Source organism: uncultured Pseudophaeobacter sp. (assembly GCA_905479575.1).
GTDB lineage: Bacteria > Pseudomonadota > Alphaproteobacteria > Rhodobacterales > Rhodobacteraceae > Pseudophaeobacter.
Genome location: CAJQNB010000009.1, coordinates 1 through 49,941, shown reverse-complemented (window position 1 = coordinate 49,941; position 49,941 = coordinate 1). Strand labels below are relative to the sequence as shown.

49 protein-coding genes, 1 tRNA gene and 1 pseudogene are annotated in these 49,941 nt (G+C 59.2%); 24 read left to right on the top strand and 27 right to left on the bottom strand.

Annotation, left to right across the window (positions count from 1 at the left end; all coding sequences use genetic code 11):
• A pseudogene (locus QZ268_RS03885) lies at positions 1-1,784 on the top strand (vitamin B12-dependent ribonucleotide reductase); the annotation flags it as partial.
• A 245-nt stretch (positions 1,785-2,029) separates the two neighbouring features.
• Positions 2,030-2,305, top strand: coding sequence for a hypothetical protein (locus QZ268_RS03880; protein ID WP_295448267.1), 276 nt, complete (start codon positions 2,030-2,032; stop codon positions 2,303-2,305).
• A gap of 3 nt (positions 2,306-2,308) precedes the next feature.
• On the opposite strand, the gene QZ268_RS03875 is transcribed toward QZ268_RS03880, so the two are convergent.
• From QZ268_RS03875 to QZ268_RS03860, 4 genes are all read right to left on the bottom strand, one after another.
• Entirely contained in the window at positions 2,309-2,728 is a 420-nt protein-coding gene (locus QZ268_RS03875) for a cupin domain-containing protein (protein WP_295448264.1), read from the bottom strand.
• A 10-nt stretch (positions 2,729-2,738) separates the two neighbouring features.
• Positions 2,739-4,016 (bottom strand): phosphopyruvate hydratase, encoded by a 1,278-nt coding sequence (gene eno, locus QZ268_RS03870; protein WP_295448262.1) that lies wholly within the window; start codon positions 4,014-4,016, stop codon positions 2,739-2,741.
• A gap of 181 nt (positions 4,017-4,197) precedes the next feature.
• Positions 4,198-5,136: a DMT family transporter gene (locus tag QZ268_RS03865; protein ID WP_295448259.1), complete on the bottom strand. Its 939-nt coding sequence runs from the start codon at positions 5,134-5,136 to the stop codon at positions 4,198-4,200.
• Positions 5,137-5,373: 237 nt separating this feature from the next.
• Positions 5,374-5,793: a Fur family transcriptional regulator gene (locus QZ268_RS03860; protein ID WP_295448256.1), complete on the bottom strand. Its 420-nt coding sequence runs from the start codon at positions 5,791-5,793 to the stop codon at positions 5,374-5,376.
• A gap of 360 nt (positions 5,794-6,153) precedes the next feature.
• Between QZ268_RS03860 and QZ268_RS03855 the strand changes: the two genes are divergently transcribed.
• Positions 6,154-7,467 (top strand): DEAD/DEAH box helicase, encoded by a 1,314-nt coding sequence (locus tag QZ268_RS03855; RefSeq protein WP_295448253.1) that lies wholly within the window; start codon positions 6,154-6,156, stop codon positions 7,465-7,467.
• 401 nt (positions 7,468-7,868) lie between these two features.
• Here the strand turns inward: QZ268_RS03855 and QZ268_RS03850 are convergent, their stop codons facing one another.
• Positions 7,869-9,287, bottom strand: coding sequence for a protein adenylyltransferase SelO (locus tag QZ268_RS03850; RefSeq protein WP_295448250.1), 1,419 nt, complete (start codon positions 9,285-9,287; stop codon positions 7,869-7,871).
• Positions 9,288-9,340: 53 nt separating this feature from the next.
• Between QZ268_RS03850 and QZ268_RS03845 the strand changes: the two genes are divergently transcribed.
• Positions 9,341-9,760 (top strand): cupin domain-containing protein, encoded by a 420-nt coding sequence (locus QZ268_RS03845; protein ID WP_295448276.1) that lies wholly within the window; start codon positions 9,341-9,343, stop codon positions 9,758-9,760.
• 462 nt (positions 9,761-10,222) lie between these two features.
• On the opposite strand, the gene QZ268_RS03840 is transcribed toward QZ268_RS03845, so the two are convergent.
• Positions 10,223-11,335 carry an anhydro-N-acetylmuramic acid kinase gene (locus QZ268_RS03840; protein WP_295448248.1) on the bottom strand — a complete coding sequence of 371 codons (1,113 nt, stop codon included), beginning with the start codon at positions 11,333-11,335 and terminating at the stop codon, positions 10,223-10,225.
• Between the two features lie 197 nt (positions 11,336-11,532).
• Between QZ268_RS03840 and tyrS the strand changes: the two genes are divergently transcribed.
• On the top strand, positions 11,533-12,789 hold the full coding sequence (gene tyrS / locus QZ268_RS03835) for a tyrosine--tRNA ligase (protein WP_295448245.1): 1,257 nt from the start codon (positions 11,533-11,535) through the stop codon (positions 12,787-12,789).
• 235 nt (positions 12,790-13,024) lie between these two features.
• Here tyrS and QZ268_RS03830 read toward each other — a convergent pair whose 3' ends face one another.
• A complete protein-coding gene (locus tag QZ268_RS03830; protein WP_295448242.1) occupies positions 13,025-13,180 on the bottom strand; it encodes a hypothetical protein in 156 nt (51 codons plus the stop codon).
• A gap of 27 nt (positions 13,181-13,207) precedes the next feature.
• On the opposite strand from QZ268_RS03830, the gene QZ268_RS03825 reads away from it, so the two are divergent.
• Positions 13,208-14,155: a GNAT family N-acetyltransferase gene (locus tag QZ268_RS03825; RefSeq protein ID WP_295448239.1), complete on the top strand. Its 948-nt coding sequence runs from the start codon at positions 13,208-13,210 to the stop codon at positions 14,153-14,155.
• Positions 14,156-14,217: 62 nt separating this feature from the next.
• The gene (locus QZ268_RS03820) at positions 14,218-14,973 is read left to right on the top strand and encodes a 3-hydroxyacyl-CoA dehydrogenase (RefSeq protein ID WP_295448236.1); all 756 of its coding nucleotides are present in this window, start codon (positions 14,218-14,220) and stop codon (positions 14,971-14,973) included.
• A gap of 140 nt (positions 14,974-15,113) precedes the next feature.
• Here the strand turns inward: QZ268_RS03820 and QZ268_RS03815 are convergent, their stop codons facing one another.
• From QZ268_RS03815 to bamE, 3 genes are all read right to left on the bottom strand, one after another.
• A complete protein-coding gene (locus QZ268_RS03815; RefSeq protein WP_295448272.1) occupies positions 15,114-16,916 on the bottom strand; it encodes an ATP-binding cassette domain-containing protein in 1,803 nt (600 codons plus the stop codon).
• Between the two features lie 62 nt (positions 16,917-16,978).
• Positions 16,979-17,776 carry a GNAT family N-acyltransferase gene (locus tag QZ268_RS03810; RefSeq protein ID WP_295448233.1) on the bottom strand — a complete coding sequence of 266 codons (798 nt, stop codon included), beginning with the start codon at positions 17,774-17,776 and terminating at the stop codon, positions 16,979-16,981.
• 107 nt (positions 17,777-17,883) lie between these two features.
• A complete protein-coding gene (gene bamE, locus QZ268_RS03805; protein ID WP_295448230.1) occupies positions 17,884-18,354 on the bottom strand; it encodes an outer membrane protein assembly factor BamE in 471 nt (156 codons plus the stop codon).
• Between the two features lie 98 nt (positions 18,355-18,452).
• Between bamE and QZ268_RS03800 the strand changes: the two genes are divergently transcribed.
• From QZ268_RS03800 to QZ268_RS03760, 9 genes are all read left to right on the top strand, one after another.
• Positions 18,453-18,995: a DUF177 domain-containing protein gene (locus tag QZ268_RS03800; RefSeq protein WP_295448227.1), complete on the top strand. Its 543-nt coding sequence runs from the start codon at positions 18,453-18,455 to the stop codon at positions 18,993-18,995.
• A gap of 221 nt (positions 18,996-19,216) precedes the next feature.
• On the top strand, positions 19,217-19,423 hold the full coding sequence (rpmF, locus tag QZ268_RS03795; RefSeq protein WP_027240639.1) for a 50S ribosomal protein L32: 207 nt from the start codon (positions 19,217-19,219) through the stop codon (positions 19,421-19,423).
• A 39-nt stretch (positions 19,424-19,462) separates the two neighbouring features.
• Positions 19,463-20,569, top strand: a complete 1,107-nt coding sequence (plsX, locus tag QZ268_RS03790; RefSeq protein ID WP_295448222.1) for a phosphate acyltransferase PlsX — start codon at positions 19,463-19,465, stop codon at positions 20,567-20,569.
• Between the two features lie 20 nt (positions 20,570-20,589).
• On the top strand, positions 20,590-21,561 hold the full coding sequence (locus QZ268_RS03785; RefSeq protein ID WP_295448219.1) for a beta-ketoacyl-ACP synthase III: 972 nt from the start codon (positions 20,590-20,592) through the stop codon (positions 21,559-21,561).
• Between the two features lie 93 nt (positions 21,562-21,654).
• The gene (gene ihfA / locus QZ268_RS03780) at positions 21,655-21,957 is read left to right on the top strand and encodes an integration host factor subunit alpha (RefSeq protein WP_295448216.1); all 303 of its coding nucleotides are present in this window, start codon (positions 21,655-21,657) and stop codon (positions 21,955-21,957) included.
• A gap of 132 nt (positions 21,958-22,089) precedes the next feature.
• Positions 22,090-23,385, top strand: a complete 1,296-nt coding sequence (locus QZ268_RS03775) for a MerR family transcriptional regulator (protein ID WP_295448212.1) — start codon at positions 22,090-22,092, stop codon at positions 23,383-23,385.
• Between the two features lie 77 nt (positions 23,386-23,462).
• Positions 23,463-23,539: transfer RNA gene (locus tag QZ268_RS03770), tRNA-Pro, on the top strand.
• Positions 23,540-23,671: 132 nt separating this feature from the next.
• Entirely contained in the window at positions 23,672-24,751 is a 1,080-nt protein-coding gene (locus QZ268_RS03765; protein WP_295448209.1) for a 2'-deoxycytidine 5'-triphosphate deaminase, read from the top strand.
• A 175-nt stretch (positions 24,752-24,926) separates the two neighbouring features.
• Positions 24,927-26,138, top strand: coding sequence for an MFS transporter (locus QZ268_RS03760; protein ID WP_295448206.1), 1,212 nt, complete (start codon positions 24,927-24,929; stop codon positions 26,136-26,138).
• 342 nt (positions 26,139-26,480) lie between these two features.
• Here the strand turns inward: QZ268_RS03760 and scpB are convergent, their stop codons facing one another.
• The 7 genes from scpB to QZ268_RS03725 all read right to left on the bottom strand — a co-directional run bounded on the left by scpB (position 26,481) and on the right by QZ268_RS03725 (position 34,160).
• Positions 26,481-27,158, bottom strand: coding sequence for an SMC-Scp complex subunit ScpB (gene scpB, locus QZ268_RS03755; protein WP_295448203.1), 678 nt, complete (start codon positions 27,156-27,158; stop codon positions 26,481-26,483).
• Complete coding sequence (locus tag QZ268_RS03750) at positions 27,158-27,955, bottom strand: ScpA family protein (RefSeq protein WP_295448200.1); 798 nt, start codon at positions 27,953-27,955, stop codon at positions 27,158-27,160. The genes scpB and QZ268_RS03750 overlap by 1 nt, the downstream gene beginning before the upstream one ends.
• Positions 27,948-28,976 (bottom strand): beta-N-acetylhexosaminidase, encoded by a 1,029-nt coding sequence (gene nagZ, locus QZ268_RS03745; RefSeq protein ID WP_295448196.1) that lies wholly within the window; start codon positions 28,974-28,976, stop codon positions 27,948-27,950. Before nagZ ends, QZ268_RS03750 begins: the two co-directional genes overlap by 8 nt.
• The gene (locus QZ268_RS03740) at positions 28,952-30,577 is read right to left on the bottom strand and encodes an SPOR domain-containing protein (protein WP_295448193.1); all 1,626 of its coding nucleotides are present in this window, start codon (positions 30,575-30,577) and stop codon (positions 28,952-28,954) included. The genes nagZ and QZ268_RS03740 overlap by 25 nt, the downstream gene beginning before the upstream one ends.
• Before the next feature lie 98 nt (positions 30,578-30,675).
• Positions 30,676-32,421, bottom strand: coding sequence for an arginine--tRNA ligase (gene argS, locus QZ268_RS03735; protein ID WP_295448189.1), 1,746 nt, complete (start codon positions 32,419-32,421; stop codon positions 30,676-30,678).
• A 157-nt stretch (positions 32,422-32,578) separates the two neighbouring features.
• Positions 32,579-32,875 carry a hypothetical protein gene (locus QZ268_RS03730; protein ID WP_295448186.1) on the bottom strand — a complete coding sequence of 99 codons (297 nt, stop codon included), beginning with the start codon at positions 32,873-32,875 and terminating at the stop codon, positions 32,579-32,581.
• 133 nt (positions 32,876-33,008) lie between these two features.
• On the bottom strand, positions 33,009-34,160 hold the full coding sequence (locus QZ268_RS03725; RefSeq protein ID WP_295448182.1) for a deoxyguanosinetriphosphate triphosphohydrolase: 1,152 nt from the start codon (positions 34,158-34,160) through the stop codon (positions 33,009-33,011).
• A gap of 90 nt (positions 34,161-34,250) precedes the next feature.
• Here QZ268_RS03725 and QZ268_RS03720 point away from each other — a divergent pair, with 90 nt between their 5' ends.
• Positions 34,251-34,574: an iron-sulfur cluster assembly accessory protein gene (locus tag QZ268_RS03720; protein ID WP_295448179.1), complete on the top strand. Its 324-nt coding sequence runs from the start codon at positions 34,251-34,253 to the stop codon at positions 34,572-34,574.
• Positions 34,575-34,645: 71 nt separating this feature from the next.
• On the opposite strand, the gene QZ268_RS03715 is transcribed toward QZ268_RS03720, so the two are convergent.
• From QZ268_RS03715 to QZ268_RS03705, 3 genes are all read right to left on the bottom strand, one after another.
• Positions 34,646-35,653, bottom strand: a complete 1,008-nt coding sequence (locus QZ268_RS03715) for a DMT family transporter (RefSeq protein WP_295448176.1) — start codon at positions 35,651-35,653, stop codon at positions 34,646-34,648.
• Positions 35,650-36,852, bottom strand: coding sequence for a hypothetical protein (locus tag QZ268_RS03710; RefSeq protein WP_295448173.1), 1,203 nt, complete (start codon positions 36,850-36,852; stop codon positions 35,650-35,652). Before QZ268_RS03710 ends, QZ268_RS03715 begins: the two co-directional genes overlap by 4 nt.
• Before the next feature lie 104 nt (positions 36,853-36,956).
• Positions 36,957-37,268, bottom strand: a complete 312-nt coding sequence (locus tag QZ268_RS03705; protein WP_295448170.1) for a DUF6749 domain-containing protein — start codon at positions 37,266-37,268, stop codon at positions 36,957-36,959.
• Between the two features lie 366 nt (positions 37,269-37,634).
• On the opposite strand from QZ268_RS03705, the gene xth reads away from it, so the two are divergent.
• Positions 37,635-38,441: an exodeoxyribonuclease III gene (xth, locus tag QZ268_RS03700; protein ID WP_295448167.1), complete on the top strand. Its 807-nt coding sequence runs from the start codon at positions 37,635-37,637 to the stop codon at positions 38,439-38,441.
• A gap of 212 nt (positions 38,442-38,653) precedes the next feature.
• Here the strand turns inward: xth and QZ268_RS03695 are convergent, their stop codons facing one another.
• Together QZ268_RS03695 and dksA are read right to left on the bottom strand one after the other, a co-directional pair.
• Positions 38,654-39,829 (bottom strand): FAD-dependent monooxygenase, encoded by a 1,176-nt coding sequence (locus tag QZ268_RS03695; protein ID WP_295448164.1) that lies wholly within the window; start codon positions 39,827-39,829, stop codon positions 38,654-38,656.
• A 96-nt stretch (positions 39,830-39,925) separates the two neighbouring features.
• On the bottom strand, positions 39,926-40,348 hold the full coding sequence (gene dksA, locus QZ268_RS03690) for an RNA polymerase-binding protein DksA (RefSeq protein WP_295448269.1): 423 nt from the start codon (positions 40,346-40,348) through the stop codon (positions 39,926-39,928).
• A 186-nt stretch (positions 40,349-40,534) separates the two neighbouring features.
• Here dksA and QZ268_RS03685 point away from each other — a divergent pair, with 186 nt between their 5' ends.
• The 6 genes from QZ268_RS03685 (at position 40,535) to QZ268_RS03660 (ending at position 46,396) form a co-directional block, all read left to right on the top strand.
• The gene (locus QZ268_RS03685; RefSeq protein ID WP_295448160.1) at positions 40,535-41,374 is read left to right on the top strand and encodes a MoxR family ATPase; all 840 of its coding nucleotides are present in this window, start codon (positions 40,535-40,537) and stop codon (positions 41,372-41,374) included.
• Positions 41,375-41,697: 323 nt separating this feature from the next.
• On the top strand, positions 41,698-43,056 hold the full coding sequence (locus QZ268_RS03680) for a DUF2927 domain-containing protein (RefSeq protein ID WP_295448157.1): 1,359 nt from the start codon (positions 41,698-41,700) through the stop codon (positions 43,054-43,056).
• A gap of 16 nt (positions 43,057-43,072) precedes the next feature.
• Positions 43,073-43,246 (top strand): apolipoprotein acyltransferase, encoded by a 174-nt coding sequence (locus tag QZ268_RS03675; protein WP_295448155.1) that lies wholly within the window; start codon positions 43,073-43,075, stop codon positions 43,244-43,246.
• A gap of 4 nt (positions 43,247-43,250) precedes the next feature.
• Complete coding sequence (locus QZ268_RS03670) at positions 43,251-44,438, top strand: VWA domain-containing protein (RefSeq protein ID WP_295448152.1); 1,188 nt, start codon at positions 43,251-43,253, stop codon at positions 44,436-44,438.
• Between the two features lie 41 nt (positions 44,439-44,479).
• Positions 44,480-45,637 carry a cytochrome P450 gene (locus QZ268_RS03665; RefSeq protein WP_295448149.1) on the top strand — a complete coding sequence of 386 codons (1,158 nt, stop codon included), beginning with the start codon at positions 44,480-44,482 and terminating at the stop codon, positions 45,635-45,637.
• A 75-nt stretch (positions 45,638-45,712) separates the two neighbouring features.
• Positions 45,713-46,396, top strand: coding sequence for a M48 family metalloprotease (locus tag QZ268_RS03660; RefSeq protein ID WP_295448146.1), 684 nt, complete (start codon positions 45,713-45,715; stop codon positions 46,394-46,396).
• Here QZ268_RS03660 and QZ268_RS03655 read toward each other — a convergent pair.
• The 5 genes from QZ268_RS03655 to QZ268_RS03635 all read right to left on the bottom strand — a co-directional run bounded on the left by QZ268_RS03655 (position 46,393) and on the right by QZ268_RS03635 (position 49,828).
• Positions 46,393-46,935, bottom strand: coding sequence for an RSP_2648 family PIN domain-containing protein (locus QZ268_RS03655; RefSeq protein ID WP_295448143.1), 543 nt, complete (start codon positions 46,933-46,935; stop codon positions 46,393-46,395). The two genes, QZ268_RS03660 and QZ268_RS03655, sit on opposite strands and share 4 nt — an antisense overlap.
• 2 nt (positions 46,936-46,937) lie before the next feature.
• On the bottom strand, positions 46,938-48,161 hold the full coding sequence (locus tag QZ268_RS03650) for an RSP_2647 family RNA methyltransferase (RefSeq protein ID WP_295448140.1): 1,224 nt from the start codon (positions 48,159-48,161) through the stop codon (positions 46,938-46,940).
• Between the two features lie 47 nt (positions 48,162-48,208).
• On the bottom strand, positions 48,209-49,012 hold the full coding sequence (locus QZ268_RS03645) for a DUF6778 family protein (protein ID WP_295448137.1): 804 nt from the start codon (positions 49,010-49,012) through the stop codon (positions 48,209-48,211).
• A gap of 13 nt (positions 49,013-49,025) precedes the next feature.
• Positions 49,026-49,454, bottom strand: a complete 429-nt coding sequence (locus QZ268_RS03640; protein ID WP_295448134.1) for a YqaA family protein — start codon at positions 49,452-49,454, stop codon at positions 49,026-49,028.
• A 101-nt stretch (positions 49,455-49,555) separates the two neighbouring features.
• Positions 49,556-49,828 carry a hypothetical protein gene (locus tag QZ268_RS03635; RefSeq protein WP_295448131.1) on the bottom strand — a complete coding sequence of 91 codons (273 nt, stop codon included), beginning with the start codon at positions 49,826-49,828 and terminating at the stop codon, positions 49,556-49,558.
• Positions 49,829-49,941 lie beyond the last annotated feature (113 nt).

The window sequence follows — 49,941 nt, the reverse complement described above, 5'->3', positions numbered from 1 at the left end:
AGCCATTGCCGCTGGACCACAAGAACTGCCCGGACCAGCGACTGGTTGCAATCGCGACCGAAGCCTGGGACGAGGCGTTCGCCCTTGGCAAAAAGCACGGTTATCGTAACGCGCAGGTTTCCGTGATCGCGCCGACCGGAACCATTGGTCTGGTCATGGATTGCGATACCACCGGTATCGAGCCTGACTTTGCACTGGTGAAATTCAAAAAACTGGCCGGCGGCGGGTACTTCAAGATCATCAACCAGTCGGTGCCGGCGGCTTTGGAAACGCTGGGCTATGGCTCTGCGCATATTGAAGAGATCATCGCCTATGCTGTTGGTCACGGATCAATCGGGCAGGCGCCTGCGATCAACCATACGTCGCTGATTGGCCATGGTTTCGGGCAGGCTGAGATTGACAAGATCGAAGGCGCGTTGAAGGCCGCGTTTGATATCCGGTTTGTGTTCAACCAGTGGACGCTGGGCGAGGAATTCTGCACCAAGACGCTGGGTATTCCGACCCTGAAACTGAATGATCCGACGTTTGATTTGCTGCGTCATCTTGGATTTTCCAAGCGCGATATCGAGGCGGCGAACGACCATGTTTGTGGCACGATGACACTTGAGGGTGCGCCGCATTTGAAAGAAGAGCATTATAGCGTGTTTGATTGCGCCAATGCCTGCGGTAAAAAAGGTAAGCGTTATCTGAGCGTTGACAGCCATATCCATATGATGGCCGCGGCGCAGTCGTTTATCTCTGGGGCAATCTCCAAGACGATCAACATGCCCAATGATGCGACAATCGAGGACTGCCAGAAGGCCTATGAGTTGTCGTGGTCTTTGGGTGTGAAGGCCAATGCGCTGTATCGCGATGGATCAAAACTGTCCCAACCACTTGCGGCGTCTTTGGTTGAAGATGATGACGATGCGGCGGACATCTTAGAGAGCGGCAACCAACACGAGAAGGCCCGCGTTCTGGCCGAGAAGATCGTCGAGAAGATCATCGTCAAAGAGATCCGCAACCGTGAGCGCGAGAAGATGCCGCAGCGTCGCAAGGGCTATACCCAGAAGGCGATTGTGGGTGGTCACAAGGTTTACTTGCGCACCGGCGAGTATGAGGGTGGCCAGCTTGGCGAGATCTTCATCGACATGCACAAAGAGGGTGCAGGCTTCCGCGCGATGATGAACAACTTTGCCATCGCCGTGTCGGTGGGTCTGCAATACGGTGTGCCGCTGGAAGAGTTCGTCGATGCCTTTACATTCACCAAATTCGAGCCTGCGGGCATGGTGCAGGGCAACGACAGCATCAAGAATGCGACGTCGATTTTGGATTATATCTTCCGCGAATTGGCGGTGTCATATCTGGATCGCACCGATCTGGCCCATGTAAAGCCCGAGGGCGCTGCGTTCGACGATATTGGACGTGGCGAGATGGAGGGTGTGGCCAATGTTGTGTCGCCATCGGAGGCTGCATCAAACCGGTCGCTGGAGGTGCTGCGCCAGATCAGCTCGACGGGGTATTTGCGTAAGCGGATGCCGCAGGAGTTGACCCTTTTGCAGGGTGGCATGACGGCGCAAGTGGGCGAGATCGCCGCGGCGGTTGGCGATGTTGCGGTGGCGGTCAAGCCCGAGACCTCGCTTTCGTCAGGCACCACGGCGGCTACGGGCATATCGCTGCGCGACAAGGCCAAGATGCAGGGCTATGAGGGGGATCCTTGTGGCGAATGCGGCAACTACACACTGGTGCGTAACGGCACATGCATGAAGTGCAACACATGCGGCGGCACGTCGGGGTGTAGTTAAAGGAATAGGGCGCGGGGGAGACCGCGCGCCTTTCACAGTCCCAAGGTGGATGCGTTCATCTTTGGTGCAGATCGGGCCACAGGCAAAAAACGACGAGCGGTATAATCACGAGCCCGATCAGCAAAACTAACGGGGTCCCTTCGGGGGCCCCTTTTTTGTCACATCATTTGATGGACAAGTGGTTAGCGCTTGCCAAGATGTAAGATTGTTCCTATTTTGTTCTGTAACTTGGGTTAAGGTGAAATATGAACAACGCCGATGAAGCTGCTGAAAAGATACATTATATTTGCCAGACATATGTCGAGGTCAAGGGCCGCGGCGGGCAGGGCAGTTTGAAGGTTGACAAGTTGTTGCAATATACCAGTGCGGCGCAGGCCGAGGATCGTGCGGAACGCGAAAACCGCAATGGAAGCTGTGTCGGGGCTGATGCCTACATGATCCGCGAAGACCCCGGCAGTGGCGAGGTGAGCGCGCCTGTCTTTCTGGCGCGCTTCGGGCGTGTGCCCGACGACGAGGAATAGGGCCTAGCGCGGAATGTCGAAATCCGGCGCTGCAAGGGTGAAGCCGGAAAAGGCGAAGCCGGGCGAGACGGTGCAGCCGACAAGTGTCCATGCACCTGTGGTGCGGGCGGCTTGCCAATGGCCGGTGGGCACGATGCGTTGCGGCTGCTGGTCGTGGGCAAGGTCGGGCCCGAGGGTGTAATCGGTGGCGGGGCCAGCGTCAGAGGCTGACATCGACAGGATCAGCGGCGCGCCTGCGTAGTAGTGCCAGATCTCAACGGCATCGACGTGGTGCCAGTGGCTGGCAGCGCCGTCTTTGAGCAGGAAATAGATGCAGGTGCCGCAGGGGCGCCCGTCGTTTTGGGCGACCCATGTCTGGCGGTAATAGCCCCCCTCGGGATGGGGGGCTAGTTTGAGCTGTGCGATGATCTCGTCGGCGGTCATTTCGGGCCGATTATCCCTTTAAGATCGAGCGTCCTGCGTAGATTGCGGTTTCGCCAAGCATTTCTTCGATGCGGATCAACTGGTTGTATTTGGCCAGACGGTCGGAGCGCGACAGCGAGCCGGTTTTGATTTGGCCGCAGTTGGTGGCCACCGCGAGGTCGGCGATTGTGGCGTCTTCGGTTTCGCCCGAGCGGTGCGACATCACGTTGGTGAAGCGTGCGCGGTGCGCCATGTCGACGGCTTGCAGGGTCTCTGTGAGCGTGCCGATCTGGTTGACTTTGACCAGCATGGAATTGGCCGAGCCTTTGGCGATACCGTCGGCGAGGCGGGCGGGGTTCGTGACAAAAAGATCGTCGCCGACAAGCTGGATCTTATCGCCGATCTTGTCGGTCAGCAGCTTCCAGCCGTCCCAGTCGTCCTCGGACATGCCGTCCTCAATCGAGATGATCGGGTAGTCGGCGGCCAGCCCAGCAAGGTAATCTGCGTTCTGGGCGGAGGTCAGTGATTTGCCTTCGCCTTTCATCTCGTATTTGCCATCTTTATAGTATTCGGTCGCGGCGCAATCGAGAGCAAGGTAGATGTCGCGGCCCGGTTTGTAGCCTGCTTTTTCGATGGATTTCATAATGAAATCAAGTGCGTCACGGGTGGAGCTTAGGTTGGGCGCAAAGCCGCCTTCATCGCCGATACCGGTGTTGTGGCCTGCGGCGGAAAGTTCTTTTTTCAAGGTGTGGAACACCTCGGCACCCATGCGGATTGCCTCGCGGATGTTGGTTGCTGCCACCGGCATGATCATGAATTCTTGAATATCGATCGGGTTGTCGGCGTGTTCGCCGCCGTTGATGATGTTCATCATCGGCACCGGTAAAACCCGCGCGGATGTGCCGCCGATGTAGCGGTAGAGCGGTTGGCCGGAAAATTCGGCGGCGGCTTTGGCCACGGCCAGAGAGACACCCAATATGGCGTTGGCCCCGAGGCGGGATTTGTTTGCGGTGCCGTCAAGCTCGATCATTGCCATGTCGATGGCCACCTGTTCCAGCGCGTCGAAACCGACGATGGTTTCAGCGATTTCGCCGTTGACCGCATCGACCGCCTCCAACACGCCTTTGCCCATGTAGCGCGATGCATCGCCGTCGCGTTTTTCCACCGCTTCATGGGCGCCGGTTGAGGCCCCTGATGGCACTGCCGCGCGGCCCATGGTGCCGTCTTCCAGGATCACATCGACCTCAACCGTGGGGTTGCCCCGGCTGTCGAGGATTTCGCGGGCGTGAATGTCGATAATTGTGCTCATTTGGACGGTCCTTGACTGCAACAAAAGATGCCTGCGTCATAGCAGCCAGGGGGCAAATGTAAACAGCGGTCGTTATCGATAACGGCGTTTATTTCACGAGGTTAGGGCTAACATATCGCTGTTTGCGCCACCGGTATCGATGTCGTTTCTGGCGCTTGCAGACTTTGGCCTGATGCGAGGACTAGACGCCGGTTGATCCGGGTGTTGCTGACACCACAGAGCCCGCACGGAGCAGGCGCGCCTGCTCCCGGACCTGTTCGCGGGCCAAGCGCCGTTCCCGCACAAAGGTATAAAGACCAGAAACAATGATCAGCGCAGCCCCGCCCAGGGTCATGGCATCAGGACGTTCACCAAAGACCAGCACCCCTACCAGAATGGAAAACAACAGCCTGCTGTAGCGAAATGGCGTGATCGCGGATGCATCCCCAATGCGGGTTGCGGTTACGATGGCGTAATAGCCCGCAACGCCAAAGACGATCCCCCCCAGCATCATCCCCACCTGACGCCCATCCAGCCCGGTTGGCTCTGCGCCGGTAGAGACCAGCAACAGCCCACCAGCCACGATCACCGAGGCAAAGGCCTGAAAGCTGACAACCGCTGACGAGACAGAGCTATCGACCATACGGGTCAGCAGATCCCTTGCAGCAATAGCCAGAACCGCCACCAGCACCAGAATCACCGAAGGGTTAAAACCTGCCAGCCCAGGGCGTACAATCATCAAGACCCCGACAAAGCCCACACAGATCGCGCTCCAGCGCCGCCAGCCAACCTGCTCCCCCAGGAACAACGCAGCCCCCATGGTGATAACCAGGGGCAGCGCCTGAAACACCGCAGCAACCGTGGAAATATCGACCAAAGACAGCGCAGTGGCAAAGGCCACGGCGCCCACGGCCTCTGAAAGGGTGCGAAGGATTGCCGCCCCGCGCCAAGCCGCGGGCGCAAAAAGATTGTCGCCCCGGTACACAGCCGCCGCCGCAAAGACCGTACCGGAACCAAGGCCCAGCAACATCAGGATCTGCCCCACAGGAACGTCCCCCGATAGCCGCTTGATGAACATATCTTCCAGGGTAAATGCGGCCATGGCCGCAAGGATAAAGAGAATTCCGTTTAGATTGTTCACGCCAGGCCCTCCGAAAAATGGGCGCTGCTTTGCCTGCCGTTTGTCACCGGACCAATGCAGCACCTGGTCAGGGAATGGTGGTCAACCCGCCCCATCGCAAGTCAATTTACGACATGAAACACAACAGTTTGTGGGTTTAGACTTCACAATCGTTGATAGGTTAAATGAAAATCACGTCCCGCCAAGTCGATCCCGCTTCCCTTGAGGTCTCCCCTTGAAGGCCCACCTTCTTGAGGATCACTCAGAGGGTGCGGTTTTCTTCAGAGGCACCCCATAGAGCTCCAGCTTGTGACCTTTGAGCTGATATCCCAGTTTGGCCGCGATGCGTTCCTGCAGCGCTTCGATGTCGGGATCACAGAATTCGATCACTTCACCGGTATTGATATCAATCAGATGGTCGTGATGCTCCCGGTCTGCATCCTCGTAACGGGCACGGCCATCGCCAAACTCCAACCTGTCCAGAATCCCGGCTTCTTCGAACAGTTTGACCGTACGATAAACCGTGGCAAGAGAAATCCCGCTATCCAGCGCGCTGGCCCGGGCATAAAGCGCTTCGACATCCGGGTGGTCGGCACTGTCCTGCAGAGCACGGGCAATCACCCGACGCTGGCCGGTCATCCGCAGGCCCTTGGCCTCACATCGAGCGATAATTGTCATCACGTTTTGCTTTCCGTCCACTGGTCTGGGTTCTCTATGTAGTCAATCCGTGCGCCGACGAAAACCAATTTCCATCAGAACGCGCCATTGACTTTATCCACATAACCGCCCATGTGATGCACAGGCATCCTTCCCTGCCGCGTGAGCAGAGACAGCCCGGACGCGCAACACATGTGCGACAAATCCGGTGTCTAGTGAAGTGCCAAGGTTCCCAAAATCACGCGTGGGGCACTTGCAAATCCCAGCGGCCAGGCATTCGTCTGCGCCCGTTTGAGGGCTTTGCCCCACCAAAAGCCAGCGCATTCTGCGACTGGTCGACACGGTTCGTGCCATGGGCATTGAGCCGCGAAAGGACGATACGTGACTGAATTTTCGACAATGGGCCTGCCCGATCTTGTTCTGGCCCGTCTGGCCGATATGGGTCTGAAAGAGCCAACCCCGATCCAGGCCCGCGCCATTCCCCACGCCCTGAACGGCGAAGACGTGCTGGGTCTGGCCCAGACCGGCACCGGTAAAACAGCTGCCTTTGGCGTGCCCTTGATCGCCCGCATGCTGGACTATGGCCGCAAACCTGCCGCCCATACCGTGCGCGGCCTGGTGCTGGCGCCCACCCGCGAACTGGCCAACCAGATTGCCGCCACCCTGAAAGACCTGACCGAAGGCACCCCGATGAAAATCGGCCTGGTGGTCGGCGGTGTTTCGATCAACCCGCAGATCCAGCGGATCTCCCGCGGCACCGACATTCTGGTGGCTACCCCTGGCCGCCTGCTCGATATCCTGGACCGCAAGGCGCTGGATCTAGGCTCCTGCGATTTCCTGGTGCTGGACGAAGCCGACCAGATGCTGGACCTCGGCTTTATCCATGCGCTCCGCAAAATTTCTGCTCTGCTGCCCGAAGAGCGCCAGACCATGCTGTTTTCGGCCACGATGCCCAAGCAGATGAACGAGATTGCCAACTCCTATCTCAACCGTCCTGTGCGCATCGAAGTCTCCCCTCCGGGCAAGCCCGCAGCCAAGGTGACGCAATCGGTGCATTTCATCGCCAAGGCGGAAAAGCTGAGCCTGCTGAAGGAATTGCTGACCGAGCACAAAGATGAGCGCACGCTGGTCTTTGGCCGCACCAAACACGGTATGGAAAAGCTGATGAAAGTGCTGGAGAAATCCGGCTTTGCCGCAGCCGCCATCCATGGCAACAAAAGCCAGGGCCAGCGCGAGCGCGCATTGGCAGCCTTTAAATCAGGCCAGATCAAGGTCTTGGTTGCAACGGATGTTGCGGCCCGTGGCCTGGACATCCCCGATGTCAAATATGTCTACAACTACGAGCTGCCCAATGTGCCCGATGCCTATGTGCACCGGATCGGCCGGACAGCACGCGCTGGCAAGGACGGCCAGGCCGTTGCTTTCTGTGCCCCCGATGAGATGGAAGAGCTGAAAGCGATCCAGAAGGTGATGAAAATCACCATTCCAACCGCCTCCGGCAGCCCATGGGAGCCAGTTCCCGGCGCCAGCCCCGCGCGTGGTGGTCGCCCCGGTGGCAAACCAGGCGGCAACCGTCGCCGTGGCGGTGGTGGTCGCGGCCAGTCCCAGGGCGGTGGTAAACCCGGTGGGTCCGCCAATGGGTCCGGCGCAGGCGCAGGCGGTGGTGCAGGTAACCGACGCCGTCAGGCCCGCTAAGAAGCCTCATCCTGCGGTCAGTTCAGGTTGCGAAAGCCCAGAGGGCGCTGACAGCCAATTTCATATCGCCAATGGCGCTCTGCTTCCCGCAGGGCGCCATTTCTTTTTGACAGCAATCTGCACCCGCAATGGTGAGCCCAGCTCCGACCCTTTGATGTCAGCGCGCGGTCTATGCAAGCGCGAGGTCCGCGCAAGTCCCCAGACTCCAAATGCTCCCGCCCACTCCCATTGCATCAAGATGCAACAGGAGCAGTTGGGGGTGGCGCCGTGCCTTTGGCACGGCGCCACCCCCAACGGGAGGAGAGCTTATTCATAAGCTCGACGACGGGCGGGAGCGCTACCTTGACCTGAATTCTGACCTCTGCCCAGCCAAGCTCCCAAGCGAGGTGGCTCAGCTGCTATCAGGTGCCGCAAAAGGTGGCTGTGACCACCTCATGCGCAGCCGGAGGCCGGCGCAGATCCTCTGCCCCTGACTGCTCGGTGAATGGCTGCTGCAGCACTGTCCCCAAGCGCTCAAACAGCGTGAAGTCCCCTGCCACCGCAGCGGTGATCATTTCTTCGATCCGGTGATTGCGCGGGATATAGACCGGGTTACTGGCCCGCATTATGGCCTGCGGATCTTGTTCCTGTTGCCGCCGCTGCATCCAGCGGGCCTGCCAAGGGGCAAACGCCTTGGGATCACGAAAGTGATCTGCCGCGGTTCCCTCAGCCAAAGCACGGAAGGTATTGGTAAAATCCGCCTGGCCTTCTCCCATCAGCTGCAACAGGTCCGAAATCAGTTCCAAATCCTGCGGCGCTACGGTCTCAAGACCAATTTTGCGCCGGAACAAGCGCAGCCACGCGACTTCGATCAAGGAGGGCATGGCGTGAATAATCGCTGTGGCCTCTTCCACCGCCTCTTGCGGGTCGTCCAGTTGCTGGATCAGGGCGGTGGCCAGCTGTGCCAGGTTCCAGACTGCGATACTAGGCTGGTTGGCATAGGCGTAGCGCCCCCCCCGGTCGATCGAGGAAAACACCTGCTCGGCCCGGTAGGTATCCATGAAGGCACAGGGGCCGTAGTCGATGGTCTCACCTGAAATGCTACAGTTGTCGGTGTTCATCACCCCGTGAATAAAGCCAACCGACATCCAAGCGGCAATCAGCTCGGCCTGGGCATCCCGCACCGCACGCAAAAGCCCCAGCGGCCCCTCGGCCTGCGGGTAGTGGCGCTTGATGGTATACTCCGTCAGCTGCCGCAGCGCTGTGGTCTCCCCTCGCGCAGCAAAGAACTGAAAGGTCCCCACCCGCAAATGGCTGGCGGCAACGCGTGTCAGTACCGCGCCGGGCATCCCGCCTTCGCGCCACACGGTCTCACCTGTGGCGACAGCCGCCAAGGCGCGGGTGGTGGGGATGCCCAAGGCATGCATCGCTTCCGAGACCACATATTCGCGCAGCACCGGCCCCAACCAGGCCCGGCCATCCCCCTGACGGGAAAAGGGTGTACGCCCCGCGCCTTTGAGCTGCAGATCATAGCGCCTGCCCTCCGCGCCGACCACTTCGCCCAGCAGCACCGCGCGGCCATCCCCAAGCTGAGGGTTGAAATTGCCAAACTGGTGGCCTGCATAGGCCTGCGCCAGGGGATCCGCCCCTGCTGGCATTTGATTGCCGGCAAAGATCTCGGCCATTTCCACAAGTTCGCCCGCCTGAACCTGCAACAGGTCAGCCAGGGTCTGGTTAAAGGCAATCAGCTGTGGTGCGGCCACTGGCGTGGGCTGCTGCCTGCTATAGAAGCCGGGCCCCAGCTGGGCATATGTATTGTCAAAGGGGATGTGCAAAACCATGACCTCAAGATATGTCTCAGATACAAGAATACCAGTGTGAAGGTGCTGCCACGATGACTGCGGATGAAATCATTACAAAACTGCAACTTTCCCGCCACCCCGAAGGCGGGTGGTATCGTCAAACCTGGGTGGCCGAAAATGAGGGCCGCCCCAGCGGTACCTGCATCTATTTCCTGCTGAGTGGCGATGAAGCAAGCCACTGGCACCGGGTCGATGCCAGTGAAATCTGGCTTTACCATTCCGGAGCGCCGCTAATCCTGTCGCTCTCCGCAACCGACGCGGGCCCCGCCACAGAGCATCTGCTCACCCCGGATCTCACTGTAGGGCAGCCCCAACTCATCGTCCCCGAAGGCCACTGGCAGGCCGCCCGCAGCACTGGCGACTACACTCTGGTCAGCTGCACCGTGTCGCCGGGTTTCCAGTTTGAGGGTTTTGAGCTGGCCGCACCTGGTTTTGACATCCCCAAAAAATAACGCCAGTTGCGCACCAGGGACCGCCGGAGCAAGCACGCAGCCCTGTGTCAGGCAGTCGCGCGTTCATCCTGCAACAAAAGGGTGATCCCTATTGGCCAAAGATGCGGCCCGTTCGCTTCCTCTCCTTTAACACGTCAGGGTCAAATTGGGGTGTCCCATGGCATCAGATCGGGGTCTCCCCTGGCATCGGGACCGGGTAATTGCCCTCGGCAACCATCAATTGGAGGCCATCCCGGCACAGGATGGCAAACGACAGGTAAACTGTTTTCAGCACGACCTCACTCTGGCCGAGCCCGCAGATGTTTTGATCCCCGTCATGCAGACTCTGCACCGCTTTGTCCCCACAACCTGCACTCAAGGCAGGCGCGTGTTACGCGCAGACCACGCGGATTTTGACCTTCCGGAACCATTAGCCAGAACCATTAGCCGCAACCACTGAAATGGGCGTCATAGCCCGTACCCCTAGTCAGTTCCCGGCACACTGATCACCCCGCCGCCGACGCAGGCCCGCACGCCTGTGGTGCCCGGACAGGAGGTCGCCAGACCACGGGCCACCCGCACCGCCAGAAAGCCAAAGGCCTGGGCCTCCAGCATGTCACCATCCAGCCCGACCGCCTCAACCGGTTTGACAGGGCAGTCCAATGAGACCGCCAACATCTGCATCAGCACCGGATTGTGCCGCCCGCCGCCAGTCACCAGAACCACCGCAGGCGGCTCCGGGCAGTGTTCCATCCCCTGCGCCACCGAGGCCGCGCACATGGCCGTCAGAGTGGCGGTGGCGTCTGCGTCACTCAGCTCTGTCACCAGATCAATCATCTCCGCAAAGTCATTCCGGTCCAGTGACTTGGGCGGCATGCGGGCAAAATAGGGTTCAGCCAGGAACAGCTCCAGCGCGCCGGTCTCAACCTCTCCGCTGCTGGCGACGCCCCCGTCCTTGTCGAACGCCAGCCCCAGCCGTGCCTGCAACAGGTCATTGATCGGCGCATTGGCTGGTCCGGTATCAAAGGCCAAAAGCGCACCGGGCGCTTCCGGACTGTCCAAACGCGGATCCACATAGGTGAGATTGCCAACCCCGCCGAGGTTCAGGAAACATATCGGTCCGGTGGCCTTGATATATTTGGCACAGGCAAAGTGGAAAAACGGCGCCAGCGGCGCGCCTTCGCCGCCCATGGAAACATCATCGCTGCGAAAGTCCCACACAACCGGCAGTTCCAACGCCTCGGCCAGTGCCGCGCCGTTGCCCACCTGCAGGGTGCCTTGCTGGCGCGGGGCATGGGCCAATGTCTGGCCATGAAACCCAACCAGATCGATATCTTCAAACCCGCTAAGCGCCGCAATATGCTTGGCTTCCACCACCTCGGCGGCGGCCTCAACCTCGGCGCCGTGCCAATGCCCAAGGCCTGCGCGCAGCACCCCTCTCTCGACATCCGAGTAAGCCTGGTAGCCACTGGGGCCAAAGCCCACGATTGTTAGGCCATCTGTCTCAACCACCGCAACATCCACCCCATCCAGCGAGGTGCCACTCATCGCGCCCAGGGCCCGGACCACGCCGGTTTTGGCGATTGCTTTTCTCATCTACCGTCTCGTCTCATTGTGCCAAAGGCGCCCCGATACCCGCGGCAATCGCCCGGAGCCTTTGCCCCTGCATAGCAGTCTGCTCTGGCACAGGGAACTGCCTTAGCGCGCAGCTGAAATTTTGTCGGGAAAACAGGTTCCATGTGGACAATTTGCGCCTTATACAGCACGTCGCAAACCAAACACCGAGGCATGTTATGACCTATCACCCAAAATCGGACTTTGTCGCTGTCATGATGGAACGCGGGTTCCTTGCTGATTGCACCGATTATCAAGGCCTTGATGAGGCCCTGATGCAGGGTGTTAAGCCTGCCTATATCGGTTTTGACGCTACAGCAAAATCCTTGCATGTGGGCTCGCTGATCCAGATCATGATGCTGCGCTGGTTCCAGAAAACCGGCCACCAGCCGATCACCCTGATGGGCGGCGGCACCACCAAGGTGGGCGACCCTTCGTTTCGCGCCGATGAGCGCCCGCTGCTGAATGACGCCCAGATCGACGACAACATCGCTGGCATCAAAAAGGTGTTCTCGGCCTATATCGACTACGACAGTGACGCACCCAACAAGGCGCTGATGCTGAACAATGCCGAATGGCTGGACGGGCTCAACTACCTTGAGTTCCTGCGCGACATTGGCCGCCATTTCTCGGTCAACCGCATGTTGGCCTTTGAATCGGTCAAATCGCGGCTGGACCGAGAGCAGTCGCTGTCCTTCCTCGAATTCAACTACATGATCCTGCAGGCCTATGACTTCCTAGAGCTGAACCGCCGCTACGGCTGCATCCTGCAGATGGGCGGCTCGGATCAATGGGGCAATATCGTCAACGGGATCGATCTGACCCGCCGGGTACTGGACAATTCCATCTACGGGCTGACCACGCCGCTGCTGACCACCTCAGACGGAAAAAAAATGGGCAAAAGCCAGGACGGCGCTGTCTGGCTCAACGCAGAAATGCGCTCTCCTTATGAGTTCTGGCAGTTCTGGCGCAACACCACCGATGCCGACGTGGGCCGCTTCCTGAAACTCTACACCGAACTGCCGGTGGATGAATGTGAACGCCTCGGCGCCCTGGCAGGGTCTGAGGTGAACGCCGCCAAAGTCATCCTTGCCAATGAGGTGACCAAACTGCTGCACGGGGCCGAGGCCGCGACCACCGCCGAGGCCACCGCCCGTGACGTCTTTGAAAAGGGCGGCATCGGCGATGATCTGCCAACCTTGACCCTGACCGGGGCAGAGCTTGGCGATGGCATCTCCATCGTTCAGCTGATTGTCAAATCTGGCCTGGCAAAATCGGGCAAAGACGCCAAACGACTGATCAGTGAAAATGGCGCCAAACTGGACGACAAACCGCTCAGCGACGCAGGCCTGATGATCGACGCCGCGGCGCTGTCCAGCCCCATCAAGCTCAGCGCCGGTAAAAAGCGCCACGCGCTGGTGCAACTGGCAGACTGATCAGCGGGTTCATAAACACTCAAAGGGGCTCAGCGGCCCCTTTACCACCGGCCCGCCCCCTTAGGCCCGCGCCCAGCCCACCCCAAAGACGCCATGACGCAGCCCACTCCCAGCTGACCTCTTTTCATCTTTCCAGAAATACCTCGGAGTGTGAGGCAGAGCCTCACGAACAAACCCTGATATATACCCGCCCGTTGAAACTGGCCCGGTACAACCGCCCAGTCAACTCAACCCCCTAAAAGAACCACCACTCCACTAGGCTCAACAGCAAGAAGACCGGGATGGACAAAACACTTGCCACAGCAAAGGCTGCCGACAGGGTCAACTTTGGATTTGGCGCGATCTGGCCCAGAACAGGGGTTTGCTTTTTCATCCCCTCATTAACCATCATTTAGGTTTCTGATTGGTAAATGGTCCTATGCTGGACTTCCATGTATCTGCCTCTCCCTCCTTCTCCCTACCGCCGCAAGCTTGCGGCAGCGCTGGCCTCACGGCTTTGGCGCAGTCTGCAGAATTTGCACGGGCCCTGAAAGCCCTGGGACAGGCCCCCGTTGTTCTGCCAGAGCTACACAACAGCCTCGTCACCACCCGCCGCTTTGCCTCGGGACTGCGGCTCGCCATGATCAATCGCGCGATGCTTCCCCAGCCCAGCCAATTGCCCGCAGCCCTACGGGCCAATGGTCTTGGCAAAACTCCGGTGATCTTGTCTCCCGAACACCCCTGCCCCGCACTTGCACAGATTGGCGCCCTGCCGCTTGTCAGCCCGGCCTGTGTTGCCCAGCTTGACCTGGGAAACACCGCCGCGCAACGCAAAGCCGCCCTGCACCAGAAATGGCGCAATCGCCTGACCCGCGCCCAGTCGAACGGGCTGAAGGTCAGCCGCCAGAACATGCCGCTGGATGCACGCCATTGGCTCTTGGCCGCAGATCAGGTGCAACAGCAGCAGCGTGGCTATCGCAGCTGGCCCATCGCGCTGACGCTCGCCTATGCGCAAGAAAACAAAGGCAAGGCAAAGCTGTTTCAAGCCTTCAGCGGCAGCGAAGTAGTTGCCGCCATCCTGATCCTGCGCCATGGGCGCGGCGCGACCTATCACATTGCTCATACCACCCCGGCCGGAAAATCTCTCTCCGCCCACAATCTGCTGATGTGGGAGGCAATGAGCTGGCTCGCCGCCCAAGGCTGCCAACAATTGGACCTTGGCCTGGTCAATACCGAAGATGCGCCGGGGCTTGCCAGGTTCAAACTGGGCACCGGAGCCCGCCTGTCGCAACTGGGCGGCACCTGGGCGCTGTGGCTGCCGATGGGGCGATTGCTCTCGCCCCTGACCCGCTGGGACAGCAGACTGATGAGCGCCACGTCGCGCTAGACAGAACGGCTGCATGTGATAGTTATTGAACAGATGTTCAGATACCTGAAGGACCCTGTTTTATGAAACTCGCACAGACCTGCGCCATCATTACCGGCGGCGCCTCCGGCCTCGGAGAGGCCACAGCACGCCATTTTGCCGCAAACGGCGCTCAAGTCACCATTCTGGATCGCGACGCAGACCGCGGCCCCAAGGTCGCCGCAGAGATCGGCGGGCATTTTGTTCAAACCGATGTCACCGATGAGGACTCGGTCAGCGCAGCCATTGCCTTTGCGGTTGAGAAAATGGGGCGCATTTCCGCCTGTGTGAACTGTGCCGGTATTGCCTATGGAATCAAAACCATCGGCCGCGACGGCGCCCACCCCCTGGATGCATACAAGCGCACCATCGACATTAACCTGGTTGGCACCTTTAATGTGGCCCGGCTCGCCGCTGTTGAAATTGCCAAAAACACCCCCGAATCCGATGGTGCCCGCGGTGTGATCATCAACACCGCCTCCATTGCGGCCTATGATGGCCAAAAAGGCCAGGCCGCCTATGCCGCCTCCAAAGGCGGCGTTGTTGGCATGTGCCTGCCGATGGCACGCGATTTGGCCTCTACCGGTATTCGGGTGATGACCATTGCGCCAGGCATCTTTATGACGCCAATGCTGGCGGGGCTTCCAGAAGAGGTGCAACAGCAACTGGCAGCAGATGTGCCAAACCCAGTGCGTCTGGGCGATCCGTCAGAATACGGCCGCCTGGCCGGGTTCATCACCGAAATGGGCTATCTCAACGGCGAAGTCATTCGCATCGACGGTGCCTTGCGGATGCGCTGATCGCCAGCTTTAACACCCAGAAAAAAGAAGAGGCGCGGCAAAACCGCCGCGCCCTCGCCCCGAATTACGGGATAAGCTTAAAGTTAACACTTCCCGTTAATCAACTGTTAACCAATAAATTATTCACCTCACGAACAACGTCAGCTTTCTGATTTCTCTTCCAGCATCATCCACTCTTCCTCAGAAGCTGCCAGCTTCTCCTGTCGCTCGACCAAGGCCTCGGTGGCCTTTTTGAACTTGACCGGTTCACGGGTGAACAACGCCGGATCGGCCATCAGCTCTTGCAGCTTGGCGATCTCTTGCTCCAGCCGTTCTATTTCTGCGGGCAAGGCCTCCAGCCGGTGCTTTTCCTTGAAGGACAGCTTCTCTTTGGCGCTGGGCTCTGCCGCCGCATCCTTAGCTTGGGCTTTTTGCGCTTTGATCTTCTGCGGTTTTTCGCCTTTGTCACCGCCCGGCAGACCACCACGCTGGCTGATATAGTCGCTCCAGCCCCCTGCATAGGCGGTCACCTTGCCATCGCCCTCCATGGCGATGGTGGTGGTGGCCACCCGGTCCAGAAAGTCCCGGTCGTGACTGACCAAAAGCACGGTGCCCTCGTAGGAATCCAGCAGTTCCTGCAACAGGTCCAGCGTTTCCACATCCAGATCATTGGTCGGTTCATCCAACACCAGTAGGTTGCTTTGCCGCGCCATCAGACGGGCCAGCAGCAACCGTGCCTTTTCGCCGCCCGAAAGCGACCGCACCGGCGCGCGGGCCTGGGCCTCATCAAACAAAAACTCTTTGAGGTAGCCCACCACATGTTTGGGCACCCCGCGCACCATGACCTGATCCGCCTTGCCGGAAATCCCAAGCAAAGGATCCGAGGTCAGGTTTTCCCAAAGCGAGGCATTGGGATCCAGCTGGTCACGGGTTTGGTCAAACAGCGCGATTTCCAGATTGGTCCCTAGTTTGACCGAGCCTGCGTCAGGCTCCACCTGCCCCAACATCAGCTTCAGCAATGTGGTTTTTCCCGCGCCATTGGGACCAACAAAGGCCACCCGGTCACTGCGTTGAACTTTCAGGGAAAAATCAGAAACGATCTGCTTGTCACCAAAGCTTTTGCTGAGGGCTTCGACTTCGATCACCTTGCGACCGGATTTGGGGCCAGCGTCCAGTGCCAGCTCCGCAGCGCCCTGGCGTTTGATCTGGCCTGCGCGCTGGTCTTTCAGCTCATGCAGCGCCCGCACCCGGCCCATATTGCGCTTGCGCCGCGCTGAAATGCCTTCAACCGCCCAGCGGCTTTCACTTTTGATCAGGCGGTTCAGCTTGTGGCGCTGCTGGTCTTCTTCTTCCCAGATCTTGTCGCGCCAGGCCTCAAAGCCCTCAAAGCCCTTTTCCTGCCGCCGCACCTGACCGCGATCGACCCAAAGCGTCGCCCGTGTCAGCGCCCGTAAAAAGGCCCGGTCGTGTGAGATCAGCACATAGGCGGCGCGGGTGGATTTCAGCTCGGCTTCCAGCCAGGTGATGGCCTCGATATCCATATGGTTGGTTGGCTCGTCCAGCAGCATCAGATCAGGCGCCTCCGCCATCAGCTTGGCCAGGGCCGCGCGGCGGCGCTCGCCGCCGGATGCGGTGGCCACAGGGCGGTCGGGATCAAATTTCAACCCCTCACCGGCGCGCTCCACCTTATAGAGCTCGCCCGGGTCCAGTGCGCTGGCGGCAAAATCTCCCAGGGTGGTAAAGCCGGTCATCTGCGGGTCCTGCTCCATATAGCCGACCGAGCGCCCAGAAGGCACAACAAGTGTCCCGGTATCGGCTTCAACAAGCCCTGCCATCACCTTCATAAGGGTGGATTTTCCGGATCCGTTGCGCCCAACAAGGGCGACCCGGTCACCAGGTTGCACCACCAGATCGAGATCTGAAAAGATGGGATCGCCGCCAAAAGTGAGGGAGATCCCGGTCATCTGCAAAAGAGGAATACGTGCCATGTGAGCCAGCTAAACCGCGCGGGCGGCAAGGTCAACGCTCACAACGGCTCTGCAACCCCCCGCAACAAACGTTTGCGCGCTGCGGGAATGGCTGTGACCTCGAGCCCGGTAAAAACATGGCAGGTGTTGAGCGCGGCGTCGACCACCACATGATCGCTGACCCAGCCACCCATCGCCAGATAGCTGCGCAACAATGGCGGCAACTGGGCCTGAGCCTGTTTCAGATCCGGCTTCTGCTGCGCTGAGCGGCCCTGCAACAGGTCAGTAAAGGAGCGGGCCTCAGCCACCTTAAGCCCCGGACGCCGGAGCGGCGGCGCCAGGTGGCGACGCTGCAACAAGGCAAAGGCCTCGATATAGGCTTCGGGGGATGTTCCGGCAAAGGAGGAACAGCCAAACAGCAGCGCAACCCCCTGCCGATCCACCATGCTGGTGACAGCCCCCCAGGCCAGACGCAGAACATCAGCATCCAGAACACCAGGATCAAGACAAAAGCGCCCCAGTTCCAACATACGCCCTGAGAAACCGACAAGCCGTGAAAGATCGTAAAACTGTGAAGAATAGCTCTGCGACAGCTCCTGGCCGCTTTCGAGCAGCATAAGCCGGAAACAGCCCACCAGCGCCCCCGATGAACGGCACTCGATCAGCACATGCAAACAGTCTGCATCAAACTGGTCCTGATCCACAGTCCCTGTTGCAAAGCAGCGCGCCCGCAGCCGCTGTGCCGCGAGAACATCGTCAGCCCCCAGCGCCAGTCGCGCCCGGTAGCTCCCCTTTTCCAGCAGCACACCTGAAACGGGCAGCGCTGCCAGCGCCCCTCTGTCGTCTCTGCCTGCCATTCCCAGCCCTCCTTGCCCACGGAAATGGCAGCACCACGCGCCCCATTCCTCACAATTCAGACAAACCTGACCGGGGCGCATCGCGCGCCCCAGCGAAATTCCGAAGGTTATTCCTCCAGCAAGGAACCTGGGTTGAAGTTGCCCAAGCTGCCAAGCAGCTGTCGGATAAATGTCTTATCCTCAACGCTGGAGCTGGTGACACGGCGTTCCAGCGGAATCACCTTGCCGTCCTCCAGGCTGTACCGCTCGATGCCCGAGACGACATCACGCGAGTCAAAGTTGATGGCGACCAGGGATCGCGACACAGGCTTTGTGGCGCCAGCCCCACGTGTGCGCATCAGGGTCGACACATAGTAGTAGCCACCATCGTTCAAAACCCCCGAAGCCGTGGGGATACCAACCGTCTCGGCGACCGAGTCTTTTGTATCAACCCCAACAACGACCTCGGCCAGTTGTTCTTCGGTGGGGGTATAGCCGTGTTTCTGATAGATCGCGCTACATCCGGCCAAGGCCACCGCAGCAAACACCCCGGCCGCATATTTCACCGCTGATCTCAGCTGGTCTTTCCGTGCATTCATGATGATCCCCACAACACTGCATTGCCTCTGGCTTGAACACGCCTTTGAACCCGATTACCTAATGCAGACGCCCGGTTCAAGAAACGAAAGTAGCCAACATGACTGACAGCACCACTCTAAAGGTGTCCGATCTGCCACAGAACAGGGCAACCGCGTTTGATCTGCACCCAGATGCAAAGACGCTAGAAACACTGGCCCATGAGCTGGATATCAAGGGTTTGCGTAAGCTCCGCTTCACCGGAACCGTCAGTACCAAGGGCCGTCGCGACTGGCAGCTCACTGCTCATTTGGGCGCCACGGTTTTGCAGGACTGCGTGGTGACGCTGGAACCGATGACCACCCGAATCGATGAAAAAGTTGAGCGGATTTTTGTCTCGGAACTATCGGAACCCGATGATCCTGAGGTGGAAATGGATGCGGATGAGCGGATAGAACCGCTGCAGGATACCATCGACCCTGCAGTTGTGATGATCGAGGCGCTATCCTTGTTGATCCCGGCCTATCCCCGCAAAGAGGGCGCGGAACTGGGCGAGGCTGTCTACAGCCAGCCCGGGGTTGCCCCGATGCGCGAGGACGATGTCAAACCCTTTGCCGGGCTTGCCGCGCTCAAGAAACAGATGGACTCGGACAATGAGAGCTAAAAAACTATCTTAATGTCGGTTTTCCGGGTGGCATCATTGGGCCGCCTAGCTTAAAAAACCGCTTGCGCAGACGGAGATTCTCAGTATTTTCGCGCGCTCATCGGAATTTTTGGTTGGACATCGGAGAGGCTGCGGCCTAAACGCTCGCCTACCGATCTAACGAACGAATGTGAAACGCGCCGCGGGCAAAATCCCAAGGCCCCAATTACGAAGGTTGAGACATGGCCGTCCAACAGAATAAAGTATCCAAGTCGCGCCGTAACAACCGCCGCGCGCACGACGCTCTGGTTGCTGCAAACCCGAACGAATGCTCGAGCTGCGGTGAGTTGAAGCGCCCACACCACGTTTGCCCCTCCTGCGGCAACTATGACAGCAAAGAAATTGTTGCCATGAATGACGACGTCGAAATCGACGAAGACGCGGCATAAGATCGCGACGATCACACATTTTGCGGGGCGGATTTTTGCATGACGGGTAAACCCGATCAATCAGTGACAAAATCCGACCGCATTGTGATCTCGGTTGACGCCATGGGCGGAGACGCCGGCCCTGCTGTTGTAGTGGCCGGTCTTGCCATGTCTGCAAAGAAGAACCCTCAGCTGGGTTTCTTGCTGCATGGCCCTGCCGAAGAACTGGCCCAGCTGGTGGCAAAGCGCCGCATTCTGGACGGGCGCGTGGAAATACGCGACTCCCAGAAGGTTGTCACCATGGACGACAAGCCCAGCCAGGTCATGCGCAATGGCAAGGGCACCTCGATGTGGTCCACTCTGGATGCGGTCAATAAGGGCGAGGCCGCCGGCGCCGTGTCCTGCGGCAACACCGGTGCCTTGATGGCCCTGTCGATGCTGCGCCTGCGCAAAATGCCCGGCGTGAACCGTCCGGCCATTGCGATTCTCTGGCCCTCACGCAATCCGCAGGGATTTAACGTGATGCTGGACGTTGGCGCCGATGTGCGCGCCGATGCCCAGGATCTGCTGCAATACGCCCTCATGGGCACCTCTTACGTGCGCAACTCCATGAATATCCGCCGCCCTCGCGTCGGCCTGCTCAATGTTGGCACCGAGGCCCACAAAGGCCACGCCGAGCTGAAAGAGGCCCATACGCTGATCGCGGCACAGGCGGAAAAAGCCGATTATGAATTTGTTGGTTTTGTGGAAGGCAGCGACATCCCCGGAGATGCGGTTGACCTGATCGTGACCGATGGGTTCACGGGGAATGTTGCCATCAAGACCGGCGAAGGCACGGCCAGCATGTTGCGCACCACCCTGCGGGAAGCCTTTGAATACTCGGTCCTTTCTCGCATTGCAGCGATTTTGGCCTATACGTCGCTGTCGCGCCTTGCAAAACGCATTGACCCGCGACGGGTCAACGGTGGCGTGTTCCTGGGTTTGAATGGCACGGTGGTCAAATCCCACGGTGGTGCCGATGCGACCGGCATCTCGGCAGCGGTTAAACTCGCCTTCTTGCTGGCCGAACAAGGCTTTGCTGAAAAGCTCGCAGCACGGGTTGCATCTGTCGTCGAGCTTACCCAAAATGACGCAGATCCCCAGGATGCTGAGCATCCCACCAAATAACTCCAAAAGGCAGGCATAGAATGACGCGACGTGCAGTAGTGGTTGGCACAGGACATTATCTCCCCAAGCGGGTGGTGGAAAACGCGGAATTCGAAGCCTCATTGGAAACCAGCGACGAATGGATCCGGTCGCGCTCGGGGATTGAGCGGCGTCATTTTGCCGCCGAGGGGGAAACCACCTCTGAAATGGCAACTGCAGCCGCCTTGGCGGCGCTAAAAGACGCCGGGCTGGACGCTAAAGATATCGACGCCATTGTTCTGGCCACCTCCACCGCTGATCTGACCTTCCCCTCTGCCGCAACCATGGTGCAGGCCAATCTGGGCATGACCAATGGCTTTGCCTTTGACGTCCAGGCGGTTTGCGCCGGTTTTGTCTATGCCCTGACCAACGCCAATGCGCTGATTCTGTCCGGCCAGGCCGAGCGCGTGTTGGTAATCGGCTCGGAAACCTTTAGCCGCATCATGGATTGGACCGACAGATCGACCTGCGTTTTGTTTGGCGACGGGGCGGGCGCACTTGTGCTCGAAGCCCAGACCCAGAGTGGCAGCAAAGACGATCGCGGCATTCTTGCCACCGACCTCAATTCTGACGGTCGCTACAAAGATCTGCTTTATGTGGATGGCGGCGTTGCCACCCAGAACACCGGCCATCTGCGCATGCAGGGCAACCAGGTGTTCCGCCATGCGGTGGAAAAACTGGCAAAAACCGCCAATACCGCGCTGGAACGTGCCGAACTCACCACCGCTGACGTCGATTGGATCGTGCCGCACCAGGCCAATATCCGCATCATTCAAGGCACTGCCAAAAAGATGGGCCTGTCGATGGACAACGTGGTTGTGACGGTTCAGGATCACGGCAACACCTCTGCCGCCTCGATCCCGCTGGCGCTGTCGGTGGGCAAGGCACGCGGCCAAATCAAGCCCGGCGACCTGATTGTCACCGAAGCTATTGGCGGCGGTCTGGCCTGGGGCGCGGTAGTGTTGCGCTGGTAGCTACGAAGCTAGGAAACAGGGCTCTTGCAATTCATTGATATTGACAGGGAAATTCCCCTGCCCCTATGATTTGAGAAACAACGGGGATTTAGCATGAGCGAAAAAACTCTTACACGCATGGATCTGAGCGAAGCTGTCTTTCGTGAAGTCGGCCTGTCTCGAAACGAAAGCGCCCAGCTGGTAGAGAGCATGTTACAGCACATGTCTGATGCCCTCGTGATGGGTGAGCAAGTAAAAATCTCGTCTTTTGGCACCTTTAGTGTCCGGGACAAGTCTGCTCGTGTTGGCCGGAACCCCAAAACCGGCGAAGAAGTTCCGATCCAGCCCCGGCGCGTTCTGACCTTCCGCCCCTCCCATTTGATGAAAGACCGGGTCGCAGACGGAAACCGCAAATAACGCGGCCTCCCTGCCTGTGGTCGTCTTTGTCTGAACATTTCCTGCCCTCTGACTGGCTCTGCCTGACCAAGGCACCTCGGTTGGGCCAGCCCCCAAAGCTCTTCCCAGAGCATGATCATTGGAACTAAAAAGATGTCAAAATCAGCAGACGCCTTTCGCACCATCAGCGAAGTCGCGGACTGGCTCGGCGTGCAGGCTCATGTTCTGCGCTTTTGGGAAAGCAAATTTACCCAGATCAAACCGGTAAAACGGGCTGGTGGTCGGCGCTATTACCGACCCGCGGATATGCTTCTGCTAGGCGGGATCAGGAAGCTTCTGCACAAAGACGGGCTGTCGATCAAAGAGGTGCAGGCGATTCTGCGGGATCTTGGCATCGCCCATGTGAGTCAGCTGTCCCATGACCTGGAGTCAGATGGGCCGCCATCAGATAATGTTTTGGCGGATTCCCCGCCCCTCCCCAAGGGTGCTGCGCGAACGGGGGCTTCGGCACCAGACCCGCAACACACCATATCCTCGTCCCCTGTTAAAGAAGAGACGGACGAAGATACCGCTCGGAAATACCAAAAACCGCCGGGATTGAGCGACAAAAAATCTGTGGCATCGTCCAGCCCAACCGCTGTCGAGCCCGCGCTGGCGCGCACTGTGGACCCCGGCACCGGAACGCCCCCCCTCGCGGATGAGACCTATGCCCCCCTTGAGAGCGAATCATCCCACGCGGCAGAGCAGGCTTCTGACTTGGCTGCCGGAGCCGAAGCTGCGTCCCCCGCTGCCGACAGCCCATCCGAATTCGGGGGAGAACTGCTGCCGCAAACAGATCCCGTTGAACCAGATCCGTCTCCTGAGGTTGATTTGGTGCCGCCCACCGCCGAGCCGGTGGATTCAGAACCAGAACAGATGCATATGGAGCTCGACGGTCCTGCGGAGCTTGCCCCCGCCGCCCAGATCCAGACGCCGTCCACACCGCCACAGCCAGATACCCCAGCGGTAGACATGCCTCCGGTGGATGACATGCCTTCTGCCGATATGACACCCGTCGACACGGCGGCGGCGGACCCGGTGCCGACAGATACTGTCCCGGCAGATACAGCGCCAAACGCGGCTGCCCCGGCCGAGCCTGCGCCGCTAGAGAGCACAGCACAGGCGCCTGAGCCCCAGGAGCCAGAGAATCACCCCGCCGCTGTGGCAGCGGATCATTCCCAGGCCCAGCCGCTCGAAGACCCCGCTCAGCCCCCATTGCCGCCTCTTGAGCAGAGCGAGCCAACCCAAGCTGGAGATACCGCGCAGCAGCCAGAGCCTATTGCGGCGCATTCCGTCCAAGCGGGACCCGTGCTCTCTCTGCTTGCGCAGACCTCTCGCCTGCCTGCCCATGTTACAGCGGATGTTGCGAACTGCGCTGCAGAGCTGCGCGCAATCCTCGCTGCGGGATAAAATATTCTCCGCCACGGAAAAAAAACCGGAAATACCCCCTTGCCCCCGCCGGGAAATACAGTAGAACCCGTCATCAGCGGGCTATGGCGCAGCCTGGTAGCGCGTCCGTCTGGGGGACGGAAGGTCGCAGGTTCGAGTCCTGCTAGCCCGACCAAAAACCGTTTGAGTGTTTTCACTCAAACGGTTTTTTGCTTTTTGGCACAGCTATTTGCAACTTTTGCCAAAACCCGAAAGAGCTGCTATCGGTCTGCTATATCGGCATTGCGTAGCCAGAGGATAATGGATCATGACCGGCGTTCTACCCAGCCAAGCTATTGAAAAAATGTTTCAACGTGGCGAGATCACTCTGGCCCAGCCTCTGGTCGAGGGGCAGGTCCAACCCGCCAGCCTTGACCTGCGGCTCGGGACCGTTGCCTACCGTGTCCGCGCCTCTTTTTTGGCGGGGCAGGACTGCAGTGTCGCGGACAGGATCAGCGAATTTGAAATGCATCGCATTGATTTGACTGATGGCGCGGTGCTGGAAAAGGGCTGCGTCTATCTGGTGCCGCTGATGGAAGGGCTGGCGCTGCCCCAGGATGTATCAGCGGTGGCCAATGCCAAAAGCTCTACCGGCCGCCTTGATCTTTTGACCCGGACCATCACCGATGGCGGCGTGGAATTTGACCGGATCAAACCCGGCTACAGCGGTCCGCTTTATGCCGAGATTTGCCCGCGCTCCTTTTCGGTTCTGGTACGTCCGGGGATGCGGCTGAACCAGATCCGTTTTCGCCAAGGCCAAGCCGTGCTCAGCGATGCTGAACTGGCCGATCTGCACCAGCAAAGCCCCCTGGTGGACGGCACAGCCGTGATCGAAGACGGGCTGGGCTTCTCTGTCGATCTGCGTCTGCCCGGATCAGATCTGGTGGGCTACCGTGCCAAACCGCACACCGGGGTGATTGATCTGGATCGGATCGGTGAATACGATCCACAGGACTATTGGGAGGAGGTGCACAGCACCTCTGGCCGCATTATTCTGGATCCGGGCGCCTTCTACATTCTGGTCAGCCGCGAAGCCGTGCAGATCCCCCCGGCCTATGCGGCCGAGATGGCGCCCTATCTTGCAATGGTGGGCGAATTCCGGGTGCATTACGCAGGTTTTTTTGACCCCGGCTTTGGCCATGATGCTGCCGGCGGCACCGGCTCGCGCGGGGTGCTGGAGGTGCGCTGCCACGAGGCGCCCTTTGTTCTGGAACACGGACAGGTGGTCGGCCGCCTGGTCTATGAGCGCATGAGCGCGTTGCCCAAGCAGCTGTACGGGGCTGGCATTGCATCCAATTACCAGGGCCAGGGCCTGAAGCTGTCAAAGCATTTCAAATCCCCGCGCTGATAGATTTAGCCTTGTTTTGGCGGCGGCTTCCAATCTTACTCCTGTAGCCCCAGCAAGGCCTGACCTCTTTCAACTCGTAGCGGGCTATGACGTGACGCAGCTTGCAGCCTGGGCTTTCCTTCCAGAGGCGCTGAGGCTAGGAGCAGGGTAATACCCCGCGCAAAAGGTGCATCATATGCCACCGCTATCCTCTCCGCCGCTGCAGCAACCGCTTTGGGCCTCGATCCTGATCTTGATGAGCGCAATTGGCATTGTCGGCTCAAATTCGCTGCTTTTATCGCCGCTGGTTCTGGCTGTGGGTAATGATCTGGGCACTGATCCGGCCCGGGTCATGCAGGCTGCCAGCGCCTATGGGCTTGGCGTTGCGGCGGCGGCCCTCACCCTGGCCCCGATGGGCGACCGAATCGGAGCGGGGCGGCTTTTGCGCATTGCCCTGCTGGTGCTGGTTCTTGGGCTGGGCACCAGTGCGGCAGCGCCGGGGCTTTGGGGCTTGATAGCAGCGCAGGTTTTCTGTGGTCTGGCAGGAGGCGCCGCCCTGCCCTCGATCTACACCCTGGCGGCGATGATTGCCCCAAAGGGGCGCGAAGCCCGCGTTGTTGGCCTGGTGTTGACGGGATGGACCCTATCTATGGTGCTCGGGGTCAGCCTCAGCGCATGGCTGGCGGATCTGGCGGGCTGGCGGGTGGTCTATCTGGCCCTGGCGCTGCTGGCGGCGGTTCTCTGGCTCAGCTCAGCAGGGCTGGGTAAGATTACGTCCAACTCGGCTGGGCAGGCCAGCTCCCCGCTGACGGCACTGCGGGTGCCGGGCATTCGGCGCGGGTTGCTGGCCTCCTGCCTGCTGATGCTCAGCTTTTACACCACCTATTTTTTCACCGGCGCTCATGTGACCCTCACACTGGAGCTTAGCACCGCCCAGGCGGGGTTGTTGCCACTGTTTTACGGTATTGGCTTTGGCTTGGCTGTGATTTTTGATCCGCTGCTGGACCGGCTGGGGTTACCCCGTGCCACGCCGCCTGTCTTTGTGCTGATCGCCCTCACCTATCTGGTGATGCTCAGCGTTGCCGGAACCTACACATTGCTGCTGGTTTTTGCACTGGTCTGGGGCATTTTTCAGCACCTCGGCCTCAACCTTCTGGTGGCGAGGCTTACCAGTTTGGATCCTGAACAACGCGGCGCCATTATGGGGCTTTATAGTACCATCACCTATCTCTGCGTCTTTGCCGCCCCTTTTGCGGGCGCTCTGCTCTTTCCTCTGTGGGGGCTCAAGGGATGCCTGGCGCTTTCGGCACTCCTCTGCCTTATCGAGGCCGTCGAAGCCGCAATAAGCCTACGCAAAGGCCCTGAGCTTGGTCCTATTGATCCCGTTTCGCCCGACGCGCCTGTCTGATAGCACGGACACGCTCCCGTTCGGCACGGGCTTCCGCCTCTGCCGGGGTTTCTGCCCACGGCTTGCTGCGATCCGAGCCGCGTGATTTTCGCCCAGATAGAGCACCAAGCCCGGCATCAACCCCCGCATTTACGGCCTTGCCCAGCAAACGCCGCATCACCATTTTTATAATCATATCAAGGTTCATCACGTTTCTCCCAAAGCCAGAAGCGTCAATTGCCCAGGGCAGCGCTCCATTGCCAATTACATCACAACCGCAGCTTCTAGCAGCAGAATTGGGCAATTCCTTGACAGATAGATGCCCCCCGTTAAGGCCACCGCGCACCCAAAGCTGGGGTCGGCCTACTCGCCAAACAGCTCGGGTTGATCGCCAACCTCTTCGTCGTCCTCACCACCCTGCCCCATTGGCAGGCTGCCCGGAGGCGGTCTGTTCTCCAACAGGCCAGCGGCGCGCAGCTCTTTCAGCCCCGGCAGGTCGCGGGCGCTTTCCAGCCCAAAATGGTCCAGAAACACTGGCGTCACCACAAAGGTCACTGGTCGCCCCGGCGTCATCCGCCGCCGCCCAATGCGAATCCATTCCATCTCCAGCAGCTGATCCACTGTGCCGCGCGACACCGAAACACCCCGGATTTCCTCAATCTCGGCCCGTGTCACCGGCTGGTGATAGGCAATAATTGCCAGGGTCTCGATTGCGGCGCGGCTCAGCTTGCGGGTTTCGACGATCTCTTTTTGCATCAGAAAGCCAAGGTCAGGCGCGGTGCGCATAGCCCAAGCCTCGCCGACCTGCACCACCCGAACTCCGCGCCCCTCGTAGCGTTTGCGCAGATGTTCCAGTGCAGCCGCCGGGTTGCAGCCATGGGGCATCCGACCTTCCAGATCACGCAGGGTTACCGGCGTGGCACTGGCAAAGAGCACCGCTTCGACCATGCGTTCTTGTTCGGCAATGGGCGGGGCATCAAACAGGCTGTCGCTGTCGCTTTGCGGATCACTGGCGGGGGGGGCGCTATGGGGGGGCTGCATCAGCTTTCCTCGTCTAGGCTGCGCAGTTGAATGGGCGCAAAATTCTCGTTCTGGCGGATTTCAAGCCGCCCTTCCTTGACCAGCTGCAAGGAGGCCGCAAAGGTGGCGGCCGTGGCCGAGCGCCGCTTTACCGGATCCTTATGCCAGCCATCCGGCAGATAGCTGAGCATATCTGTCCAACTGCCTGTAAAGCCGATCAAAGCCCGCATGCGTTCCAGCGCCTCTTCCATGGTAAAAACGCTGTCGCGGTCCATCACAAAGGGGCGGAAATCATCCTTGGTGCGGATCCGGGCATAGCCCTGCATCAGGTCCAACAGATTGGCGGAATAGGTCACCGTCCTGATCCGCTGGATGTTTTCATCCTGGCCACGTACAAAAAAGTCACGCCCCATCTGATCGCGCCCCATCAGACGGGCGGCGGCATCACGCATCGCCTGCAACCGTTCCAACTGAAAGGCCAGGTGCGCCGCAAGCTCCGCCCCGGATGGACCGTCTTCGGTGGGATCAGGGGGCAGCAACAGGCGCGATTTAAGATAGGCCAGCCAGGCCGCCATCACCAGGTAATCCGCCGCCAGCTCAATGCGCAGCTCCTTGGCGTGTTCCACAAAGGTCAGATACTGCCGGGCCAGTTCCAGCACCGAGATCCGGCGCAAATCGACCTTTTGCGTCCGCGAGAGTGTCAGCAACAAATCGAGCGGCCCTTCAAAGCCGTCGACATCAACAATCAGCGCCTCCGCTGCCAGCCGCTCTTCGACGGACCGCGCGGTGACTTCGTGAAACAGGTTTTGCTCAGACATAGACCTTTCCGCCCATCAAGGCGGTAAGTTCGGCCTCCGCTGCGGCGGTGTCAAGCGGGCTGGGGGACTGTCGCTGCGCCAAGGCCGCTTCAGCCCGGGCCAGACCTGCCGCATCCATTGCTCCTGCGGCCTCGGCCACGGCACGACGATCGCTCAGCGTGGCATTACAATAGAGCACCAGATCACAGCCCGCTTCCCGGGCCGCTGCCGCGTTTTGCGCAGGGGTGCCGGACAAGGCCTTCATCGAGATATCATCGGTCATCATCAGCCCGTCAAAGCCGATCTCATTGCGGATCATTGCCATGACACTCTTGGAAATGGTCGCTGGCAGCGCATCCAGTGCGCCGTAGACCAGATGCGCCGTCATGCCGATGGGCAGGTCGTTCAGCTGTTCAAACACCGCAAAATCCTGCGCCCGCAGCGTATCCAGTGGCGCCGAGACAAACGGCAGGTCCTTATGGCTATCCACAGTTGCGCGCCCATGGCCCGGAATGTGTTTCAACACCGGCAGCACGCCGCCATCCAGATGCGCCTGCGCCGTTACGCGGGCCAGCGAAATCACCTGCGCAAGGCTGTCGCCGTAGCAGCGGTTTTTCAAAAAATCATGGGTGTCTGATGTCACCAGATCACCAACCGGCGCGCAGTTGCTGTCGATCCCGAGATCCAGCAGCTCCTGAGCGATCAGGCGATAGCGCAGGTACATGGCGCGCTCAGCCTGTGCGCCAGCCTGTGTCACATGGTCCAGCGGCGACATCCAGTCGCGCGCCAGCGGGCTGCGCAGGCGCTGGACCCGGCCTCCCTCCTGGTCGATGGTGATCAGACAGTTACGGCCAACAGCTTCGCGCAGCTCAGCGCAGAGCGCGCGGGTTTGGTCAGCGCTGTCAATATTGCGAGCAAAGAGGATAAAGCCAAAAGGGTCCGCCTGCCGAAAGAACGCTTTCTCTTCGGCACTCAGAACCAGACCTTCGGCATCTAAAATTGTGGCGCCACAGGCCGTCACCGTGTTGTCACCGGAATGCAATCCGCCTTGCCGGCAACCAAAGTCGAGCAGAACCGGCGCGCATCCGACAGCCCGTCAAAGCCCATGGCCCGCAAGCGATAGAAGGTCCGCCCACCACTTTCGGCCCGCTGGATGACACGGGTTTTCCCCTCCAGATAATCCTCAAAACGGCTGTAAATGCGATCCCATTCCGCACGGGCCACTTCGGCGCTTTCATAGGCGCCCAATTGTGCCAGTCGAGTTCCAGCTGGCAGACTCTTCGGATCAACTTCGAGCGTCGCCCGGCCACGGCCAGGAGAGGTCTGTGCGACAGCCGGGCTAAAGCGTGCTGGCCTTAGGTTCGGACGCAAAGAGATCTTGACACCGGGCGCATTGAGCAGCGCAGAAGAGGGCGCGGTAGCCGCACCAATCGCTGCGATTTCAACAGGTTGTAGCGGCTCAGGTTGTACGATTACCGGCGCTACTGTGGGCTGCGAAGCCGATTGATCCTGCGTCGGATCAAGGGGGGTGACCCCCTCGGTGAGTTCAGCCACCAAAGCGTCGATGTCGCCATTGCGATAGGCGGCCACCGAGGCCTCAGAGATCTGTGCCGTGGCAGTTTGGCCCGTCTGGTCCGTCTGGCCCGCCGGGTTGATCACCTGCGGCGGCACATCTGCCTGCGGAGCTGTGAGGCGCGACATGGGCTGATCATCCTGAGCCAGTTGAATTGGCTGCGGCGCCAGGGTCAAGCGTTCGGCTGGCGCTTCGGCAGTTCCATTGGCCGCAACGGAATTCACCGAAAGCCCCTGATGATCCGCCTGGCTGCCGCCTGGATTTTCCGGTTGCGCCCGCATTGGTCCTTCAACAGCGCGGACAACGGGAACGCCGCTAACGTCCCGCATGACCAGCTGATAGCCCCAAAGGCCCAGCCCGACCACCAGCGCCAAAGAGGCAGCTGCGCCCACCAGGCCAGTGACCCGTGCCAGGCCTGTGGACGCGCTAGAGGACGTGCCAGCCGTCGCATAGCTGCTGTCGTCATCATAGCGATAGTCTGCTGCACCCTCTTGCGGCTCATAGCCATAGCTCTGCGCTGCAGCGCCGCCATAGGCCGCGCCGTAGGTGCCCTCAGGAGCATGGTCCTGAGCGATATTTTCCTGCCCGCCATACACCGTTGCGCCAGAGGACTGCACCGGCTGAGGATCGTTAGCGTAGGTGTCGCCACCAAAGGTCTGCGCAGTATAGTCCTGTGTGCCAATCCCCGGAACGCCATAATCTTCGCTCACATAGTCCTGCAGCTTGGCCTGTTGCAGCGGCGCCGTTGCGGCTGGCGCAGCAAAGGCAATTGGCGCAGCGGCGGTCTCATCCTCTGAGGCACGTGGCTGATAGTTCGCGTAGAGATCTGGCCCTTCCGCCGGAAACGGGCTCACCTTGCGCGGCGCGGCTTGCGGCGCAGCCTGTGGCTGCCCGGGCGCAAAGGCACGCGCTGTCACATGTGGGTTCACTGTAACCTTGGGGCCAGCGACGGTGGGGCCAGAGGCGTTTTGACTGGCGCCCCCCTGTCCAAAGTGATCAGAAGCTCCCTCATTCCGGGAGTCATTATGGGAATGGGGCTGATGAGAGCCCGCCTGCGCAAAATACGCCATAATCCGCCTTACTGCCCTTGAGAGTCAGGCGAGATACATCTCACCTGACTGCTTTGGGTCTCTTGAACTGCCTCAGTCCGGCGGTTGTGCGCGGTTTTTTACCGCATCTCCTGCGCCGGTTTCACCCCTAGAATACCAAGACCGGCGGAAATAACAATGGAAACGCTGCGCGCCAGCGCCAAATTGGCATGTGTTGCCGTTTCGCTGCTCTCGTTAACAAAACGTAAACCAAACTCAGTTTTGCCAAGGTGGTACAGACCATGCAGCTCAGAGGCGAGATCATAGAGATAAAAGGCGACCCGGTGTGGCTCGTTTGTGCGGGCAGCAATTTCAATCTGACGTGGCCATTCTGCCAGCTTTTTGATCACGGCCAGCTGCGCCGGGTGTGACACCTCGGCCAGATCTGCAGCGGCAAGGACCGGATCATTGGTGGCGATTCCGGCTTCCTCTGCCTTGCGCAGGGTCGAACAGATCCGCGCATTGGCGTATTGCACGTAAAAGATCGGATTATCCTTGGATTGCTCCAGCGCCTTATCCAGATCAAAATCAAAGCCCTGGTCGTTTTTACGGGTGAGCAGCATAAAGCGGGTGACATCCGGGCCAACCGCGTCAACCACATCGCGCAGGGTGACAAAGGTGCCTGCCCGTTTCGACATCTTGAATTCCTGGCCATCCTTGAACAGCTTCACCAGCTGGCACAGCTTAATATCCAGTGGTACTTTGCCGTCCGACAAGGCCGAGACAGCCGCCTTCATCCGCTTGACATAGCCCCCGTGATCGGCGCCCAACACATCGATCAACTCATCAAAGCCACGGCTGATCTTGTCGTAGTGATAGGCAATATCCGGGGCAAAATAGGTCCAGGCACCGTCCGATTTTTTCACCGCCCGATCCACATCATCGCCATGGTCGGTGGATTTGAACAGGGTCTGCTCGCGCGGCTCCCAATCGTCTGGCTTTTTGCCTTTTGGTGGCTCCAGCACACCCTGATAGATCAGGCCCTTGCTTTCCAGCTCTGCAAGGGCGGCCTCGATCTTACCGGTGCCGTACAGGGATTTTTCCGAATAGAACACATCCATCTTGATGCCCAGCATTGCCAGATCTTCGCGGATCAGCGCCATCATCGCATCGGTGGAGAATTCCCGCACATCCGCCAGCCAGACGTCCTCGGGCTGGTCCACATAGGCATCGCCAACCTTGTCCTTTAGGGCCTGACCAACCGGTACCAGATAGTCGCCGGGATAGGTGCCATCGGCAAAGGCGACCTCCTGACCGTGGGCCTCCTGGTAGCGCAGATAGACCGAACGCGCCAGCACATCGACCTGACCACCGCCATCATTAATGTAGTATTCCCGGGTGACGTCATAGCCAGCATAGCCCAGCAGGGAGGCCAGCGCGTCGCCAAAGACCGCCCCACGGGTATGGCCCACATGCAAAGGCCCGGTAGGGTTGGCCGAAACATATTCGACGTTGACCTTCTTTCCCCGCCCCAGATTGGCGCGGCCATAGTCAGTCCCGGCACCCAGAACCGCCCCCAGCACGCCCTGCCAAACAACCGGCGCCAGCCGCAGGTTCAAAAACCCAGGGCCTGCCACCTCTGCCGAGCTGATCCGTGTGTCCTCTGCCAGTTTGGCGGCCAGCGCATCGGCAATATCGCGGGGCTTCATCTTAGCCGGTTTGGCCAACACCATGGCGGCATTGGTGGCCATATCTCCATGGGCCGCATCGCGCGGTGGCTCAACCGCGACATTTGCAAAGTTGAGCCCCTCGGGCAATGCGCCCTCGGTGGTCATGGCAGTGAGGCTGTCGATGACAAGCGCGCGGATATCGGAAAAAAGGTTCATCTCTGGCGTCCCATTGGTTCGACTTTGCGGCTTATCATGCCTAGCTCAATGGTCAACCATTCTGTGGCGCAAGACCAGCCCACAGCCGCTGCAACAGGGCACAATAGGCGCATCTTTGTCCAAAGCCCTGCGCCCTGCGATCAAAGCAGCCCCGGCCTCAAAACGCCACCTGACCCACAGGGGCATCGCCCCAGGCGCTGATTTTGTAGCGCCGCAAAGAGGCGACATAATAGGGATCCGACAGGATCAAGCGTTCCACATCCGCCCGGGTATCCGCCTGCACCGTCCAGATGGCGCCGGGAAAGTCCTGCATCGGCTGCAGGGCCAGCGGCCCGCCAATGTTCAGCTCTGGGCGACTGCGCACAAAGGCAATATGGGCAAGACGGCGGGGTTTATCCCCCCGGATACGGGCCATTTCAGAAGCGTCCTGAAAGGTAACAGTCCAGTGTTTCATCGCGCGCGCCGGCCTTTGCTCTGTGATCTCGCCATAAAAAACGGCCTGTCAGCGCCAGATCATAGGGCCAGATTTTTCCACTGTTAAAGCCAGCGCCTTTTGCCTTGTCTCCCCAGTGCCGCTTTTGCGGCTGCTATGCCAGCTTGCCCTCGCGGGTCAGCTGCTCGTGCAGTTGCAGCGCAAACCGGTCCGTCATACCTGCGATATAGTCCGAGGTGATCCGCGCCAGCGCCGTCTCATCCGCAGCGGCGGTAATCTCTTCATGCCAGCGCTCCGGCATCTGTAGCGGGTTGGCCAGAAAGTAAGGAAACAGCGCCGCAACAATTTCTGCCATTTGAGTGCGCACCTCCATCACCGAGGGGGCGCGGTACATGTGGCGGAACAAAAAGGCGCGGATCTCTTTCAAATCCCGCCACAGATCAGGCGAAAAGGCCACCACCGGGTGCCCCAGGGCGCGCACCTCTTCGACGCTTTGAACGCCTCTCTCACGCAGGTTTTTGCGGGTTGTATCAATCACATCCCCAACCATGACGCCAAAAACCCGGCGCAGGGCCTCATGACGGCGGCGCAGGCCGTCAAGCCCGGGATATTTCTGATCGACCTGATGATAGGCGGCAGAAATGATTGGCAGATGGGCAATATCCGCATCTGTAAACAGCCCAGCGCGCAGCCCATCGTGCAGGTCGTGATTGTTATAGGCAATATCATCCGCCAGCGCCGCCACCTGGGCCTCGGCGCTGGCATGGGTATGCAGCTCCAGATCCATCGCAGCATTGCATTCGGCCAAGGCCCAGGGCAGCTCGCCCACCACCGGCCCATTGTGCTTTGCAATGGCTTCAAGCGTTTCCCAGGTCAGATTCAGCCCGTCAAATTCGGCATAGTGACGCTCCAGACAGGTGACAATGCGGATCGCCTGAGCATTGTGATCAAAGCCACCATAGGGCTGCATCAGCGCATGCAGCGCATCTTCGCCGGTATGGCCAAAGGGCGTGTGGCCCAGATCATGGGCCAGCGCCACGGCCTCGGTCAGTTCCTGGTTCAGCCCCAGGGCCGCAGCAATTGTGCGCCCCACCTGACCGACCTCGATCGAATGGGTCAGCCGGGTGCGATAGTTATCCCCCTCGTGCTCAACAAAGACCTGGGTTTTGTGTTTCAGGCGCCGAAAGGCGCTGGCATGGATGATCCGGTCCCGGTCGCGCTGATAGGGAGAGCGAAAACTGCTTTCCTCCTCAGAGATCAGTCTGCCCCGGCTTTGATCCGGCTTGGTGGCAAAAGAGGCATGCATGACTAATCTTTCTCCCGTGAAATCTTGTCGTCTGGGTCGCACCTTTCTATATAATGGAATGCGCTGCAATACAGCACCGGGAGAGACCTCATGAACCTGCCACCAAAAGTGACCGAACGGGCCTTTGCCCGCCTGACCGAAATTGGCGCCGCAACCCAAGGCCAGGCGCTGCGGATTGCTGTCGAAGGCGGCGGCTGCTCTGGTTTCCAGTATGAGATCGGCCTTGATACCCCCAGCGAAGATGATCTGGTGCTTGAAGGTCAGGGCGAAAAAGTCGTGGTTGATACCGTATCGCTGCCCTTTTTGGAAAACGCCGTGATTGATTTCACCGAAGAGCTGATTGGTGCACGGTTCACCATCGAGAACCCCAATGCCTCGTCCAGCTGCGGCTGCGGCACCTCATTTTCGATGTAACAGCCACCGCGTGATCGCCTCACCAGGCGCGCTGCTGCTGAGCGGTTGCGCAGCGTGGCAAGGGGGCTTTGTTAGGCAGCTACCCGCTGCCTGACACCGGGCTGCACCACCTGCCCCCGCAGCAGGAACAGGCCAGAGCCAATCACGATAAGGCCGCCAATCCAGGTGCCCTGGTTCGGCATTTCGCCAAACACCCAAGCCCCGATTGTCAGCATCCAGACAAATTGCAAATTCATCAAAGGTGTGACCACATAGGCAGGCAGCAGGCGCAGGGCCGCCACTGCCAACCAGCGGGCGACAAAGAGCAACACGGCATAGCCCAAGGCCCATCCGATATCTGCAAGGGGCATCGGCTGCCAGACAAAGGGCAGCAGCGGCACCAACGCAAGGCAAAGCACTAGATTGGGATAAAAAACCTGTGGCAACAGGTTGTTATCATAGCGGCTGATATAGCGCGCCAGTACCATCGAAAACGTCCCCCAAGCCGCCCCCAACAAAGCCAGAACATGTCCCCCTTTGATTGAGGAAACACCGCTGGGAAACAAAAACAGCACCCCAACAAAGCCCATCCCCAGGGCAATCCAGGCCGCAACACTGATCCGCTCTTTCAGGATCAGCCCGGACATAACCCCTGCCATCAAGGGCATCAGGCCAATAAACAGGAAAACCTGCGCAAAAGGCAGCAGGCGGAACGCATAGAAAAAACAAATGGCCCCCAGCAGGGCGCCCAGACTTCGCAAGCCCATCGCACGCGGGCAGGCCGTTCGCCACGGCAGGTATGTTGCGAGCAGGTGTTTTGCACGGCTTACAAAGGATGGGGTTTGCCCCCCTGCCCCCGTCCTACATCCCAGCGGGTGATCACGTGGCAGGAACGGCACAGCGCGCTTGTCGTCTCGAACCAGGCACAGCCAGTTGACCAGGACCGACAGCGCAGCGACCACGCCCCCCGAGAGCACATAGATCTGCGCCGCTTCATAGCCGCCTGACAAGAGTTTGATGATCCCATCCGCAGAAGAGATAAAGCCGGTGTACCCCACGATCATAATCGCACCCAGAACTGGCGTTGAAATACCCCTCATGCGTTTTTAACCCGCGCAACTGGACCACCTGCGATGCCCCTGCGGGCAAAGGCCTCAAAGAAGGTCTCAAAACAAGCAGAGCTGCGCTCGGCGGCACAGAGCACCTCATAGGTGCTTTCACTCAAGCGGGCCGATATCTGCGCGCGCAAGGCCTGCCAGTCTCCCGCTTGTGCGCCGACCTGAAACACCGCTTGCGACAGCTGATGCAGCACCCCCTGCTGGGCAGGGCGTTGGATTCGCAGCGCCCCTTTGGGAATCCTTTCGTCAAAACAGGATCCCGCGCAGAGCGCCTGATGCCAGCTGCTGACCACATACATGTGATAATCGTCCCGGCTCAGCGGCGGAGCAGCGGCTTTATCCGCCTCAAGGAAGGCAAATCCCTGATGGTGCCGCGTCAACCAGTCCTCCCAGATCGCCGAGGGCGTTTCACCACAATAGCGCAGCGATACACAGACCTCGGACAGAAGGTCAGCGTCTTGATCCAGAAAGGCAAGCAGCCCAACATGGGTCAGACTTTGAACAGCGGCCGGTGAAAGCTCTGGCGCCCTGCGCCCATAGTCACTCAGATAGAACACAATATGTGTAAGCTCATAGGCGACCTTGCGGTTGGGTACCGCAAACTGGGCACTATTGTCGGCAAAGGCGTGCAGCCTTTGGTCCAGTCCGGGAAAATCCAGTACCAGCCCACGACGTGCCACCAGTCGGCGGGCCTCTGCGCGTTGCAGGTCGGACACTTCATGGCTTGGCAGATCCTGCTGCATCACCCACTGCGCCAGGGCTTCGCCACGTCCTGTGGAGCTGACCGGGCCTGCGTGTATATAGCCCGTGCCTATATGGCCTGCTTCACCAAGCTCTGTGTCAACAAGGCCAAGATCTTCCAAATCCATACAAATGGATAAAACAAACCTATAATACTGGCGGAAAAAGCAAAGATGGCGGTCCGCGCCAGCATAAAAGGCGCGTAGCGTCGCAAGCGCCGCAGGCTCAATCCCAGCCAGATCGCGTCGCCCTGCCGCGCCCCCCGTACCAGCGGCCTGCGCAGTACACTCCAGCACATTCAGCAGTTCAGCGTTTTCTTTCAACCAATAGACATCTTCCTGGGCGTGGCGATGACAGGATACCGCCGCGATCAAGTGAGACAGGGAGTCGGCGCGACGCAGCGGCCAATTGCTTTTTGGAAACCTCAGGATCTGCGCCATCGTCGTTTCCTCCTTCTGTCTTTGCCTCGGCTAGATCCAGCCGCATATGTGGGCCGGTCCTGGGACTGGCGCGCCCGCATTTCAGGCGCGCCGTGTTTTTGCCGTTAGCTGCCCGAAGAGAACAACCCTGACAGATCACCACGCACCACAGTTGCCTCTGCAGTGGGCGCAGACCCGGAGGAGAACAGCTCCACCAGAGTCCCAGAGGCCAGATCCCCACGCGCCTGAGGTGCAGAACCAGAGGAGAACAGAGCGGTGTTCTCGCCACTCCAGCAGCTGTGCATTTTTGGTGCCGAGCCAGAGGAGAAAAGCTCTGCCCCGTCGCCGCAGAACAGGCTGCCGCCTTTTGTATCCGCCTCAACCTCAGCCAAAGCCGAGGAGAACGTCGCCGTGTGAGTTTTGTGCAAAGCAGTCATTGGAACCTCCGTTAAATTGTGAGTAGTCACCCCAAAACGCTGGCACGGTATTTCCGGTCTGAAAACAGAGTATTTCAATTTTAAGTTGCCAGTCAAAGGATACTCACCTTAACTTTCATTCAGATTTAACTGTTCTTTTTCAGTTAACTAAATCAATCCCCATGTGGGCGGGCATTTTATCCACACCCATGTAGATGCAAGACACAAACCTCCCGCCAGGATTGTACATCGCAGGCCTGCAAAGCACCTTTAGAGATCTCAAAAAAAGCCACAGTCTGATTCGCCCTTTCTCCCCCTCTTGCTCCAGGCTCTCTATTGGGCGATAGATCAGCCAAAGCATCCAAACCGCAGCGGCAGGAGACGCAGATGAAGATCGCCAGTTTCAATATCAACGGCATCAAGGCCCGCGCCGCCGCTCTGCCCCAGTGGCTGGATGAGGCCAATCCCGATGTTGTCCTGCTGCAGGAAATCAAATCCATCGACGAGGCCTTCCCCCGTGAGCTGTTTGAAGATCGCGGCTATGCCGTGGAAACACACGGTCAGAAAGGCTTTAACGGGGTCGCTATCCTGTCAAAGCTGCCCCTGGAGGACGTAAGCCGGGGCTTGCCCGGCGATGAGTCCGACCTGCAGGCCCGCTGGATCGAAGCGACCGTTGTCGGCAAGCAAGCCCTGCGCATTTGCGGCCTTTACCTGCCCAATGGCAATCCGGTTGAACTCACCCCCGAAGGCAGCCCTGTGTCCGGGGGCAAATACGCCTATAAGCTGGACTGGATGGAGCGGCTGCACGCCCGTGCGCGGGATTTGCTGGACAGTGAAATGCCGGCTCTGATGGCAGGAGATTACAACATCATCCCGCAGGCCGAAGATGCCAAACGTCCCGAGGCCTGGCGGGAGGATGCATTGCACCGCCCCGAAAGCCGTGCTGCCTACCAGCGGATCGTCAACCTGGGCTTTACCGAGGCCTTCCGGGCACGGCATCAGGGGCCGGGGCATTATTCCTTCTGGGATTACCAGGCTGGTGCCTGGAACCGGGACGACGGTATTCGTATTGACCATTTCCTGCTCAGCCCACAGGCGGCAGATCTGCTGCAGGATTGTCAGATCGACAAAGAAATCCGCGGTCGCGAAAAACCCTCTGACCATGTGCCGATCTGGGTAGAACTGGACCTTTGAGCGCTCCCAATCCCCGCTCCGGTCGCGGGGACTAAGCAACCAAACCGGATCATTTTGCGCCGCGCGCCAGCGCGGCGCCGGGCCCAACGGGAGGTCGGGCCGCCTGTCGGCCCAACTCCGGGCGGGAGCCCCACTTTGCTCTATGATATAGCTCGCTCTAGGCGGGGCGCATTAGCCTGTTTGCACGTGTTTCCCCGGGCAGAAACTGCAGGTCAGCCCTGTTTGGTCACGTCGTGACGGTAGATCCAGTCAAACTGAGACACCATTTTCTGGGGCGCAAAACGGCCTCCCAGTTTCAGGATCTGATGCGCAGGCCAGCTGAATGGCGGGCGCAGATGATACTTCCAGGCGTTCCGACTGGCAGCCCCCACCACCTTGGTTGCCCGGTCTTGCCGGTGTCTTTGATAGGTTTCCAAGGCAGCCGGAATATCGCCAGACTGCGCTGCCAGCGCCTCGCCGAGCACCCAGGCGTCTTCCAGGGCCAGATTGCCGCCCTGGGCCATAAAGGGCAGGGTTGGATGCGCTGCGTCACCCAGCAGGGCAACCGCCCCGCGGTGCCAATGGGGGGCAACCGGGTGGCGGAACAATCCCCAAAGCGCGCAGTCCTGCACCTGCGACAACAGCTGATGGGCTTCGCCGCCAAACCCGGCAAAGGCGCCGCGCATGTTTTCCGGGTCATCCGGCAGATGCCAACCTTCTTCCGCCCAGGCGCGGCGTTCCTGTACCGCCACCAGGTTGACCATCGCGCCATCGCGCAAGGGATAGGCCACCAGATGGCAGCCCGGACCCATAAACACCTGAGCCTCAGCAGGCAATTTGCTGTGATTGGGCACAATCGCGCGCCAGGCCACCTGCCCGGTAAAAAACGGCTGGCTTGCCACGTTCAGTGCGCGGCGGGCCTGCGAGTGCAGCCCATCGGCACCGATCACCAAGTCTCCGCCGCACTGGGCACCATTGGCAAGATGCACGATGGGCTTTGGCCCGCAGTCAACCCGCTCGACCTTTTGCAACAGGCGCACCTGAACCCCGGCCTCGCGGGCAGCAACGACCAGAATTTTGATCAGGTCCGCACGATGGACAAAATAGTAGCGCAGATCGGCGGCATACTGATCCAGATCCAGCCGCAGCACCTCAGCGCCGTCACGGTGAGCGCGCAGCACCACCGCCTTGGCGCGTTGCGAAGACCACGCCACGGCATCATTCAGCTTTAGAGCCGTCAGAACCGCCAGACCATTGGGCGTGATCTGCAGGCCGGCCCCCACTTCCGAGACCGCCTCGGATTGTTCCAGCACAGTGACCTGCGCACCTTTGCGCTGCAGGATCAACGCGGCTGCCAGGCCGCCGATCCCTGCACCAATAATGGTCACATTGAGATGTCTCAGTGTCATTGCTGTCTGCTGTGTTTCGCTCATGCCATGTCCATAAACGAAAATCGCCGGAGCAACAGGCCCCGGCGTGATGGTTTTTCTACATTCGTTCAGAAATCAATCGTCGCGATGGACTTTCTCGCGGCGTTCGTGACGTTCCTGCGCTTCAAGGCTCATCGTTGCGTTGGGACGCGCGTCCAGACGTTTCAGAGAAATTGGCTCCCCGGTCACTTCGCAGTAGCCGTATTCGCCCTCTTCAATCCGGCGAATTGCCGCGTCGATTTTGGAAACCAGTTTACGCTGGCGATCTCTGGTCCGCAATTCCAGTGCCCGGTCCGTTTCTTCACTGGCCCGGTCTGCAACATCTGGAATATTGCGGGTATTGTCTTGCAGCCCTTCGATTGTATCGCGGCTTTCAGCGAGCAGATCCTGCTTCCAGTTCAGAAGTTTACGACGGAAATACTCAAGCTGCCGATCATTCATGAAAGGCTCATCTTCGGCCGGACGGTAATCTTCCGGCAGAAACATTTCTTGTTTCATTTCGGCTCCTTCGGTCTCGCCCATTCTGTAGGTCTCTTCAGTCTTCGCCATACATCCTGGCTCCCCATGCCGCTGCGTTTATCCCCTGACAAGCCGATTGTCACTACACAATAGTAAACAGACCGGGTTAAAACCCTCCTAAATGCGCCAGATCGCGAGAAAGCAAGCAGGGGATGTATATAAATTATGCAGTTTCAAGGCACTAAAGACTACGTCGCCACCGACGACCTGAAAATAGCAGTTAATGCAGCCGTCACACTGGAGCGCCCGCTTCTGGTCAAGGGCGAACCCGGCACCGGCAAAACCGAATTGGCCAGGCAAGTGGCCGAGTCCCTGGGGCTGAAAATGATCGAGTGGAACGTCAAATCCACCACCCGCGCCCAGCAGGGCCTGTATGAATACGATGCGGTCAGCCGCTTGCGCGACAGCCAGCTTGGCGAAGAGCGCGTGCATGACGTCAAAAACTACATCAAAAAAGGCAAGCTCTGGGAAGCCTTTGAAGCGGACGAAAAGGTCGTGTTGTTGATTGATGAGATCGACAAAGCAGACATCGAGTTTCCAAACGACCTGCTGCAGGAACTCGATAAGATGGAGTTTCACGTCTATGAGACCGGTGAAACCATCCGCGCGACAAACCGCCCGATCATGATCATCACCTCCAACAACGAAAAAGAGCTGCCTGACGCATTCCTGCGCCGTTGCTTTTTCCACTACATCCGTTTTCCAGAACTGGAGACGCTGAAAAAGATCGTTGAAGTCCACCACCCGGGGATCAAGCAGGCATTGCTGACAACGGCGCTGACGCAGTTCTACGAAATCCGTGAGCAACAGGGCCTCAAGAAAAAGCCATCCACATCAGAGGTGCTGGATTGGCTCAAGCTGCTGTTGGCCGAGGACATGGATGCGGCTGATCTGCAAAAGGACGGCAAGACCGCCCTGCCCAAGCTGCATGGTGCCTTGCTCAAGAACGAACAGGACGTGCATCTGTTTGAACGGTTGGCATTCATGGCGCGCGGTCAGCGCTAGGTCGGTTTTCCAAACGCCTGAGCTGCCAACTGAGGCCATTTCAACCACGTGTGGCCCGGCCTTCCCGCTCAATTAAGGCGTGTACCTGCCGATAGCCAAGCCCGCCTGAATCACCTGCCTTATTCCGCCCAATTTGCCTCTTTTTTGCCTTAATTGCTCCCTACAAAGGTCGGGGTGAGGGGCAAAAAGACCAAAATTCAAACGCTCAAAAAGGGCAGGCAAGCACTTATGTTAATCCAAAACGCGCGATCCGTGCTGATGCCATGCATGGCAGCGGGACGCAGTTATCCAGTTCAAGCGCGTGTTTCTAAGGCTGTGTCCGAATGAAAGGGCGTATCGTCCTGCCGCTCGTGATGTTGCTGAATGCCTGTGTGCCAGCCTCGCATCCTGAGGTGGCCACCCGTGCGAGCTTTGCCACCAGCACCCTGCCCCCGATGAAAAGTTTCGGGGCAAGCCGCCCCATGGCCCCTGCGCTGTCCAACACTGATCTGGCGCTCGACTTCATCGAATTGTCTTTCCAAATGGAAAGCGGACGCGAATTGCCTGTGCTGACCCGGTTCGAAACGCCCATCTCGGTGCGCGTTACCGGTGCCCCCCCTGCCACGCTTGGCTCTGACCTGAACCGCCTGATTTCGCGCCTGCGTTCTGAGGCGCGCATCGACATCAACTATACGACAAATCCAAACGCGAACATCACGATCGAAGCGATCAGCCGCGCCGACATCCGCAAGGTCTTGCCGCAAGCCGCGTGCTTTGTGGCACCCAACGTCAGCACCCTGTCTGAATACCGCACCGCGCGCAGACAACCGCGCACCAATTGGACCTTGATGCAACGCCGCGAAAAACTTGCGATCTTCTTGCCCAACGACGCCAGCCCGCAAGAGGTACGCGATTGCCTGCACGAAGAACTGGCGCAGGCTCTGGGGCCGCTCAATGATCTCTATCGCCTGCGCGACAGCGTGTTCAACGATGACAATGTGCACACTGTTCTGACCGGGTTCGACATGATGATCCTGCGCGCCTATTACGATCCGGCGCTGCGTTCTGGCATGACCCGCGGTCAGGTTGCCGCCGCCTTGCCTGCTATCTTTGCGCGGATCAACCCGCGCGGCAACGGCCAGTCAGGTCGGTTTGCCACACGCACCCCGCGTGCTTGGAGCCAAGCGATTCAGACTGCCCTTGGCCGCTCGATTTCCTATAGAGACCGCCGGACGGCAGCAATTGAGGCGATCCGTATTTCCACCGCCATGGGATGGGAGGACAACCGCCGTGCTTTTGCCCATTACGCCATGGGCCGGGTGTTGCAAAACACCGACCCGGACGCCGCTCAAAGCCAATATCTGACGGCGGATCACTTTTATGCACGCACACCCGGCACTAAATTGCACCGCGCCTATGTGGCCACGCAATTGGGGGCATATGCCGTCAGCAAAGGTGAGGGTAAAGAGGCGCTGCGCATTATCGGCCCGCACATTGAAACCGCACGCAACAGCCAGAACGCAGCATTGTTGTCGACATTACTGCTCCTGCGCTCAGAAGCACTTGAGTTGGAAAACCGCACTGCCGAGGCGCGCAGCGTCAGGCTGGACAGCATCGGCTGGGCGCGATACGGCTTTGGTCCAGACTGGGCTGTGCGGGCCAAGCTGCGCGAGATTGCATCGCTGAACCCGCTCAAAGGATAGAACGGGCAAAGGTTTCATGATTATTATCGTATCGGGTATTGTGGGCGCGCTGATTGGCGGGCGCACGGCTCACAAACGCGGCGGAAATCGCAAGGACATCGCGCAATACGCAGTTGGCTATGCGATGGCGTTTCTTATTGTTGGCATGGTTCTGACTGCGATCCTGGACCGCGTACTCAGCGGGGCATAGGCGCATGTTCCTGCCCTTCTTTGATCAGTTGCGCAAACACGGGGTCCCTGTGTCGATGCGCGAATTTCTGGCGTTTCTGGATGGCATGGCCGCTGGTCTGGCCACCTATGACGTTGAGGCATTTTATTACCTCGCCCGCGTGTCCATGGTCAAAGACGAACGCAACATCGATAAATTTGACCGCGCCTTTTCAACCGCCTTTAAAGGATTGGAAAACATAAGCTTAGACGATGTTCTTGAAGCTGTTGAAATCCCCCGCGAATGGCTCGAAAAGATGGCGGAAAAGCATCTGAGCCCAGAAGAGAAAGCCGAGATTGAAGCTTTAGGCGGCTTCGATAAGCTTATGGAAACGCTCAAGCAACGTCTTGAGGAACAAAAGGGCCGCCATCAGGGTGGTAATAAATGGGTTGGCACTGCGGGCACCTCGCCTTTTGGGGCCTATGGCTACAACCCCGAAGGCGTTCGTGTTGGTCAGCAGGAATCGCGCCACCAGCGTGCCGTAAAAGTCTGGGATAAGCGTGAATTCAAGAACTTAGACGACACCGTTGAACTGGGCACCCGCAACATCAAAGTTGCGCTGAAACGTCTGCGCCGGTGGGCGCGTGACGGTGCGGACGAAGAACTGGACCTGAACGGCACCATCCGCGCCACGGCAGAACACGGCTATCTTGATGTCAAGACCCGGCCAGAGCGGCGCAATGCGGTCAAAGTGCTGTTGTTTCTGGACGTGGGTGGCTCAATGGACCCCCATATCAAGCTGGTTGAAGAGCTTTTCAGCGCGGCAAAATCCGAGTTCAAGCATCTGGAATATTTCTATTTCCACAATTGCCTGTACGAAGGCGTGTGGCGCGATAACCGCCGGCGGTGGGACGCACAACAGCCCACCCATGAGGTTCTGCGCACCTATGGCCCTGATTATAAATGTATTTTTGTCGGTGACGCCTCTATGTCACCGTATGAAATTGCCTATCCCGGAGGGGCCAACGAACATTGGAATGCGGAGGCCGGTTCAACGTGGCTGACCCGCGCACGCGAGCAATGGCACAGCCATCTGTGGATCAATCCGGTGCCAGAGAAATACTGGCCCTACACCCAATCCATCGCCATGGTCCAAGAGATTTTTGGCGCGCAGACGATGGTGCCCATGACGCTTGAGGGCCTGAGCCGTGGGATCAAGGAACTCACCCGCTGATCTGCCCTTGTGTTGGCCCAAGAGCCGCCTAAGCTGGGTTCATGTCTGACGCCCCCATCACCCTGATCGACATCGGCAGCTTCACAACTGACCCCTATCCCGCTTTGGCACACATGCGGCGCAATACGCCCATCACATATGTGCCCGAGCTGGCCGCGACATTGCTGACCCGGCGCGACGACATTCACACTCAGGAAAAGCGGACCCAGGTCTTTTCATCCGTCCAACCCGGCGGCCTGATGGGGCAGATCATGGGCCTCAACATGATGCGCAAGGAAGCCGATGACCACATGGCGGAACGCCGCGCGCTATTTCCGGCACTGAGCCCGCGCACCGTTGCCAATCATTGGGCCCCGATGTTTGAACGCATCGTCGCGGAGCGGCTCGATACCCTGGCACCCATGGGCGGCTGCGATCTGGTCCGCGACTATGCAATGCCGGTCTCTGGCGCGGCTTTATGTGCGATGACCGGGCTGACGGATCTGACACCCGCGCAGATGGACAGCGCCAGCCAACAGATGATCGACGCCATCGCCAACTATGCGGCCAATCCAGAGGTTGAAGCAGCAGGCATGGCGGCGTCAGCTTTGGTGGACCGTTCCATTGATCATCGACTGGCCGAACTGCGCCGCACCCCCGACCATTCCATTCTGTCCGTTCTTGACCACGCAGGCATGCCGCGCGATTCCATTGGCGGCAACATCAAGGTGATCATCGGTGGCGGTCAGAACGAGCCACGTGATGCAATCGCTGGATTGCTGTGGGCGCTACTGACCCATCCCGAACAGCGCCGCATGATCGACAGGGGTGATGCGACCTATCTGGATGCCTTTGCCGAATACGCCCGGTTTGTCGCGCCCATTCAAATGGCCCCGCGCATGATTGCCCGCCGCGACACGATCAAGGGCGTGACATTTGATGTGGGCGACCGGGTCTTTTTGATGTTTGGATCGGCCTGCCGGGATGAGGCTCACTTTGAAAACCCGGATCAATTTGATCTGACCCGCAACACGTCGCCGGCAATCCCTTTTGGCGCTGGTCCGCATTTCTGTGCCGGGGCCGCCGCCGCCCGCACGCTTGTTGCGCAATATGCTATCCCCCTGATGCTAAACCGTTTTCCCAATCTACGCCTCTGCGGCCCTGCGCCTTTTCACGGCTGGGCCTTTCGCGGTCCCACATCGGTGCCAGTGGCATGGTGACCCTTTATCTTGATCCGGTTCGAAATACCGATGCACACCGCTTGCCACCAACCCAAACACCCCCATATTAAGGTCATGATCCGTGTTCTCCCCATTCTGCTGGCCATCCTATACGGTCTCGCCATGTACCGCTTTTCTGCGTGGCGCACCGCCAAGGAATTGGACGCGCAGTCAGCGCCGTTGATGGACCCCGCGCTCAAGGACATGAGCGACAAATTGGCCGCCGCCCTCGATCTGCCGCGCATCAAGGTACATATCTATGAGATTGACCCGGTGAATGGCCTGGCCGCCCCGGATGGGCGCATTTTTATAACCCGTGGATTTTACAACAAATTTAAAGCAGGTGACGTCAGTGCCGAAGAACTGGCCAGTGTGATTGCGCATGAGCTGGGCCATGTCGCACTTGGCCATTCGCGCCGCCGGATGATTGATTTTTCGGGACAAAACGCGATGCGCACCGTGCTGATGATGGTTTTGGGCCGTTTTATCCCGTTCTTTGGCGTCTGGATTGCCAATATGCTGACCACGCTTTTGGCAGCGCGGCTGTCGCGCGGTGATGAATATGAGGCCGACGCCTATGCTGCGGCGCTTTTGACCAAGGCCGGGATTGGTGTGGCCCCCCAGATATCGTTGTTCAAGAAACTTGAGGCGCTGACCCAGACCAACCATGGCACCGCGCCTGCGTGGTTACTGAGCCATCCAAAGACTGAGGAACGTATCGCCGCGCTCACCCGCCTTCAGATGCGCTGGAACACTTAATCAGACAACGCTTTGCCCAGTCTCGGCAAGCGCGCTTTCTTGAGCAGCGCGCCCATTCGCCATTCTTGCCCGGACAGGTGCCGCGCTTCGGCCAGGACTTGTGCGCCGACGGTCTCGACCAATTCGGGCTGCGCTTCCCAATGGCCGAGCAAAAACGCATCCGGGTCCGCGCGGCTGACGCCTTCTTCGGCCAATATCCCACGGGGAAAGTCCTTGGCATTGGCCGTCACAATCACATCCGCATGGCCCGCAACCGCAGCGGCCAGCACGTGGATGTCGTTGTCATCTGGCAGCCACAGCCGCGCCTCAAGGCCCGGTGCAGGTTTTACAGATGCGCCCGGAAACTTTGCGCTGATCATGGCCACCTCGCCGCGCGCTTGAACCTCGCCTTCAGGTCCAAGTTTGCGGGCCGCCAGCGCCCATTCCTCAAGAATCCGCGCCGACCATCGGGGCTCATAGGCACCAGATGCAGCGACCCCCAACAGCATTTCGCGCATGACCGTTGGAAACAAAACGCACGCATCCAGCAGAACCCGCATGTTTACAGGCGGAAGAACAGGGACTTGAGGTATCCGCTTTCGGCCAGTTGCGGCAATTGCGGGTGGTCGGCCCCGGCAAAGCCGGTGCGCAGCAATGTCGCGCGACGCCCTGCCCGGCCAATGCCGCGCACCGATACGGTTCGGAATTGGTTTAGGTCAACCGCATGGGAGCACGAGCATAGTCCCAGAATACCGTTTTCGGCCACCAAAGGTGCCGCCAACCGCGCGATACGCTCATAGGCGCGCAATCCGGCCTCCATCGATTGGCGTGACGGCGCAAACGCGGGCGGATCACAGATCACCACGTCAAATTCCGCACCTTCCGCGCGCAAGGCTGTGAGCGCGTCAAAGGCATCGCCTTGCCGGGTCGAAAATTGATCGCTCATGCCCATCGCAGCGGCCCCTGCGGTCGCCAGCTCCAGCGCTGGCGCAGACCCGTCAACGGCCAGCGCATTTTTCGCACCCGCCGCCAACGCCGCCAATGAAAAGCCACCGACATGGGCAAAGACATCCAAAACCCGCGCGCCACGTGATACACGGGCGGCAAAAGCATGATTGGGGCGTTGGTCAAAAAACAGCCCGGTTTTCTGGCCGCCGATCAGGTCGGCCATATACGTGGCCCCGTTCATCGGGACAGCAATCGGCGCATCCGGGGCGCTGCCCGCCAGAACGGCAGAGACATCATCAAGACCTTCCAACGTGCGCGTGCGCCCTGCGGCGTTTTTCAACACGTTGCTGATGCCCGTGACGGCGACGAGCGCCGCACAGAGCGGCTCAAGCAGCGTATCGGCCCACGCCGCGTTTGGCTGCACCACGCAGGTATCTCCAAAACGGTCGATGATCACACCGGGCAGCCCGTCAGCTTCGGCATGGATCAAACGGTAATAAGGATCGTCATACATTAGTGTCCGCAGGGCCAGCGCGCGGGTGATATGTGCCTCAAACCACGCCTGATCAATCACCGCATCGGCGTTTTGATCCAACATGCGGGCAATGATCTTGGAATTGGAATTCATTGCAACCACGCCCATCACCTGACGGTCGCTGTCTTCGAGCCGGGCAATGGTGCCGGGGACCAATGCCTTGGTCCGGCGGTCCGTGACCAGTTCATTGGCATAGACCCAAGGGAAGCCATGGCGGATCGCGCGCGCGTTCGCTTTGGGCAGCAGGCGCACGACCGGCATTTCAGATGGGGATGAGGCGGATGTGTTAAGGGGCGCTGTCATAGCGCCCCCTCTAGTCGTTTCGCACCGCTTGCGAAAGGCCAGATTTCTTATTTCGCGCGAAAGGCAAACGTGCGCGGTTCGTCGGTAACCGTTGGCTTTGCCAGTTCCTGGCGGATCACCTGTGCCAAATATCCAGTCACACGGACCTTTTGGGTCTGACCACGACGCTCTGCTTCAATTGCCTGACGGCCGCCAAAGGCTGGCAAATTGGCCTGAATCTCGCGCGCTGGGGCAAGTGCCTCACCGGTTGCGGCGCTGCGCACTGTCAGACGGAAAAGCATGTTATGTACGCCGCCAACAGTATAGCGGGTTTTTTCAGTGACGGAATGAAAACGGACGATTTCGACATCCAAAGTAACGTCCGCAACGCCAGCCATGTCCTTGGTGCCGCTTGCAAAGGCCGTTTCAAAGATCGACTGAATCTGGGCATGGCGGTCGCCAATTGGGTCGCCGCGCCATACGATATCGGCGCGTGGGTAATATACGTTAGCCTCGGACACCTTGAGGTTGCGCGGCACCCGGACGCTGATTGCGCTGACGCGCATTGACTGTGGCAGCTGCGTTTGTGCACTCGGCGCGATCAAAGCCATCCCTGTTGTTTCAAACGGTGCGTTTCGGCTGGCGATGTCGGGGACATTGCCACAGGCCGACACAAGCGCGCCAAGTCCAAGTACTGCGATCAATTTCAACGTGTTCATTTTGTCCTCGTTCCGGGCCTTTGGTTTTGTGCCCATAGCCTTTTGATTGGTTTTTTTATCGTTGATACCAATCTGTATGGGAATTAAGGCAAGTTTTAGACAGAATAGGTTTATTCTGGAGGCTATTGTGCGGCTTCGGGTTCCTGAAGTCACTTATCCAGGGGTGCTATAGCCAAGCGAGCGTCAAGGCGGCCAGAAGCAGATACCGCGTTCCTTTTGCAATGGTGACAAGCAGCAGGAATGAAAAAAACGGTTCACGCAATATCCCCGCCACAACAGTTATCGGATCGCCAAAAACAGGCAGCCAACTGCCAAGCAGGGACCAGCGACCATACCGTCGGTACCACCCCTGAGCGCGAGCGAGTTGGGTGTCTGAGGCTGGGAACCAGCGCCTGTCCTTAAAGCGCAGGGCAAAACGTCCGATATACCAGTTGACGATAGACCCAAGCACATTCCCAATCGTGGCGACGATGAGTAGAATGACAATGGGGCGTGTGCCGTCAACCAAGAGACCAACCAATACTGCCTCAGATTGCATCGGCAAAATGGTTGCTGCAATCAACGCGGAGGCAAAAAGACCGATATAGGCAATCATGTGGTGGTGGTGCCGTTTAGCGGCGTGCGTGTAAAGGCTTTCGCGCACCCCCAACGCAAATCTCGGGGAAATAGGGGTTTGCTTTGGCTAAAGCCCCGACCCTAGTTGCGTGTGCGGCTGCGCCATCCACCCCGTCTGCGCGGTGCGGCCATGGTCACGAGACCTTCGTTTAAAACCTGCGTCATGGGGTGGTCTGGATTGTCGTGCCCATATTGCACCAAAAGCCCCGAGATCGTTTTAGCGGTATCATTTTCGATTGGCAGGCTCAGCGCCCAGTCCAGAAAAATCGAGCGGCATTCTGACTTTCCGATGCCGTCGATTCGGTAGGATTCGTAGATCAACCCTTTTGGGTCATTCGCGTCACCCTTGATCATGCCGTATCCTTTGTCTCAGGTCCTGCTGCGCGACGACGCAGAGCGTCTGTAATGATCTGTCCCGCTGCCGCATAGGTCTGGTTCATCTGCGCCCCAAGGGCCTCAATGGTGTC

Excerpts from the sequence above, each read along its gene's own strand:
- QZ268_RS03640 (WP_295448134.1), bottom strand. The coding sequence starts at position 49,454 with ATGATTGCCTATATCGGTCTTTTTGCCTCCGCGTTGATTGCAGCAACC.
- QZ268_RS03680 (WP_295448157.1), top strand. The coding sequence starts at position 41,698 with ATGAAAGGGCGTATCGTCCTGCCGCTCGTGATGTTGCTGAATGCCTGT.
- QZ268_RS03665 (WP_295448149.1), top strand. The coding sequence starts at position 44,480 with ATGTCTGACGCCCCCATCACCCTGATCGACATCGGCAGCTTCACAACT.
- QZ268_RS03710 (WP_295448173.1), bottom strand. The coding sequence starts at position 36,852 with ATGGCGCAGATCCTGAGGTTTCCAAAAAGCAATTGGCCGCTGCGTCGC.
- QZ268_RS03845 (WP_295448276.1), top strand. The coding sequence starts at position 9,341 with ATGACTGCGGATGAAATCATTACAAAACTGCAACTTTCCCGCCACCCC.
- QZ268_RS03650 (WP_295448140.1), bottom strand. The coding sequence starts at position 48,161 with ATGACAGCGCCCCTTAACACATCCGCCTCATCCCCATCTGAAATGCCG.
- QZ268_RS03875 (WP_295448264.1), bottom strand. The coding sequence starts at position 2,728 with ATGACCGCCGACGAGATCATCGCACAGCTCAAACTAGCCCCCCATCCC.
- QZ268_RS03785 (WP_295448219.1), top strand. The coding sequence starts at position 20,590 with ATGACGCGACGTGCAGTAGTGGTTGGCACAGGACATTATCTCCCCAAG.
- argS (WP_295448189.1), bottom strand. The coding sequence starts at position 32,421 with ATGAACCTTTTTTCCGATATCCGCGCGCTTGTCATCGACAGCCTCACT.
- QZ268_RS03655 (WP_295448143.1), bottom strand. The coding sequence starts at position 46,935 with ATGCGGGTTCTGCTGGATGCGTGCGTTTTGTTTCCAACGGTCATGCGC.
- QZ268_RS03715 (WP_295448176.1), bottom strand. The coding sequence starts at position 35,653 with ATGAGGGGTATTTCAACGCCAGTTCTGGGTGCGATTATGATCGTGGGG.
- QZ268_RS03765 (WP_295448209.1), top strand. The coding sequence starts at position 23,672 with ATGACCGGCGTTCTACCCAGCCAAGCTATTGAAAAAATGTTTCAACGT.
- QZ268_RS03670 (WP_295448152.1), top strand. The coding sequence starts at position 43,251 with ATGTTCCTGCCCTTCTTTGATCAGTTGCGCAAACACGGGGTCCCTGTG.
- QZ268_RS03850 (WP_295448250.1), bottom strand. The coding sequence starts at position 9,287 with ATGGTTTTGCACATCCCCTTTGACAATACATATGCCCAGCTGGGGCCC.
- tyrS (WP_295448245.1), top strand. The coding sequence starts at position 11,533 with ATGACCTATCACCCAAAATCGGACTTTGTCGCTGTCATGATGGAACGC.
- QZ268_RS03820 (WP_295448236.1), top strand. The coding sequence starts at position 14,218 with ATGAAACTCGCACAGACCTGCGCCATCATTACCGGCGGCGCCTCCGGC.
- QZ268_RS03635 (WP_295448131.1), bottom strand. The coding sequence starts at position 49,828 with ATGATCAAGGGTGACGCGAATGACCCAAAAGGGTTGATCTACGAATCC.
- QZ268_RS03800 (WP_295448227.1), top strand. The coding sequence starts at position 18,453 with ATGACTGACAGCACCACTCTAAAGGTGTCCGATCTGCCACAGAACAGG.
- QZ268_RS03825 (WP_295448239.1), top strand. The coding sequence starts at position 13,208 with ATGCTGGACTTCCATGTATCTGCCTCTCCCTCCTTCTCCCTACCGCCG.
- QZ268_RS03685 (WP_295448160.1), top strand. The coding sequence starts at position 40,535 with ATGCAGTTTCAAGGCACTAAAGACTACGTCGCCACCGACGACCTGAAA.
- scpB (WP_295448203.1), bottom strand. The coding sequence starts at position 27,158 with ATGCAGCCCCCCCATAGCGCCCCCCCCGCCAGTGATCCGCAAAGCGAC.
- QZ268_RS03880 (WP_295448267.1), top strand. The coding sequence starts at position 2,030 with ATGAACAACGCCGATGAAGCTGCTGAAAAGATACATTATATTTGCCAG.
- QZ268_RS03695 (WP_295448164.1), bottom strand. The coding sequence starts at position 39,829 with ATGACACTGAGACATCTCAATGTGACCATTATTGGTGCAGGGATCGGC.
- plsX (WP_295448222.1), top strand. The coding sequence starts at position 19,463 with ATGACGGGTAAACCCGATCAATCAGTGACAAAATCCGACCGCATTGTG.
- QZ268_RS03830 (WP_295448242.1), bottom strand. The coding sequence starts at position 13,180 with ATGATGGTTAATGAGGGGATGAAAAAGCAAACCCCTGTTCTGGGCCAG.
- dksA (WP_295448269.1), bottom strand. The coding sequence starts at position 40,348 with ATGAAACAAGAAATGTTTCTGCCGGAAGATTACCGTCCGGCCGAAGAT.
- QZ268_RS03720 (WP_295448179.1), top strand. The coding sequence starts at position 34,251 with ATGAACCTGCCACCAAAAGTGACCGAACGGGCCTTTGCCCGCCTGACC.
- QZ268_RS03660 (WP_295448146.1), top strand. The coding sequence starts at position 45,713 with ATGATCCGTGTTCTCCCCATTCTGCTGGCCATCCTATACGGTCTCGCC.
- QZ268_RS03860 (WP_295448256.1), bottom strand. The coding sequence starts at position 5,793 with ATGACAATTATCGCTCGATGTGAGGCCAAGGGCCTGCGGATGACCGGC.
- eno (WP_295448262.1), bottom strand. The coding sequence starts at position 4,016 with ATGAGCACAATTATCGACATTCACGCCCGCGAAATCCTCGACAGCCGG.
- QZ268_RS03725 (WP_295448182.1), bottom strand. The coding sequence starts at position 34,160 with ATGCATGCCTCTTTTGCCACCAAGCCGGATCAAAGCCGGGGCAGACTG.
- QZ268_RS03730 (WP_295448186.1), bottom strand. The coding sequence starts at position 32,875 with ATGAAACACTGGACTGTTACCTTTCAGGACGCTTCTGAAATGGCCCGT.
- rpmF (WP_027240639.1), top strand. The coding sequence starts at position 19,217 with ATGGCCGTCCAACAGAATAAAGTATCCAAGTCGCGCCGTAACAACCGC.
- QZ268_RS03750 (WP_295448200.1), bottom strand. The coding sequence starts at position 27,955 with ATGTCTGAGCAAAACCTGTTTCACGAAGTCACCGCGCGGTCCGTCGAA.
- xth (WP_295448167.1), top strand. The coding sequence starts at position 37,635 with ATGAAGATCGCCAGTTTCAATATCAACGGCATCAAGGCCCGCGCCGCC.
- QZ268_RS03775 (WP_295448212.1), top strand. The coding sequence starts at position 22,090 with ATGTCAAAATCAGCAGACGCCTTTCGCACCATCAGCGAAGTCGCGGAC.
- bamE (WP_295448230.1), bottom strand. The coding sequence starts at position 18,354 with ATGAATGCACGGAAAGACCAGCTGAGATCAGCGGTGAAATATGCGGCC.
- QZ268_RS03740 (WP_295448193.1), bottom strand. The coding sequence starts at position 30,577 with ATGGCGTATTTTGCGCAGGCGGGCTCTCATCAGCCCCATTCCCATAAT.
- QZ268_RS03840 (WP_295448248.1), bottom strand. The coding sequence starts at position 11,335 with ATGAGAAAAGCAATCGCCAAAACCGGCGTGGTCCGGGCCCTGGGCGCG.
- QZ268_RS03815 (WP_295448272.1), bottom strand. The coding sequence starts at position 16,916 with ATGACCGGGATCTCCCTCACTTTTGGCGGCGATCCCATCTTTTCAGAT.
- QZ268_RS03705 (WP_295448170.1), bottom strand. The coding sequence starts at position 37,268 with ATGACTGCTTTGCACAAAACTCACACGGCGACGTTCTCCTCGGCTTTG.
- QZ268_RS03675 (WP_295448155.1), top strand. The coding sequence starts at position 43,073 with ATGATTATTATCGTATCGGGTATTGTGGGCGCGCTGATTGGCGGGCGC.
- ihfA (WP_295448216.1), top strand. The coding sequence starts at position 21,655 with ATGAGCGAAAAAACTCTTACACGCATGGATCTGAGCGAAGCTGTCTTT.
- QZ268_RS03760 (WP_295448206.1), top strand. The coding sequence starts at position 24,927 with ATGCCACCGCTATCCTCTCCGCCGCTGCAGCAACCGCTTTGGGCCTCG.
- QZ268_RS03810 (WP_295448233.1), bottom strand. The coding sequence starts at position 17,776 with ATGGCAGGCAGAGACGACAGAGGGGCGCTGGCAGCGCTGCCCGTTTCA.